Source organism: Bacteroides togonis, assembly GCF_900130135.1.
Lineage (GTDB): Bacteria > Bacteroidota > Bacteroidia > Bacteroidales > Bacteroidaceae > Bacteroides > Bacteroides pullorum.
On record NZ_LT670820.1, the window covers coordinates 1 to 57,671 of the forward strand.

The window sequence follows — 57,671 nt, forward strand, 5'->3', positions numbered from 1 at the left end:
GTTGATAGGACGCAGGTGTAAAGGTGGTGACACCAAAGCCGAGCGTTACTAATTGCCCGTAAGCTTTTATGCCGGTCCTTTTGGACGGTATATACGTTCAGCATTTATTTTTTCTGTCTTCATGTCAACCTTATTCAGGTGGCTATAGCACCGGGGTTCCACCTCTTCCCATTCCGAACAGAGAAGTTAAGCCCGGTCACGCCGATGGTACTGCGTAACAGTGGGAGAGTAGGTCGCCGCCGTTTTTCTTGAGAAGTCCTCCGTAACGAATCTGTTACGGGGGACTCTTTTTTTGTTCATTATCCCCCTTTTTTAAACCTCTCTGCATTTTTCTTTCATTCTTTTTATTTTATATCCAAGCAAATTTTGTAATTTTGGCCAAAATCTAATGAGGAGAAAAATCACGTATAGAAAATAAATTAACATATAACTCCTATAAATATGGAAAACAAAATTCAAGAGCTGACCGACAAGATTTATCGTGAAGGGGTCGAGAAAGGGAATGAAGAAGCCCGTAAATTAGTATTGGAGGCCCAAGCGGAAGCGAAGAAAATTGTAGACGAAGCTCATAAAGAGGCCGAGCAGATTTTGGCCAATGCTCGTAAGTCTGCTGATGAATTGTCAGAGAATACGAAGTCTGAATTGAAGCTGTTTGCAGGACAGGCTGTAAATGCTTTGAAGTCTGAAATCACTTCCGTCGTAAGTGGATCAATTGTTGATACAGACGTAAAAGCTTTTGCTGCAAATAAGGACTATCTGAATGCCTTTATTGTTGCATTAGCTGAAAAATGGAGCGTGGACGAGCCTATTGTCATCTCTACGGCAGATGCAGAAGGACTAAAGAAATATTTCGCATCAAAAGCTAAAGCTCTTTTGGACAAAGGCGTCAGAATTGAGCAAGTGAACGGTATCAAGACGTTGTTCACTGTGTCACCGGCAAGTGGTGCCTATAAGGTGAACTTTGGCGAGGAAGAGTTTATGAACTACTTCAAGGAATTTTTGCGTCCACAACTGGTGGAAATGTTATTTTAAATCCCTGTCAGGATATGAGTAAATACTATTACTTGGTAGCTGGTTTGCCCGATTTGGCTTTGGATGACAGCAAACTGAGTTATACGGTAGCAGATTTCAAGACAGAGTTTTATCCTTATTTGTCAGATGCGGATAAAAAGTTAATAGACCTGTTCTATTTGAAGTTTGATAATGCGAATGTATTGAAACTTTTGAAAGACAGGGATGCGGTGATTGATACCTGCGGATTGTATTCAGTAGACGAACTGTCTGGTTTTATAGCTATGCTGAAGGACGGTGACGAGGTACCTGACCGTGTATTTCCTTCTTACCTTTCTGCGTTTATCTCCGACTATTTCAATCAACCAACCGAGGAGATGAATTCTTTGCCAGAGAATCGTCTGGCCGGATTGTATTATGCTTATGCAATGAAGTGTAAGAATCGGTTCGTTTCCGATTGGTTTAGCTTCAATCTCACAGTCAACAATATTTTGGTTGCACTTACAGCCCGTAAGTATAAGTTTGAAGTCGCTCCTCTGATTGTGGGCGACACCAGTATCTGCGAAGCATTGCGTACGTCGACTGCACGCGATTTCGGTTTGGGTACTGAGGTCGATTATTTGGATCAGCTGATGAAGCTCAGTGAGGTAGAAGAGTTGGTTGAACGTGAGAAAAAGATAGACCAGCTGCGTTGGAACTGGATGGAAGAAGCTACTTTCTTCAATTATTTTACCATTGAACGTTTGTTTGTATTTCTGTTGCAGCTTGAGATGATTGAACGTTGGCTTTCTTTGGACAAAGAACGTGGAAGTCAGTTGTTCCGCAGTATGATTGAAGCATTGAAAAACGAAGTACAGATACCCGCGGAATTCAGATAAATAAAATTGTTAATATTATATGGCAACAAAAGGAACTGTTAGTGGCGTAATCGCCAACATGGTGACGCTTGTCGTTGACGGCCCGGTGGCACAGAATGAGATTTGTTACATCTCTACCGGAGGCGACCGTCTGATGGCAGAGGTTATCAAGGTTGTAGGTGCCCAAGTATATGTTCAGGTGTTCGAAAGTACGCGTGGACTGAAGGTAGGTGCTGAAGCCGAATTTACCGGACACATGCTCGAAGTGACGTTAGGACCGGGTATGTTGTCCAAGAACTACGATGGTTTGCAGAACGACCTGGACAAAATGGAGGGTGTTTTCCTGAAGCGAGGTCAGTATACTTATCCTTTGGACAAGGAAAAGAAGTGGCATTTTGTTCCTCTGGTAAAGCCCGGCGATAAGGTGGAAGCCGCTGCCTGGCTTGGAAAGGTGGAAGAGAATTTTCAGCCGCTTAAGATCATGGTGCCTTTCGCCCAGAAGGGCATTTGTACTGTGAAGTCGATTGTTTCGGAAGGTGATTATACCATCGAGGATACTGTCGCTGTGCTGACAGCAGAAGATGGTAGTGAAGTGGAAGTCAACATGATTCAGAAATGGCCGGTGAAGCGTGCCATGACCAACTACAAGGAGAAACCCCGTCCTTTCAAATTGCTGGAAACGGGTGTTCGTGTGATTGATACGGTGAACCCCATTGTAGAAGGTGGTACAGGATTTATTCCTGGTCCGTTTGGTACCGGTAAAACAGTGCTTCAGCATGCCATCTCCAAGCAGGCGGAAGCAGATATCGTAATCATAGCTGCCTGTGGTGAACGTGCTAATGAGGTCGTGGAAATCTTTACAGAATTCCCTGAACTGGTAGACCCGCATACAGGTCGTAAATTGATGGAACGTACCATCATCATAGCCAATACTTCAAACATGCCGGTGGCTGCCCGTGAAGCTTCTGTATACACGGCCATGACCATTGCCGAATACTATCGTAGTATGGGCTTGAAGGTATTGTTGATGGCCGATTCTACTTCCCGTTGGGCACAGGCTTTGCGTGAGATGTCCAACCGTATGGAGGAACTGCCGGGTCCCGATGCATTCCCTATGGATTTGTCTTCCATTATCTCCAACTTCTATGGTCGTGCCGGTTATGTAGTATTGAACAATGGTGAGACCGGTTCTATTACCTTTATTGGTACCGTATCTCCTGCCGGTGGTAACCTGAAGGAACCTGTAACTGAAAATACGAAGAAGGTGGCCCGTTGCTTCTATGCCCTTGAGCAGGACCGTGCAGACAAGAAGCGTTACCCTGCCGTAAATCCTATTGATTCATATTCCAAATATATTGAATATCCTGAATTTGAAGATTATATCAGCAAACGTATCAATGGAGAGTGGATCGGAAAGGTAAATGAAATCAAAACTCGTCTCCAGCGTGGTAAGGAAATTGCCGAACAGATCAATATCTTGGGTGATGACGGTGTACCTGTAGATTACCACGTCATTTTCTGGAAATCGGAATTGATTGACTTTGTAATTTTGCAGCAGGACGCTTTCGACGAAATTGATGCCGTGACTCCGATGGAACGTCAGGAAGAAATTCTGAATATGGTTATTGAAATCTGCCATACGGATTTCACTTTCGACAACTTCAACGAAGTAATGGATTACTTTAAGAAAATGATCAATATCTGCAAGCAGATGAACTACTCGAAGTTCAAGTCTCCCGAATACGAAGCATTCCGTCAGCAATTGCAGGCGTTGATCGAAGAGCGGAAGGCATGATTGAATTTTGAGAACACGAATATTAAATTGCTAAGTATTTGAACAATGGCAACAAAAGCATTTCAAAAAATATATACCAAAATAACTCAGATTACGAAGGCTACCTGTTCGTTGAAAGCTACGGGAGTAGGGTATGACGAGTTGGCAACCGTAAACGGCAAGCTTGCACAGGTGGTGAAGATTGCCGGGGATGAAGTGACCTTGCAGGTATTCGAAGGTACCGAAGGTATTCCCACCAATGCCGAAGTGGTATTCTTGGGTAAGGCACCTACGTTGAAGGTGAGCGAGCAGCTTGCCGGACGTTTCTTTAACGCTTTCGGTGATCCCATTGACGGAGGACCGGAAATTGAAGGACAGGAAGTGGAAATTGGCGGTCCATCGGTAAATCCCGTCCGTCGTAAGCAACCGTCTGAATTGATTGCGACCGGTATTGCCGGTATCGACTTGAATAATACGCTGGTATCCGGTCAGAAGATTCCTTTCTTTGCTGATCCTGACCAGCCTTTCAATCAGGTAATGGCCAATGTGGCCCTCCGTGCTGAGACCGATAAGATTATTTTGGGCGGTATGGGTATGACGAACGATGACTACCTTTATTTTAAAAATGTATTCTCCAATGCTGGTGCTCTTAGCCGAATTGTCAGCTTTGTGAATACGACAGAAAATCCGCCGGTAGAACGTCTGCTTGTTCCTGATATGGCTCTGACAGCTGCCGAATATTTTGCTGTGCAGCACAACGAGAAGGTGTTGGTACTTCTGACTGATATGACTTCTTATTCCGACGCGTTGGCCATTGTGTCCAATCGTATGGACCAGATTCCGTCGAAGGACTCTATGCCGGGTTCGCTGTATTCTGACTTGGCCAAGATCTATGAGAAGGCCGTACAGTTCCCTAGTGGAGGTTCCATCACGATTATCGCAGTGACCACCCTTTCGGGAGGCGACATTACGCATGCTGTGCCCGATAATACCGGTTATATCACTGAAGGTCAGCTTTTCCTGCGTCGTGACAGTGATATTGGTAAGGTTATCGTAGACCCCTTCCGTTCTTTGTCTCGTTTGAAACAGTTGGTTACCGGTAAGAAGACTCGTAAGGACCATCCGCAAGTGATGAATGCTGCTGTCCGTCTGTATGCCGATGCTGCCAACGCCAAGACCAAGTTGGAGAATGGTTTCGACCTGACAAACTATGATGAGCGTACGCTTGCTTTCGCCAAGGATTACTCCAACCAGTTGCTGGCCATCGATGTCAATCTCGATACGACCGAGATGCTTGATGTGGCCTGGAGCTTGTTCGGCAAGTATTTTAAGCCGGAAGAAGTGAACATAAAGAAGGAACTGGTCGATCAGTATTGGCCGGCCGGCAAGGCAAATTAAAGAATCATAAAGAATGGCTATTAAGTTTCAATATAACAAGACCTCGCTCCAGCAGCTTGAAAAGCAACTGAAAGTGCGGGTGCGTACCCTTCCTATTATTAAGAATAAGGAGAGTGCACTGCGCATGGAGGTGAAGCGTTGCAAGACCGACGCTCAGGTACTGGAACAACGGTTGGAAAAGGAAATACAAGCTTACGAAGCCATGTTCGCTCTATGGAATGAGTTCGACAGCTCGCTGATTAAGGTCAGTGATGTACATTTGGGAGTTCGCAAGATTGCTGGTGTACGGGTGCCCCAGTTGGAGAATATCGATTTTGATATCCGCCCGTATAGCCTGTTCAATGCCCCCAAATGGTATGCTGACGGTCTGAATCTGCTGAAAGAGCTGGCTCATACTGCTATTGAGCGTGAGTTCACGGTTGCCAAGCTGAACTTGCTCGAACATGCCCGTAAGAAGACTACACAGAAAGTGAACCTTTTCGAAAAAGTACAAATTCCCGGCTATCAGGATGCCCTGCGTAAGATCAAACGGTTCATGGAAGATGAAGAGAACCTGTCCAAATCTTCGCAGAAGATCATGAAGTCCCATCAGGAAAAAAGGAAGGAGGCAGAAGCATGATTACAAAAATGAAGAAGCTCACATTCCTTATTTATCATAAGGAGTATGAACAGTTCCTTGAGCAGATCCGTGAGTTGGGAGTCGTACACATTGTAGAGAAGCAGTGTGGCGAAATGGACGATCGGTTGCAGCGTTTCATGCAGAAGCGTGCGCTGTACAAGAATACGCTGAATGCCATGAATAATCTGGCCGGTAAAGACCTGTCTGCAACGGTGCGTACAGGTGTTTCAGCCGACGAAGTGGTCAGCGCATACGAAGATTTGCAGTCCCATATTCAGGAACTGGGGCAGAAACTTCCCCAGCTTGACAAGGATATTGCACAGATGCAGGTTTGGGGTGATTTCGACTGGACCGCTGTCCGTAAACTTCGTGATGCTGGCTGGTACGTTCAGTTTTATTCCTGTACAGAGAAAGAATACGACGAAGCTTGGGAGTCCGATTATAACGCCGTTCGTATTCAGGAACAGGGTGGACACATTTATTTTGTGACCGTTACGCCTGGTCCGTTGGAAGGGCTGGATATGGAACCCCTCCGTCTGCCTTCTGTCAGCTTGTCTGAGTTATTAGCTCGGAAAGCCGATACAGAGTTGCAGATAGAACAGGCACAAGCCGATTTGAAAGCATTTTGTCAGGCCAACTGCAAGACGCTCGAGCATGGCAACCTATTGCTTCAAGGGGATATAGACCTGCTGAAGGTAAAACTCAACAGCGAACACATGGCTGATGGTGCTGTTGTCCTGCTGGAAGGATGGATTCCTGTCGATAATGAACCCGAAGTAAAGCAGCTGCTGGACAACAGTGGTGTCTATTATGAGATCCGGAATGCTACGAAAGAAGACAATGCGCCCATCAAGCTGCGTAACAACGCTTTTGCTCGCATGTACGAGGTGCTTACCAAGATGTACGGTATGCCCGACTATGCTGAGTTCGATCCGACTCCCATTTTGGCTCCCTTCTTCTCTCTGTTTTTCGCCTTTTGTATGGGTGATGCAGGTTATGGAGTTGTGTTGATTATTTTGGGTTTTATTCTGAAGAAGAAACTTTCCAAGTCGCTGAGCGGTATGATGAATTTGGTCATTACGTTGGGTGTCTTTACGACAGTCATCGGTACGATTCTTGGTACTTGTTTCGGCGTTAGTCTGTTCGACCTCGAACTGCCTGAGTTTATCAAGCAATTTATGATTGTCGGTAAGATAGGTGAAACCACTTACGATAAGCAGATGTTGCTTGCTCTCATCATCGGTGTGGTACATATCAGTATTGCTATGACGGTGAAGGCTATAGGCGAAACTGTCCGTTACGGTTTCAAGGAGTCGCTCAGCTCGTGGGGCTGGCTGCTGTTGGTTGTCGGTGGTGTATGCGTCGGTAGCCTTTCGTTCTTCGAAGTCATTTCGGAGCACGTATCTACTTGGGCATTCATCATTATCGGTGGTGTATCGGCCATAGGTATTTATCTGTTGAACAATCTGCATCGCAATGTGCTGGTCAACATCGGTGCTGGCATCTGGGATACGTACAATATGGCTACAGGTCTTATGGGTGATATACTTTCCTATATTCGTTTGTATGCTCTTGGATTGGCCGGTGGTATGCTGGGTGGTGTGTTCAACCAGCTTGCCTTTATGGTCAACGATGCAGCCGGACCTGCTTTAGGATGGTTGTTCTGTGGTCTCATTCTGGTGTTCGGTCATACACTGAACATTGCGATGTCCTGTTTGAGTGCGTTTGTTCACCCACTCCGTCTGACATTCGTCGAATATTTCAAAAATTCCGGTTACAATGGAAAAGGAGAGGAATATGCTCCTTTTACTACGGTTGAAAACAAATAAAATTAGAAACAAATAAAAAAAAAACATTATGAATGAAATTTTAGGTTATCTCGGTTTGGGCCTGATGTTGGCCCTGGCAGGTATTGGTAGTTGCTTTGGTACGACAATCGCAGGAAATGCGGCAGAAGGTGCATTGAAGAAAGATCCTTCCAAGTCTGCCAGCTACATGATTTTGTCAGCTCTTCCTGCCACGCAGGGTTTGTATGGTTTCGTGGCATTTTTGATGTCTATGGGGCGTGATTTTACGACAGAAGGTCCTTTGATGCTGGGTATCGGTTTGGGTGTCGGTCTGGTATGTTTGTTCTCTGCCATCCGCCAGGGACAGATTTGTGCCAATGGTATCGTGGGTATTTCCCAGGGTCATGACGTGCAAACCAATACCATGATTTATGCGGCTTTGCCTGAATTCTATGCAATTCTTGCTTTGGTAGCTGCTTTGATGGTATAATCGACGTTTTTTTTCAAAAAACAGGCTACCCCTGCCTCTGTTGTCTTCTTAGGACAGCATGGAGGCGGGGGTTGTCTTTTTGCATACGTTTGCTTGTTTCCTTTTCTTCATTTTTTTCGGTTAAAAAGGTTATTTTTCAAAGAATAATATGTACTTTTGCATCCGTTTTTGAGAGCAACGTAATTATGTTACTGGAGTTGCGTCAGTCGATTTGTTTATTACAGGGAGGCTGTACGCTATCAGAATAATATTAGAGATATGAGTAAAGAATTGTTGACCCCTGACTATATTTTCGAAGCAAGTTGGGAAGTTTGTAATAAAGTGGGGGGCATATACACGGTGTTATCTACACGGGCCAAAACATTGCAGGAGCAATTCCGTGATAGAATATTCTTTATAGGACCGGATTTCTGGAAGGGGAAAGAAAATCCTCTTTTCACAGAATACGATAACCTTTGTGCAGCGTGGAAGGAATATGCTGCTTCACACGATAATTTGTCTGTCAGAGTAGGCCGTTGGAATGTTCCGGGTGAACCGATTGTCATCCTGGTTGATTTTCAGCCTTTCTTCGCACAGAAGAACGACATTTATACAGAAATGTGGAACCGTTATCAGGTTGATTCGTTGCACGCTTACGGCGACTACGATGAAGCTTCTATGTTTGCTTTTGCTGCTGGAAAAGTGGTTGAAAGTTTCTATCGCTACAATCTGACAGATACGGACAAGGTCGTTTTTCAGGCACACGAATGGATGACGGGCATGGGAGCTCTTTATTTGCAGGCAGCTGTACCCGAAATCGCAACTATTTTCACCACACATGCCACGTCGATTGGACGTTCCATTGCCGGTAATGGGAAACCTTTGTACGACTATCTTTTTGCATACAATGGAGATCAGATGGCTCAGGAACTGAATATGCAGTCCAAGCATTCCATCGAAAAGCAGACTGCTCACTATGTAGACTGCTTCACAACGGTGAGTGAAATTACCAATAATGAATGTAAGGAATTACTCGACAAACCTGCCGATGTCATTTTGGTCAATGGTTTTGAGGATGGATTCGTTCCGAAAGGATCCACGTATACAGGTAAGCGTAAGCGTGCTCGTGCTTTGAAGCTCCGCTTGGCCAGTTGCTTGGTCGGCGAGACTTTTTCTGACGAAGATACGCTTATCATTTCTACCAGTGGTCGCTACGAGTTTAAAAACAAGGGTATCAATGTCTTTTTGGAGGCCCTGAACCGTTTGAATCGCGATAAGAACCTGAAGAAAAAAGTGCTGGCTTTTGTCAATGTACCCAGTTGGGTGGGAGAGCCTCGTGAGGAACTGCAGCAGCGAATGAAAAGTAAGGAAACTTTCGATACGCCTTTGCAATGTCCTTTCATTACCCACTGGCTTCATAATATGACTCACGACCAGGTACTCGACATGCTGAAATATCTGGGTATGGGCAACCGCCCCGAGGATAAAGTGAAGGTCATCTTCGTTCCTTGTTACTTGGATGGTAAGGATGGCATCCTTAACAAGCTCTACTACGATCTCGTGTTGGGTAGCGACCTTAGTGTCTATCCGTCCTATTACGAACCTTGGGGATATACTCCGTTGGAGAGCATCGCTTTCCATGTACCCACTATTACGACAGATTTGGCCGGTTTTGGACTCTGGATCAAGAGTTTGAAGAATGTCCATGGCATCGACGATGGTGTGGAAGTGCTTCACCGTTCGGACTACAACTATTCTGAAGTGGCTGACGGCATCAAGGATACTATCACTGCTTTCTCGGCCAAGACTCCTGCCGAAGTTCGTGAGATCCGCAAGCGGGCTGCTGCTGTATCCGAACTGGCATTGTGGAAGCATTTTATCACGCACTATTACGAAGCCTACGATTTTGCTTTGCGTCGTGCAAAAGAGCGTCTGTTGAACCTGTAAACTGAATTGAATAGAAATTATTAATCAAACTTATCATATACAATGAAGATTAAAGTTAGTAATGTAAACACTCCGAACTGGAAAGATGTGAATGTAAAGTCGCACATTCCGGCTGAGTTGGAGAAATTGTCTGAATTGGCACGCAACATCTGGTGGTCTTGGAATTATGAGGCTACCGAACTGTTCAGAGACCTTGACCCTGCTTTGTGGAAAGAGGTAGGACAGAATCCCGTGCTTTTGTTGGAACGTATGAGCTATGCTAAACTTGAAGCGCTTGCGAATGATAAGGTTATCCTGCGCAGAATGGATGATGTATACTCTAAGTTCCGTACATATATGGATGTGGAGCCCGACAAGAAGCGTCCCTCCGTGGCCTATTTCAGTATGGAATATGGTTTGAATCACGTTTTGAAAATATATTCTGGTGGTCTGGGCGTATTGGCCGGCGATTACCTGAAGGAAGCTTCGGACAGCAATGTTGACTTGTGTGCGGTAGGTTTCCTCTATCGTTACGGTTACTTCACGCAAACCCTGTCGATGGATGGTCAGCAGATTGCCAATTACGAAGCTCAGAACTTCGGTCAGTTGCCTATTGACCGTGTACTCGACGAGAACGGCAATCAGGTGATCGTGGATGTTCCCTATCTGGACTACTATGTACATGCTTATATATGGAGAGTCAATGTAGGCCGTATCTCTCTTTATTTGCTCGATACGGATAATGAGCTGAACAGTGAATTCGACCGTTCTATTACCCATGTCCTTTACGGTGGTGACTGGGAAAACCGTCTGAAGCAGGAGATTCTGCTCGGTATCGGTGGTATGCTGACTCTGAAGAAACTGGGCATCAAAAAAGACGTTTATCACTGTAACGAAGGACACGCAGCCCTCATCAACGTACAGCGTATCTGTGATTACGTAGCTGAAGGCCTTACTTACGATCAGGCCATTGAGTTGGTGCGTGCCTCTTCACTTTATACTGTACACACTCCTGTACCTGCCGGTCACGACTACTTCGACGAAGGTCTTTTCGGTAAATACATGGGCGGTTATCCTTCTCGTATGGGTATTTCCTGGGATGACTTGATGGACTTGGGTCGTAACAATCCGGGTGACAAGGGCGAACGCTTTTGTATGTCAGTGTTTGCTTGCAACACTTCTCAGGAAGTCAACGGTGTAAGCTGGCTGCACGGTAAAGTATCTCAGGAAATGTTCTCCAGTATTTGGAAGGGTTATTTCCCTGAAGAAAACCACGTAGGCTACGTTACCAACGGTGTACACTTCCCTACTTGGAGCGCTACCGAGTGGAAACAGCTTTATGCTCAGTATTTCGATGAGAACTTCTGGTATGACCAGTCAAACGAGAAGATTTGGAAGGCTATCTACGATGTGCCCGATGAAGTGATTTGGAAGACCCGCATGGCGTTGAAGAACAAACTTATCGACTATGTACGCAAGCAGTATCGTGAGACTTGGTTGAAGAATCAGGGTGATCCTTCTCGCATTGTGTCTTTGCTCGACAAGATTAATCCTAATGCACTGCTTATCGGTTTCGGTCGTCGTTTTGCTACTTACAAGCGTGCCCACCTGCTGTTCACCGACCTCGATCGTTTGTCCAAGATCGTGAACAACCCCGATTATCCGGTACAGTTCCTCTTCACCGGTAAAGCTCACCCGCACGATGGTGCCGGTCAGGGACTTATCAAGAAGATCATTGAGATCTCACGTCGTCCCGAGTTCCTCGGCAAGATTATCTTCCTTGAGAATTACGACATGCAGCTCGCACGCCGTCTTGTTTCCGGTGTAGATATCTGGTTGAACACGCCGACCCGTCCGCTCGAAGCTTCCGGTACGTCCGGCGAAAAAGCTTTGATGAACGGTGTTGTCAACTTCTCCGTACTCGACGGCTGGTGGCTCGAAGGCTACCGTGAAGGTGCCGGTTGGGCTTTGACTGAGAAACGTACTTACCAGAATCAGGAACATCAGGATCAGCTGGATGCTGCTACTATCTATAGCATCCTCGAGACCGAAATCCTGCCGCTCTACTATGCACGCAACAAGAAGGGCTATTCCGAAGGCTGGATCAAGACGATCAAGAATTCTATCGCCCAGATTGCTCCTCACTATACGATGAAGCGTCAGCTCGACGACTACTTCGAGAAGTTCTACAACAAGGAAGCCAAGCGTTTCCATCTGTTGGCTGCCAACAACTACGCCAAGGCCAAAGAAATTGCCGCTTGGAAGGAACAGGTAGTTGAAAAGTGGGATAGTATCGAAATCGTATCCTGTGAGAAGACCGAAGAGCTTGTTAAGGGTTCTATCGAGAGCGGTAAGGAATATACCATTACTTACGTTATCGACGAGAAAGGTCTGAACGATGCCATCGGACTCGAACTGGTGACTACTTACACTTCTGCCGACGGTAAGCAGCATGTTTACTCTGTCGAGCCGTTCGAAGTAGTGAAGAAAGAGGGTAATCTTTATACTTTCCAGGCTAAGCACAAGCTGGAAAATGCCGGTAGCTTTAAAGTTTCCTACCGTATGTTCCCCAAGAATTCTGACTTGCCTCATCGTCAGGACTTCTGCTACGTGCGTTGGTTCGTGTAATAAGGTTTTGTCTTATTCATTATTATATAAATAAAAAAGAGAGTGTACTCTGTAGTGCACTCTCTTTTTTTATGCCTTTCATCTGGTTTATTAAATGGTTGCAAACTTCTATGCTGATTCATAGGAAATGCTGATTTTTTAATATTCTTTCAGCTTTTGTCGTTGTTTGTTTTTTTTAAATATTTCTTTAGGCAAATTTGTCGTGTAATGTCTGTTCTGAAATGCCTATCTGTGATACCTTGATTTCTTTCTGTTTCTTTGTTAATGCCTTTCATCTTTTATTTCGTGGAAAAATAATGTGACTTCTCGTAAAGTCCCTCTTTATGCCCGTAAAGTGCCTCTTTATGCTCGTAAAGTGCCACTTTGTGAGTGTAAAGTGCCTATTGGCGTTTGGTAAATCCTCATTTTAGTAGTATGAAAAAATTATAAATATGATGATTCTGATTTGGTATAATTATTTTTTGCATATATTCAATATTCTCAAAAAATATTGTATCTTTGCCTCTCGAAGTTACGAAAAGAGTGTAATTCATTGGAAATGAGCGTAGGTTAATTGCTCATGATAGTAATAGGTTACGATTTAGTTAGTTATCTACTGCATCATCTTTCTGCGCGTTGCGTAACCTTCAAAGAACTCTTCATATGCAAAAGTAACAATAAAACGGGAGATTTTGAAATGAATCTCCCTAATTTTTTTTCTATCTCATACAAGTTTTTCCGTAAAAGCTGTTTTATCCGTCGGCACACCATCGCCCAAAAGAATTTTGGATGAACGTATGCCGACTGCCGCATAAGCGGAGAAAAGGGCTTTGCCTCACGCCTAAACAACAGTTTAGACTGATGATGCAAGGCCCATTTCTTTTGTGCTTATGCCAGAGAGGTGCTTTTACGGGTTCGCAGACGATTTCTTTTTCGCTGTTCCTTTGAGCCGTAAGCGGAAAGCCGTGTCTGACCGCCCGATCCATAAATGGAACAAGCCGTTATGCACGGCAGGCAAACCGGGAAGAATGATTTTATATGTCCGACCGGACACGCTCGGCCAGACATATAAAATCATACTTCCTTGCCGGTGGTTTGCCCGGTTTCACGCTTCCGGCTATGTCCCTTTTTTTCCTTTTGGGGATTTCTTTTTTTCACAGATTTCTCTTTTGAAGTTTTCCTGTCTAATCTGCCTCCACTTCCGTTTACCTCCATTTTCGCGTCTTTCAGTGACGCCGCATCAGGCAGTCATTTCCGTTCTGGGCGCAAAGGTAATTCCGGGATTGGACGGGAATGCAAGGTCAAGCCTCCTGTTTTCGGCAAAAATCTCCAGCCCTGCGGGTAGTATTTTTCCCGAAAAACCTTGCATCCCCTAATCCCTACCTTTTCAAGCACCCGAAACGAAAACGACCGATGCGACAGAAAGACGCATAAAAAAAATGTCGGATAAACGAGAGGCAGATAAGATAGTTTGAAACTCAACTCCCTCAGCTCTTGAATCCGCATTAAAAAATAAAAAAATCAAAAACAGCGAAGATATGACGGCAACGGCAAATTTCAGACAAATGGCACAGTACATAGGGCTTGCGATATGCGGCTTGATGGTGCGCACCGCCTTCGGGGTGTTCGGCATCCTTTGGGGCATCATTAGAGAGATTGTAAACGGAGTGTTCCGAGTGGCGATAGGCGTAATCGTGGCTATCCTTTCCGCAACCGCCTTCTTCGGTTTCATCCTTTGGTTATTCACCCTTTAACCCTTACCGACATGGCAAAGAGAAGCAGCAAAACGGCAGCGCAGCAGTGCAGATACTACGAGGTGGACAATATCTTCGTGTATATGGTTGAAACGTACATCAACGGCAACATATCCGTGTTCCGTGAACTCTACCGAGAACTGAACAAGGACGCACGGAGGGACTTTACAGACTTCCTTTTGAGCGAGGTGCAGCCGACCTATTGGAGAGAGATACTGAAACAGACCATCTAAAACGACAGCGATATGAGAACGATAACAAGGACATACGACCTTTTCCAATTAGCTGAACTCTCCGCAGCAGCGAGAGATACCGCATACAACGAATGGTTGCGCACCTTTGAATACGGTTGGGACAGCGACAACCGCAACACGCTGGAAGCATTTGAAAGTGTGTTCAAGGTCAAAGTGAACGATTGGAGTTACGACACGTGCCGTTATTCCTACCGCTTCACCTCACGTTACAGCGGAGAGGAAGAGGAACTCTGCGGCATACGGCTTCTGAAATACATCGTCAATAACTATTGGCATACCCTATTCAAGCCGAAAGCCTACTACCTCAAAGGCAATTACAAGAAAAGGCGCAAAAGCAGGGTATTCACGGACAACTGTTGCGTACTGACAGGCTATTGCGCAGACGAGGACATCCTGCGACCCATCTACGACTTTCTGAAAGCCCCCGACACCCGAACCACTCTGTACGACCTCATGGACAAGTGCCTTGACAGCTTCTTCAAGTCGTGCCGTGACGATATGGAATTTCAGTGCAGCGAGGAGAGTTTCGAGGAGAGTTGCGCAGCCAACGACTACGAGTTTTTGGGAAACGGAAAAATGTATAACTGATAAAACGACAGCGATATGAAAGGAACAGACCATTTCAAGAGAACGATACAGATGTATTTGGAGCAGCGTGCAGCGGAGGATGCGCTCTTTGCGAAGAACTACCGCAACCCTGCCAAGAACATAGACGATTGCGTCACCTACATTCTCAACTACGTGCAGCGGAGCGGTTGCAACGGCTTCACGGACGGGGAGATATTCGGGCAAGCCGTCCACTACTATGACGAGAACGAGATAGAGGTAGGCAAGCCTATCCAATGCCAAGTGGCGGTGAACCACGTTGTGGAACTCACGGCAGAGGAAAAGGCGGAAGCACGGCAGAACGCAGTCCGCAGATACCAAGAGGAAGAACTCCGCAAGTTGCAAAACCGCAGCAAGCCGAGAACCGCCACCAAAGCGACCGCACAAGAAGTACAACAACCCAACCTATTCAATTTCTGATTATGAAACCGAGAACACCCATACAGCAGGAAGTCGCACGATTGAGCGAGCGACTGCCGAAATTGACCGCCATACAGAGGGCATACGCTTTCCGCCATTGCTTCAAGCATTACGCCATCAAGAGGGCGGACGGCACGAACATCTGCACCGAGTGCGGACATTCGTGGAGGAGTGAACACGACCTTGCGGACACCGTTTGCGGATGCACCTGCCCGCATTGCGGCATGGAGTTGGAAGCGTTGCGCACCCGAAAGAGCGTGTTCAGCGAGAACGAGTATTTCTCCATCGTCACCACCTGCAAGCAGTATCAAGTTATACGCTTCTTTTTCGTCAAGTCCCGATACAAGGCAGGACAGGCAGCCGAGTATTCCATTTATGAAGTGGTGCAAAGGTGGATTTCGCCAAAAGGTACAACTACCACCGTTGCCCGACTGCGTGGAATGTCCATACTTTACTATGACCTATGGGCGGAATACAGCGACATGGAAGTACGCAAGAACAACAAACTACGTGCATACGATATAAACCCCGTCTGCACCTATCCCCGACAGCGTTTCATACCCGAACTGAAACGCAACGGCTTCAATGGCGAGTACCACAACATACTGCCTTACGACCTTTTCACGGCTATCCTTTCCGACAGCCGAGCCGAAACGCTGTTGAAGGCAGGGCAATACCCCATGTTGCGCCACTACATCCGCAGTTCCTTTGACATGGAGAGGTATTGGGCATCCATAAAGATATGTATCCGCAACGGCTACACCATTGCTGACGGCTCCATGTGGCGTGACACCATAGACCTCCTGCGGCATTTCGGCAAGGACACGAACAGCCCGAAATACGTCTGCCCTGCCGACCTCAAAGCCGAACACGACAGACTTATGCACAAGCGCAACAAGGAGATAGAGCGCAAGAAATTGGAAGAACGCATCCGCCAAGCGAAGAAACACGAGAAGGCATACCGCAAACTCAAAGGCATATTCTTCGGCATTGCATTCACGGACGGCACTTTGCAGGTGCGTGTGTTGGAGAGCGTGGCGGAGTTTGCAGCGGAAGGGACGGAACTGCACCATTGCGTGTTTTCCAACTCCTATTTCCTTGAAAAGAACTCCCTTATCCTATCCGCCACCATTGACGGCAAGCGCATAGAAACGGTGGAGGTTTCCTTGAAGACATTGGAAGTGGTGCAAAGTCGTGGCTTGCACAATTCCAATACCGAGTACCACGACCGCATTGTAAACCTTGTGAACAGCAATGTGAACCTTATCCGCCAGCGGATGGAAGTGGCATAGTATTAACCTATAAAACCCAACAAAATGGAAGTAAGAATTGAAAGCATGGTTTGTCTGTGGGACGATAAAATCCCCACGATGTTCCTTGAATTTGTGAACCTCCTCACTCTTGCAACGAGTGAGGAGCAGTTAAGACGGAGTGTAAAGGACTTTGCCGAGAAGCACGGACTTGACAGGTTTTTCCTTTACGGCTTCGGCTCCCACCATTTCTACCTGCACCAACGCTATACGAGTGACCCCGAAATGGTGATGCGCAACAGAGTTTTGTCAGTACATTTTTAACCACTCTAAAATCAACGATTATGGCAACACGAATGACCATCAACGGTATAAGCACCTGCACCGAAGCAGGTACGGAGAAATATGAGCGTTTCCAATTAGGTATCGGCAGACGCAAGCGGACACTTGTGCAGTACGACTACCGCCACCCCACAGACGGAGAGTTGTTCTCTTGTGTCAAACCCACATTGGACGAGTGCCGAGCCGCACGGGATAAGTGGCTCACGGCAAAGGATGGAAAGGAGGACAACCGATGAACACAGCCTATCAAACGCTGATAGTGAAATTCAGCGAGCCTATCAAAGTATTGGACGGCATCTTTGACGATGCCGAAGCGTGGGGAGTTGATACCCTAAAAGGGTGGATAGACGACTACGAGAGCAGCAGGTTTACCGCCATCAACAGCCATACGGCAGTCATCACAAGCGAGTACAATATGGAGTGCCTGATGGAATGGTTGAAACGAAACACACCCATTGCCGAGATAACAGAATGTTAAACAAGTTGGCGGTGTCCGCACCGCCAACCTAAAACCAAGAAAAGCATGATAGCAAAGACGATTTTACAGCAGATAGGCGGCAGACGCTTTGTCGCCATGACGGGAAGCAAGGACTTCATAGACATGGGCAACGGCTTGCGCATGAGCCTTGCAAGGAACAAGACGAGCGCGAACCGCCTTGACATCATCTACGATGCAGGATTAGACCTCTACAATATGCGTTTCTACCGCAAGACGTTCAGTAAAAAGACATTCGAGTGCAAGACAAAGGACATTGCAACGCACGATGGCATATACTGCGATATGCTGGAAGAAATGTTCACGATGGTAACGGGACTTTACACCCGTTTTTGAGTGGCGACGGCGAAAGCCGCCCTACTTTCTTTCGGTGAGCATGATGGCGGACAAAGAAAGTAGCAAAGAAACCGCTGTCCCAATCTACGATAGTATTCACAAAAACAAGTTTCAATCATGGAAGAAATCAGACAGAACGGAAAAATCATCCTGCACAGCGATGACGGAACAAGCATAAGGATGATTTTCAAAAACCTCACGGGGAGGAATTTTCAAGGTCAGGAATATGCGGAGTATATCCGGCATATCGCAATCGGGGAGATGGGATTTTCGCCCGGCATCATAGAGCATTGCAGGGACGGTGAGGTAATCGGCAAAGGAAAAATCCCGAATGTATGAAAAGCGGAAACTCCGATGAAGTTGCGGCTTCATCGGAGTTTTTAATTTAGCTATATATCCCAATCAGGTTTTACAATTTTGGGATAACGTTGTTGTCTAACTGTTTTCAATTTCTCCATGTAAAATAAATAAATCTCCTTATATGAGCCAAAACCGGGCTGTTGCATATCCTCTTCGATAGACAAACCACCAAATACCAGCAACCATAATCTTAATGCAACACCTAAGTAGCCCCAAAGTGGATCCATTTCATGTAATTCCAGTTTAGTAACCAAATTTTCTATTCGGACATCCATATCTGGATGAGTTCCATCACCAGAAATAGAATCTTCGCTCATCAATAAAATGGCTGCTAATACAGTTGCGACACCTGCCTTATATGTATTTCCCCATGCAGAGTCATATTCAGTTTGAATAAAACTAATTGCCGTATCATCTGCGGCAATTTCATCATCTATAGTATGGGGAAACGTCTGTTGTATTTGTGTATGACCTAAATAATTATGTGAAAATTCGTGGGCATATATAAATGCTATCGCAGCACAATATACACCATTTGTGTGACTTATAATATTTTCAAATTGCTGGGGATTACAGATGTTGGGTGTTACCCAATAAACATCCCTATTGAAGTTATGCAACAATTGCCGTCCTCTAAAAAAGCAATCATTAGCATACTCTACATCAATCAGATTGGGTTTATAACCATATTTGTTTATGCCAACAGCATCCATTATTGGAATATGTATGACATTCTCAAAATAGGCATTAAGATAAATACATACAGACCATAAATACTGACAAAAGTTTTCGTTGATATAGATATGATTTAATCCATTGCTATCTTTTTTTATTTCCGCAACATCGCTAATAGCTTTTCCTTCCCTTATGAATGTAAATCGACGAGAAAAGTTATTGATATTGCAATCGTCTTTTATCGCATCTAACAGTTCAACAACTTTTTCAATACATTGAATAGCATCATCAGATAGCTGTTCAACAGGTAAATAATATATTTCTTTCGCTTCTTTCATTTTACAAATTTTACTTGCAAAGGTAATGTGTTAATTTGTATTAGACGCTAAAATTCCTTGCGATATTGTTTACCGCAAGGAATTTCAGTCGTATCACAGGATATACAGCAGCGCAAACTCCGCCTTTCTCCGTTTGAGCAGCATGGCGTGCCGTTTACCTTTGTAGTTGCAGAAAGCGATATATTCCCGGTAAATGTTCCTGTCGCCCGCCTCCAATTTTCGGATCAGTGTGCTTTTGGGTATCTTCCCGCTCCCCAAAAGCCGGTATGGACCGACATTGTAGGCGAGCGTGGCAAGGAGCAGACTGTCACGCCCGAACTTGCGGAACATGGCGCAGAACTTCCGCAAGTCTTTCCGCAGGAGTGCGTCCGCCTGCCGCTTCGTCATGGTGCGTGCCGAATACCTTTCCCCCGGCTGCACCTGATGCCCCCAGCCCACGTATGGGTGGTGTTTCTCCGAGTGCCAGCCTTCAAAATACTTCGTACAGCGAACCGCCCGCTCGAAAGGCGGCAGGCGGTAGATTGACGCCTGCCCGTCCGTCCCCTTCTGACAGCTGTCCCGTGCGGACACGGAGCAGACCGCCAGAAGGGAACAGAGGATAGCCATGAATACACGCATCATCGTGTAAGGGGTTTGAAGTTTCCGATTGGGACAATAGAGATAGCCCCGTCATCCTTCACGTTGCGATTGTTGAAGTCAAATTCCAATTCGTAGGAGTTGCTGAAATTATCTTCCACCACTACGATGAAGTTGTGCACCTCGTCACCTTGCGCCGTGTAGTACAGCCGGAACTTCTCGTTTTCGAGCAGGTAGCGGTCGTTGGGCAGGAACGTAATGCCGTTGTCCATTTTCAATGTTCCTTCTCCCTCGAATTGGAAATACCGGATGGTATATAGGGTGTTGGCGTAATCGCCCGTCTTTTTCAACTCACAGCGGATTTCCACCGTCTGCCCCTTCGTTACCTTGTTAGGCACGGGCATGGTTTCCACTGTGAAGGGATAGGATTGCTGGATGTCCATGTCATCGTCACACGATGCGAGCGTGAGCAACATGGCGGCGAACAGGCAGAGTGCCAACGCCTTGAAGATGGATGTTCTCTTGTTCTTGTTGTTCAGTATGTTCATTGTTCTTTGATTTTTAAGTTATTGTTCATTTTTTGCTGTCAGTTGCAGATACTCGTTCAAGTCCTTGTAACCGTCATGGAGTGCGGAACGGTCGGTGACACGTCCGCCGTAATATCCTTTGAGGGCTTCCAGCGTCCTCCGTCCGGCTTCGTCACGGTCGAGGAAGCAGTCTATGCGCCCGTACCCGTCCAAGTGTTTCACCGCCTTACCCACGTTGGCAACGGAGTTCAGCACAAGGCTGTCGCTATTGCCGCCTATACCGAGTGCAGCAGCGGACAGAAAGTCCATGAAGCCCTCAAACACGCTGCATACGTCAGAGGCGGTATCTTTCGGTTTTATCAGTGACACATCTTTCGGTGGTACGCAACCCTTGAAGTAGCGGCTACGGATTTCATAGCCGCCAGCCACGTTCGGGAAACCGATTGCGAAATACCGCTTTCCACGCACGCCGTAGTTCAGGCGGCAGCAGTGGCGGGATGCAACGGCATAAGGGATGCCCCGTTCCGCCAGATACTCTGTTAATGGTGAGCGGAGCAGCGGGACGGCTTCCACTCCCTCAAAGGCAGGTTCGGACGGCTCCGGCAGGAACAACGGCTTTTCCGATGCGACAAACGGCATACGGGCGGTTTCCGCTATGAATCTCGCCTGCGCCATGAAGTCGCCGCTTCGGGCAAACTCCCCGGCAAGCGTGAAGATGTCACCGCCCTTGCCCAAACCGAAATCGTACCAGAGCCGTTTCGCCACGTTCACGCGGAAAGAGGGCGTGCGCTCATTGCGGTACGGCGCGAGATACCACAGCTCGTTTCCGCTTCTCCGTACAGGCTCATGTCCCAGCCGTGCGAGAAAGTCCGCGAGGGATATTTGCCTCATGGTGTCTATATCCGTCCGTTCCATGCGGCGCATCAGTTGATGATGAACTTGATGCCGACCCCGAACTGCGTGTGGAACTTTCGTGTGTCGCCACCCCACAGGCAACGCTCCCGGAGATTGGCGAGCAGGGCGATACGGTCAGCCACGTAAAACTCCACGTCCAGCGTCAGCGCACCGCCATAGATGAAGGCGTCCCGGTTATGCAGGGTCGAGCCGTCTTGCAGCACCTTTTCGCCCCAATTCACCGATTCATATCCGACGAGAGCCGAAGCCCCCGCATAGACGAACATGATTTTACGGGCATCGGAAAGTATCTTGAAATAGTAGCCGCCTTCCGCCGTGAACTGCACCACAGGTATGGCGGTATCCTTGTACGGGTTGTTCTTCAGGAGATACTCACCTCCGAACATCCATTTGTTGCCCTTCTTCGTGTAGGTGGAGAGAGCCGCCCCGAAACTGTACCCGCCGTCGTTGCCGCCGGGTTTGAAGCCGTCCGCCAGATTCGCCCTTACCTCGATGCCCTGCATTTTCGGCAGACATCGCTGGGCGTACGCCTGCCCCGTGAACAGGGCAAGCGACGCGATGATGATTGCGATGTACTTTCTCATGGTCAGCGCACTTGGAGTTCGTTGATGTTATTGGCACGCACCAAATCCTCATTCTCGATCACGAAAGACTGATGACGACCTCCGTTCTTCTCGTTCAGCTCCACCACGAGACACTTGCCGTCGGGGATGGTGAACTTCGCCATCGTGAAGACCGTGCGTTCGCTTTTTTTGCCCGGCACGAGCGTGGCGTAGTTCTGCGCACGGAGCGGCAGGATGATACGCTCCTGCACTGCGGTACGCTTCATCACCTTCTTGTCCACGATTTTCCATGTGATGTAGTCCACATCGAAAGGCACGTTGCTCTGGTTCCTGATTTCCGTGTGGAAATACAGAAGCCCGTTGTGCGTGTAGATGCCTTTCAGAAGGTACTGGATGCCGAAACGCTTGCAGCCGATATGCTTCACCTCACGTTTGTTCTGCTTGTGGATGGACTTCATGATAAGGCGCACCAGCATGGGACTTTCACTGCCCAGCTCTTTCAGGTAGATTTCCTGCGCATTGTTCGGACGGTTCACCGCCTCGCCGTCATGGATGAAGTCGCACATCTCCACGTTGAGCAGCAGCGGTTCGGTGGCATACTTCACGTTGAAGGTGTAAAAACTCCCGTCCTCCGTGATTACGGACATGTTGGTTTCGTTCGGGAAGTTCCTCACGGTAGCCTTCACGCGGATGACGTTCTCCGCACCTTCGGCTTTGCCCGCAATCAGGTCGGGCGAGCCTAAATCGACATAGCGCACTTCCGCCGGGAAGATGACATGCACGGTCTTGTCGTAGGTCACTTCCAAGCCGTGCGGGGGAACCATGCGGTCAAAACCCAGCTTTCTCGTCAGACCGTGATACAGGTCGCCGTCCGCCTCCTTCTGCGGATAGACCTCCTTTGTCAAGGTCGGTTGTTCACTTCCGTTGCTTTGCCCAACGGTTACGTTTTCCTGCGCGTTGGCAGTTGCGATGCCCATAGCGAGGGCAAACATCATGATTACTTTTCTCATTACTTTGGATTTTTAGTGGTAAATAAAAATTTGATTGATTGTTTTCTTAATTCACTTCCTGATAGAGCATGACCCTGTACCCGGCTTTCAGATGCACCTTGACGGTGCGCATCTTCTTGGCAATGTACTGGCTCGTGCCTTGTATCAGCCCCTTGCCCAAGTCGGAGGCGAGCTGCGCCCCGGCATTGGTGGAGATGTTGATGCTGCTGCCGAGCGAGCCGCCCATGTTGGCGGCAACCTCCCTGACGGCGTTCATCTCCATCGAGTTGGGGATGAATATGCCGGGCTGCCCGTCCGTGTCATAGACCTCCAACTCCACCGGGATAATCGTACCGTCGTGTTCCAGAGAGGTGATTTCGATGCCGAGCCGTTCGCCCTGAATCTTGGCTGCGCCGACCACCACCGCATTACGGGGGATGATCCGGTCTGCTACCGCCATCGGCTCCAGCAAGCGCAACCTGACCGCCTGCCCGTCCGTCACGCTCTGCGTCCCATAGACATATGCCGGTATGGTGTTCCTGTCCGATACGGTCGTGACGCCCACCGCCGTGTTGAAACTGCGGTTGCGCTCCTGCGAGAAGGAAGCGACAAATTCGGCATTGCTCACGGGCTGTCCGAGCGAGGACACCACCTGATGCGTCACCTGCCTGACGGGTTTTGCCGTGTTCTTTCCGGCTTTCTGCACGGGGGACGGCTCTGCGGTCTGTCCCGCTGCCGCCTGCGTGCCGTTCTGCCCGCCCATGTACTTCGCCGCCAGCTCGTAGGATTTTTCCATGAGTGCCACCTGCTCGTCCATCGTGGAGCTTCTCTCTTTTCCGCTTTCCAGTTCGGATTCGAGGGTGGCGATGCGTTCCAGCAGTTCGTCCATCTCCGCATTGTCGTTTTTCGGCTGCTCGTAGAAGTTGCCGAGCGTGGCATTGAGGTCACGGTAGGCGGCTGCCGAGGATTGGATGGTCTTCGGTGTGGGCTTCACGGCCTCTTCTGTTCCGCCGGGATTGGCAAGGTCGAAATCGCTGTCTCCATCCGCTGCCGCAGTTTCGCGGTCGAACAGGTCGCCCAACTGCTGCATGGCGCGGCTGCGGTTCTCCTGCCTTTCCTCCATTGCGCCCTGTTCGTAGGCTTTCGCCTTGTCACCGATAATCCGGCGGTTCTCCTTGTCCGCGTCGGGCATCTCGATGTTGTAGCCGCCTGTTCCCGGCTCCTGCTCTTTGCCGGAGGACGGGGCGAATATCAGCCACATCGCCCCGATGAATACCAGCACCATAGCGGGCAGCACTATCATTTTCTGACGTTTCAGCCGTTGGGCTTCGGTCAGCGGCTTGCGCTCCTTTTTCGGCTTCCCCTTGTTGTCGGGTGCAGCCGTGCTTTCGGACTTGCTCTCCGTCTTGTTCTCAATCTTCGTTTCGTTCTTCGTCTGTTCCATATAAATAAGGTGTTACGTTATGATTGTTATCCGTCTTCACGGACAGTTCCACCTGTCCGGCATGGTCTGTCACCATCCGGCTGCCGTCATTCCTGCCGATGTCATACACGGCTTTGCCGAAGGTGTAGAGGGCAAGCGCGGAGAATGCGGCGAGCATCGCCAGCACGATGCGCCTGCGTGTCTTTGGCGGCAAGCCGTCCAGATAGCCCCTGAGCCTTGCCACCAGCATTTTCTTTTTGTCGTGGAGTTTCCAATATGCGCCCCAAAATGATTTCTTGATTTTCTTCATATCCGTTTACCTTTTGATGGTTTGTAAATCCTTGTTCTCGATGATGGTGAATCCCTCGATGGTGAACCCGTTCGGGTTGTTGTCCGAACGGGACGAGTTCAAGAGGCGGCACGTGGTCACGAGGCTGCGCTCGGTGACGTTGCTCTGCCGGATAATCTTCTGCGTGGCGTAGGTCACGGCACGGTAGGGATAGCCGTTGAAGTCGCATACCACGCTGTCCACCTTCAGCACTTGGTTGATGTTCCCGGCGATGATGCGGTTGTAGTACCCCTTCTCGGCGAAGTCCGAATAGTAGTTGTACACGCTCTTGTCCGCCAGCAACAACGCACGCTTTACGTTGTGTTCTATCGCGCTCTTTTCGGGCGAGAGCGTGAAAAACAGTTCGTGGAAGCGGCGCACATGCTCCCTCGCTTCCGCCGGACGGTTCTGCGACAAGTCCTGCGAGAGTGCCAGCATCAGCGACTTGCCGTTGTCCAGCACATAGATCTTCTCACGCTGCCGTTCCGCGAAGCGGTAGGAACTCCACACGCTCCATACCGTTATCACGGCGCACAGCGAGAGGAAGACGATACCGAACAGGCGTATCTGCCTGAACGATGATTCGATGTTTTTGAGTGACTTGAATTCCATTGTCTGATTTTATTTTTCGGTTCTTAATTCGTTATACAATAGGATTGGTATGCGGTCGTTTGCCACATACGTATGTAACGGGTTACCACATACGTATGTAATGAGCCGCTGCATACGTATGTAACAGGCTGCTACATACGTATGTCATGACAGGCTACATACGTATGTTACTTTTATGCGGATGCCTCTCCCGTAATTCAGCCTCTATTTCAGCAGTTTCCCGGCACGTCCGACCATGTTGCCTGCGGTAGCACCCGCCACGCTGCCCGCCATGCTTCCGGCTCGTCCTGCCGTCTGGTTCACGTTGCGACCGTAGCTTCCCATGCCTCCGGCTTGGATAATCCAGCCTGCCACCGTCGGGATGGTGAAGTAGCCGATGATGCCGATTATCATGAAGACGATGTACACCCCGTCGCTCGAATCCAGCGAGAAGTTCGGGTCAGCCTGCATCCGTTCGATGTCGCTTTGCAGCATCAACACCTGAATCTTGGCGAGTATGGTGCTGAATATGTCCGACACGGGCAGCCACAGATAGACCTGAATGTAGCGGCATATCCACTGCGTGAGCGTGCTTTGGAAGCCGTCCCACACCGATATGGCGAAGGCTATCGGACCGAGTATCGCCAGCACCACAAGGAAGAACGTGCGGATGGTGTCTATCACGAGGGCGGCGGCTTGGAACATCAGTTCCAGTATCTCGCGGAAGAAATCGCGGATGCCCTTCTTCATCTTGTACATCCCCCGGTCGATATACATCCCCGCCATCGTCACCATGTCGGAGGGCGACCAGCCCAATTCCTCCAGTTGCTTGTCAAACTCCTCGTTGGACACGAGGTAGGCGGTTTCGGGATTGCGCACCATCGCCTCGTATTCCAGCCTGTCCTTCTGCTCCCGGTACTTGTTCATGTCCAAAGTCTGCGTTTCGAGCAGTTTCGCCGTACCCTGCACGACGGGCGAGAGGACGCTGTTTATCGTGCCAAGCACCACCGTAGGGAAGAACATGATGCACAGACCGACGGCAAAGGGGCGGAGCATCGGGAAGACGTCTATCGGTTCGGCTCTCGCCAACGACTGCCATACCCGGTAAGCGACATAGAAGAGCGCGCCCAGCCCGGCGATGCCTTTCGCCACGCCCGCCATGTCGGCGCACAGCGGCATCATCTGCTCGTAGAGCGAGCGGAGAATCTGGTGAAGGTTGTCGAACTCCATAGGCTACCAGTATCTTTCGTTCATACTGCCGTACAGCCCCATGATGCGGTCGAGGTCGTTTTTCTTCTTCGCACGCAGGTAGCTCACGCTGATGTTCTTGTTGGTGTAGTAGCTCACGAGGTTGCGGTAACGCTTCATCTTGGAGTGGCAGCGTTCCACCACGTCCATGCGCTCCTTGTCCGTCATGGAGAGCGTGGTGATGTTCACCACGTTCTTCAGCTCCGTCAGCACGTCGTTTGATTCCTCCAGCAGCTTCGTGTAGCCGAAGGCGATGGCTCCGAGTTCCTCCACCGTGAAGTTGTCGTCGCGCAGCATCTTCTGGAAGCTGGTCACGTAGATGTCCGTGATGTCGCCCACCATCAGGATGGTCTGCTGCACCTTGCGTGCGTCCTTGACCAGATTGTTCACCGATTTGAGGGCGTCGTAATACTTCTTGCCCTGCTCGTAGATTTTCACCGTTTCCTGAAAGTTGTTCACCATGTTCGTGGCGGTCTTCGAGGTATGGATGATGTTCTTCGAGGCGTTGATGATGCCCTGCGCCAGATTGCCCGGATCGCTCACGACCCATTGGGCGGAAGCCCTGCCCGCGAAAAGCAGGCACAGGCAGATGACGAATGTTATTCTTGTTCTCATGTTTCTTTGGATTTTAGCGGTTCTTATTTTTCTGCCGGAGTTTCCGGCTGCGGCTTCACACGCACGTAGTCCCCGTTGGGTGAGAAGGTCAGCACGTCGGTAGCCTCGTTATACGCCACGTCGATGCGGAATCCCGTGTTCATGAACAGGTTGCCGTTCTCCTCCTGCAAGAGGTAGGTTTCCGGCTTCAGCCTGCGGCGGATGCCGCTCCGCTTGAAAACCGTCACCTTGTAGGCTTCTCCCTCCTTGTAGATAAGCACGTCGGGTTTGCCCTCCACGCTTTCCCAGTTTCCGCACAGCAGGTCGCGGCGGTTCTCCGCCACGTCGCAGGATTGCAGCACCATGACCGCCAGCCCGATTAAACACTTGCTGACTTGCAGCATCTTCATTCTTGATATGCTCATACGCTTTTCTTTTTTTGTTGATAAATCTGTTTTACTGATTATTGATTACTTATTGCTTGTTTCTCCGCCTTTCGGCAAGTTGCCGGATGGCGGCTTCGATGTCACCGCCCAATTGCTCTGCCAGACGGTACACCTCCACCTTTTCCGTTTCCTCGGTGGTGTACGCCAGATACTCTTCAGCACTGACCTCGGTGGCATAGACCGCCGACTGCGTGCCGCCCAAGCCTATCCACACCTCCTTGTAGAGCCGTGAGGGGTTGTTCGCCATGTTGATGGAGAGTATCTGCGACTTCTCCTTCTCCGTCAGTCCGAGCAACGCCTGAATCTGGTCGAACTTGTTCATGTACTTGTGCTGGTCGAGCAGGATTTTACAGTCCGAGTTGTTGATGATGCTCTCCTTGACGACGGGCGAGGAAATGATGTCGTCCACCTCCTGCGTCACCACGATTGCCTCACCGAAATACTTACGCACCGTCTTGTACATATAGCGCAGGTAGTCAGCCATATTTGCCGAAGAAAGAGCCTTCCAAGCCTCCTCCACGATAAGCTGCTTCCGCACCCCTTTCAGACGCCGCATCTTGTTGATGAAGGCTTCCATGATGATGATGGTCACTACCGGGAACAGTTCGCGGTTGTCCTTGATGGAGTCAATCTCGAAGACGATGAACCGTTTGCCCAGCAGGTCGATGTTCTCCGCCGAGTTGAGCAGGAAGTCATAGCGTCCGCCCCGGTAATACTGCCGCATGGTGGTGAGCATGTTGTCGATGTTGAAGTCCTCCTTCTCCACCTTGATGTCACGCTCCGCCAGTTCCCGGCGGTAGTCGTCGCGCATGTACTCGTAGAAGGTGTTGAACGAGGGGACGATGCTCCGGTCTGCCCTGATGCGCTCGATGTAGGCACTCACGGCACTGCCCAATTCCCCGCTTTCGGTTTTCGTCACCTTGTCGTCCTCCGACTTCCAGAGCGTCAGCAGCAGCGTCTTGATGCTGTCCTTCTTCTCCACGTCGAACACGTAGTCGTCGGTGTAGAACGGGTTGAAGCTGATGGGCTTCTCCTCCGTGTAGGTGAAATACACGCCGTCCGTGCCGCCCGTCTTGCGCCGTATCATCTCGCACAATCCCTGATAGGAGTTTCCCGTGTCCACCAATACCACATGCGCGCCCTGCTCGTAATATTGTCGCACGAGGTGGTTCATGAAGAACGACTTGCCACTGCCCGAAGGACCTAATACGAACTTGTTACGGTTGGTGGTGATGCCCCGCTTCATCGGCAGGTCACTGATGTCGAGGTGCAGCGGTTTTCCCGTGAGCCTGTCCACCATCTTGATGCCGAAGGGCGAGAGCGAACTGCGGTAGTTGGTTTCCTCCGTGAAGAGGCACACCGCCTGTTCGATGAAGGTATGGAAACTCTCTTCCGCCGGAAAGTCCGCCGCGTTGCCGGGCATAGCCGCCCAATAGAGTGTCGGGCAGTCGATGGTGTTGTGGCGAGGCACGCACTCCATGCTTGCCAGCTGGCTGCCCACGTCGTTCTTTATGTGTTTCAGCTCTTCCGCGTCGTCGCTCCACGCCATGACGTTGAAGTGCGCCCGCACCGAGGTCAGCCCGTAGGAGTGCGCCTCGTTCAGGTAGCGGTCTATCCACTCGCGGTTGATGCTGTTGCTCCTCGAATAGCGCGAGAGCGACTGCATATTCCTTGCGGACTTCTCGAATTTTTGGAGGTTCTCCTCGCTGTTGTCGATAATCACGTACTGGTTGTAGATGTGGTTGCAGGAGAGCAGCAGCCCCACCGGGGATGCGAAGGAGAGGCGGCAGTCCGAGCGGTCGGTGGAGAGTTTCTCATACCGGGTGTCGGTAGCCACCGTGCCGGGCAGATCCTCCGCGTCGGACAGGGTGTGCAGGCACAGGCGGTTGTCGCCGATGCGCATTTCCCGTGCCGAGAGGTCGATGTCCTGCAACGTGGCGTCGCCTTCGGGCATGAGCGAGAAGTAACGCTCTATCAGTCCGGCTTTGCCGTCCGTCCCCACAATCTCGTCGGTGGAGAGGCGGCGCAGCCTGACAAAGCCGCTGTCGTTGATGATACGCTCGAACTGTTCCGCAGCCTCCATGAACTTCGCGGCGGTTTCCTTGTCCAGCTCCTTCGGGATGATATGCCCACGGCACAGCGTGCTGAAATTGCTCTGCATCCGGTTACGCTCCTTCGTCGTCTTGGTCAGGTAGAGGTAGCACGTGTGCTTCAGGTACGGACGCTCGTTGAAGTGACGCTCGAAAGAGCGGCTTAAAAAGCTCATGTCGTCCTTGTGAAGTTCCGGCGTGTACTTCTCCTTGATGAACCAGTCCTGCTTGTGGACGACGGAGAAGTCCGGCAGCACCTTGATTGCCTTGCACCAGCAGCCGTGTATCGCCTCGTACTCCGCGCCCGTCACGGTGTAAAGCTCCGGCAGCTCCACCTCGAAAGCCACCGTGATGTCGGCGTCTTTGGAGATGATGCAGCCTTGTTCCACCGCCAATAGCGGGAACTTGTTTTCCAGTGTTGTCATTTTGGATGTATTCCTCATGTCGTTTCTTCCTTTCGTTTCCGTTTGAATAATCGGGTGATCCGCCGCCGGTTGATAAGGTATCGGGGATGGCTCCTTGTTGCCCCTAATTTCATAAGCCCGTGTTCGCCGTACCGGGCGTTCAGCGCGAAGGTCTGCCATACGAGGACGGAGGACGATGCCACGCCGAAGCCGATACATACCCACTGGTCGATGCCGACCATGTAGAGGATGACGAACAGGACGAAGAGAGCCAGCAGACCTCCGCAGAAGATGAAGAGGTACTGAGCCTTCAAGCCCTTGAATTCTACCGGACGGCCGATACCCTTGTTTATCGGGTATTCAGCCATACATCGTTTATTAAAGGAAGAATGAGCGCAGGATGGTGGCGGCGACAATCAGGAAGATGCACGCCCCGAACCACGAGGCGGCAGTCTTGGAGGTGTCGGGGTCGCCGGACGAGAATTTCCCATATACTTTCACGCCCCCGATAAGCCCGACTACCGCGCCGATGGCGTAGATGAGTTTCGTGCCGGGGTCGAAGTACGAACTCACCATAGAGGTGGCTTCGTTGATGCCCGCGATGCCGTTTCCCTGTGCGAAGGCGGAGGCGGTTGCGGCAATCATAAGTGCCGCAGAGAGGATAAACTTTTGTCTGATGTTCTTGTTCATAAACTGTTCTTGTTTTTGCCGTCAAAAGAGTGGATGGTCCTTTGTCGGGCAGTTGATACTCGGTTACTTTACTTTGGTTTAGTGGATTGCCCGTTTGTTTCTACGGACTTGGGTGTGTCCGTTGCGGACCGGCTGTACCTTGTACTGCCGTGCGCGTGGGTGATGCCGTCTTACGTTTTCATTTTCATTCTTTTTTACTCGTTATACATAGTTGCGGATGTCGAAGTCCTCAATATTGTCCGGGACTACAAAATCCTTTTTCGGTTTCTTCAGCCGGATTTCGATAAGCCCCTTGATGCGGATGCTCATTTCAGACGAGCCGGTCATCAGCTTCTCGTACAGCTCCGTCCCTTCCATGTCGGTGAAGACTTTTGCCGCCCGCTCCCGTTCCGTCGTTGTCGCTTCCGGGTTCTTGGCGGTTCTGACCGCATCGTCTATCTCGTCGAAGCTGCTTCCGGATGCCCTCGGTGCGTCGGACGTTTCTTCCTCCGGCTCGTCCTCCCCGAACTCCAGTTCCGAAGGCGTGAGGCTCGTGAAGGTTTCGTCGAGTTTATCCTCCGGGACTTGGGCGGGACGGGATACGGTTTCCGTGTTTCCGTCGTCAAAAGTAGCCTCTTCCTCCGTCAGCTCAATGCCTTTTTCCGAAGTGGCGGCTTCTTGCGTCGGTATGGCAGCGGTTGTCCGGGTCGATGCCATCCTGAAACGGCTCTTGCCGATGATGTCCGCTGGGGTCTCTGCGGGCGGTGTTACCCTTGCCGTTTCGGGCTTTGCAGCCGTGCTGCCCAACGACCGCCACAGTCCGGCTATGCTTCTTAGGAAGCGGACAAGTCTGGTTTCCATGATCCTGTCATAAAGGAGCAGGAACAGGAACCACAGGTTGCAGCCGACCGATACGGTCAGCAGAATCATAGTCATGTTCATAGCTCTACTTTGGGGACTGAATCCAACATACGGTTGATTTCGGCACGGTGTGTCTGGAAATGTTCGTTAAGCACATTGTCCAGATAGTCGGCGATGGTCAGGTTTCCCTTACCTAATAAATAGGTGATTTCGGTTATCACGCTGTGGTTTGCCAAACTGATGTACACTTGCTTTCCCTCTCTCGCCTTGATTCCTGATTTTTTCAGGAAGGCGCGATAATCATTCTTCTTTCCTTTCATGTCTGTTACTTTTTGAGGATTAAAATACTGCGTCGTAATTCCGGGCGTAAAGGCTTTTTATCGCCTCCTCGCACTGGTTGAAGTGGTGCGTAAGCACATGGTCGATGTAGGCGGACAGCGACAGCCGGTCATGCCCGATCACACGGGTGATACGCATGATGCGGTCGTGATACTCCGGGCGCACATACGCCATCTTTCCCTCGCGTGCCTTCACTTCGGCTTCACGGATGAACAGCCGTTCATAGTCCTTCTCACCGCATTTGCCGCCTAACGGCACGGGAGAGAGGATTTCCACACTCGCCTGCACTTGGGCAAGCATACCGCCGCCGTCATGCTGCGGACTTCTGTTTTTCTGGTTCTTTTCCATATTCAAATCAAGTCTTCACGTTGTTTCTTGTACAGTTCGTTTATTTTCTCCTTGTGCTGTTCCAGATGTTGGCGCAGCACGGTGTCCACGTAGCCGCCTACCGAGATTTCACGTCCGGCGATGTCGTTCACGATTTTGAGAATCTTGCTGTGGACATCGCGGCTGATATAGACGCACTGGCGCGTCTTTATCTCGTTGCGGCGGAGGAACAGCCCGGAATAGTCGTCCTCCTGCCGTTTGCGGCGGACGGTGTCCCTCTGCGGTTTTTCTTTTGCCGTGGATTGCACGGGCGGCGGTTCCGTTTCCGGGACGCTTTCTTCTTCGGGAGCAGGCGCGGGCGGCTCCTGCGCGTGGTACAGGATCCCGTCCTGCCTGCGTCTGCCGATGGAGGCTATCAACAGTTCCTCGTCGATGCCTTCGGTGTTCACTTTCCTGCTGCCCATGATTATTGAGGTCTGATGATACGGCTTATCTCTTCCGAGAACTCACGGATGCCGCTCCCTTTCAGCAGGGACGCATCCATCGGGAAGATGGTCGAGCGGAACACGCTCTTGCGCTCTTCCGAAAGGTCGCGCCGGAACTTCTTGCTGTCGGGCAGGCGGGTGGACAGCACCGGCAGCCCCATCTCGGCGATCACATCCTCATACAGGTCGTAAAGCCCGTTCTTCTCCCTGCCGTCCACCATCGTCCAGAACAGGTACAGCCCTTTTGTTTTCGCCTGTCCCGTCGTCATGAGGTTGTCACGGAACATCACGGCGAATTGCAGGGTGCTTTCCACGACAAAACGGTCGGCACTCATGGGCGCGAAGATGTAGTCCATCTGCGAGAGGGTCTTGACCACGCCGTTGCTTTTCAGGGTTCCCGGCATGTCGAAGAACACGACGTCGGGTTTCACCTCTTCTGCGGCAAGCATCCTTTCGGCATCATCGAGGGCGTTAAGGGCGTCGCTTGCGATGACCGGGTAGGCGTTCTTCCTTATCTTGCGGAAGTGGTCACACGCGAGTGCCTTGAAATAGAGGCTTCCGCCGATAAGTCCCGTTTCACGTTCACGCAACCCGTGTATGCTGTGTTGCGGGGCGTCGCAGTCCATGACGGCGACATTGTGTCCTTTCACGTTGTGGAGGTAGTTGGCGGAAAGTGCCGTGACGGTGGATTTGCCGATGCCCCCTTTCTGTGTTGCGAATGCAACGAATGTTTCATTACTCATGGTTCTGTTGGTTTTAATGGTTGATGAATTGTTTTCCTGCTCCGATACGGAATCGGTGACATGTATATCCGCGTCAGCGAATCTCCGCCTGTCCGGTTCGTCACGTATCCGCTTCAACGGTGAGGCAGGGATTCGGATAACTGGTGAATGACGACATTGCGTCATGAAGTCATTGAATCCGTGAATCACCGCGTCATTGGAAAGCCGGGTATCCGAAGGTTCGGGTATCCGGTCAGGCAAATAGCCGCCAAAGCGGTTTGCCGGGTATTTGAAAGCCTCATTTTTCATATCTTCAAATCGTTCGTTTCTTGAATCATGCTGCAAATAAACAAGGATATTTTTGAATCCGTACCACTTCCCCGGCAAGTGGCGGCATGTTGCGCCGGTTGGCACTGACTGTCCGGGTCAAGCCTCTGTCCGATACCGCTTTAAGGGCGTAACTTTGCACCCGAACGGCAGGGTTCGCCGCAGGTGGCGCAGCCCGGAGTTTGAAAGGCATTCCCCCAATCCGTCCCCGACGGATTTTTATGTTCGCCGGAACATAGCAAGATGTCTTTTCAGCCGCTCAAAATATTTTGAGCAGCCACGAAAAGCACTTGCCCTTGCAGGGGGCGGGCTTTCCCTCCGAAGTCGGGAAGCCTTTCAGAACTGCGGTGCTGTAATCCGAAGCGGCGGCTTATGCCGTCAATCCGCTAAATCCAAAGTAATATGAAAGAGAAAAGGAAAAGCAAATCAGGGAGAAATCCCAAACTTGATCCGGCGGTGTACCGGTACACCGTCCGTTTCAACGAGGAGGAACACAACCGTTTCCTCGCCATGTTCGGAAAATCGGGTGTCTATGCACGGTCTGTTTTCCTCAAAGCGCACTTCTTCGGGCAACCGTTCAAGGTGCTGAAGGTGGACAAGACGTTGGTGGACTATTACACCAAACTGTCGGATTTTCATGCACAATTCCGTGCCGTGGGTACGAATTACAACCAAGTCGTGAAGGAACTGAGGCTGCATTTTTCAGAGAAAAAGGCGATGGCGTTGCTCTACAAATTAGAGCAACACACCGTCGAACTCGTGAAACTGAGCCGCCGGATTGTGGAACTTTCAAGGGAAATGGAGGCAAAATGGTCGCAAAAATCAGTGTAGGAAGTTCGTTGTACGGCGCGATTGCCTACAACGGGGAGAAGATTAACGAGGCGCAGGGGCGGCTTCTCACCACCAACCGCATCTACAATGACGGTTCGGGAACGGTGGACATAGGCAAGGCGATGGAGGGTTTTCTCACCTTCCTGCCACCGCAGATGAAGATCGAGAAGCCGGTGGTGCATATCTCTCTCAACCCGCACCCGGAGGATGTGCTGACCGATATTGAGTTGCAGAATATCGCCCGCGAGTATCTGGAAAAACTCGGTTTCGGAAACCAGCCTTATCTTGTATTCAAGCACGAGGACATCGACCGCCACCACCTGCACATCGTGACGGTCAACGTGGACGAGAACGGGAAAAGGCTCAACCGGGATTTTCTCTACCGCCGCAGCGACCGTATCCGCAGGGAACTGGAACAGAAGTACGGATTGCATCCGGCAGAACGTAAAAATCAGAGATTGGATAATCCGTTGCGCAAGGTGGCCGCATCGGCAGGTGATGTGAAGAAGCAGGTAGGCAACACCGTGAAGGCTCTGAATGGGCAGTACCGTTTCCAGACGATGGGCGAATACCGTGCGCTCCTTTCCTTATATAATATGACGGTGGAGGAAGCGAGGGGCAACGTGCGCGGACGGGAGTATCACGGGCTGGTCTATTCCGTCACGGACGACAAGGGTAACAAGGTGGGCAACCCGTTCAAATCCTCGCTTTTCGGGAAGTCCGCAGGCTATGAAGCCGTACAGAAGAAGTTTGTCCGTTCCAAATCGGAAATCAAGGATAGGAAACTGGCAGACATGACGAAACGCACCGTCCTTTCCGTGCTGCAAGGCACTTATGACAAGGACAAATTTGTATCCCAACTCAAAGAGAAGGGCATCGACACCGTACTGCGCTACACAGAGGAAGGGCGCATCTATGGGGCTACCTTCATCGACCACCGCACGGGATGCGTGCTGAACGGTTCGCGCATGGGTAAGGAGCTTTCGGCGAATGCCTTGCAGGAACACTTCACCCTGCCATACGCCGGACAACCGCCGATACCGCTATCCATCCCTGTGGATGCTGCGGACAAGGCACACGGGCAGACCGCCTACGACAGTGAAGATATATCGGGCGGTATGGGCTTGCTCACTCCCGAAGGTCCGGCGGTAGATGCCGAGGAAGAGGCTTTCATCCGGGCGATGAAGCGCAAAAAGAAGAAAAAACGCAAGGGCTTGGGTATGTAATCAGAGTATCAACAATTAAAAAATCAATGTATGTCACAACAAGAAGACGATTTGAGGGCATTGGCGAAAATCATGGATTTTCTGCGTGCCGTGAGTATCATTTTAGTGGTCATGAACGTGTACTGGTTCTGCTACGAAGCCATCCGGCTGTGGGGCGTGAACATCGGCGTGGTGGACAAAATCCTTCTGAACTTCGACCGCACGGCGGGGCTGTTCCATTCCATTCTCTACACGAAGCTGTTTTCCGTCCTTTTGCTTGCCTTGTCCTGTCTGGGTACGAAGGGTGTCAAGGGTGAGAAAATCACTTGGGGGAGAATCTGGACAGCATTTGCCGTCGGGTTCGTGCTGTTTTTCCTGAACTGGTGGTTGCTGCCCCTGCCGCTGCCGCTTGAAGCGGTGACGGGACTGTATGTCCTTACCATTGGAACGGGCTATGTCTGCCTGTTGATGGGTGGTCTGTGGATGAGCCGCCTGTTGAAACACAATTTGATGGAGGATGTTTTCAACAACGAGAACGAGAGTTTCATGCAGGAAACGAGGCTTATCGAAAGCGAGTATTCGGTCAATCTGCCGACACGTTTCTATTACAGGAAACGCTGGAACAACGGTTGGATCAATGTAGTTAATCCCTTCCGTGCGTCCATCGTGTTGGGTACGCCGGGCAGCGGCAAGTCCTATGCCGTGGTAAACAATTTTATCAAGCAACAGATTGAAAAGGGCTTTAGTCAATACATCTACGATTTCAAGTATCCCGACCTATCTACTATTGCCTACAACCATTTGCTGAACCACCCGGACGGCTACAAGGTAAAGCCGAAGTTCTATGTGATCAACTTCGACGACCCGCGACGCTCTCATCGGTGCAATCCCATTCACCCGGATTTTATGGAAGATATTACGGATGCCTATGAGAGTGCCTACACAATAATGCTCAACCTCAATAAAACGTGGGTGCAAAAGCAGGGCGACTTCTTCGTGGAGTCACCTATCATTCTGTTTGCCAGTATTATCTGGTATCTCAAAATCTATCAGAACGGGAAGTTTTGCACGTTTCCCCATGCTATCGAGTTTCTGAACCGCCGTTACGAGGATATATTTCCGATACTGACCTCTTATCCGGAGCTGGAGAACTACCTTTCGCCGTTCATGGATGCGTGGCTTGGAGGGGCTGCGGAGCAGCTCATGGGTCAGATAGCGTCGGCAAAAATCCCGCTTTCGAGGATGATTTCACCGCAGCTCTACTGGGTGATGTCAGACAGCGAGTTTACGCTGGACATCAACAATCCCGAAGAGCCGAAAATCCTCTGCGTGGGTAACAATCCCGACCGTCAGAATATCTACGGTGCGGCACTCGGTCTGTATAATTCCCGTATCGTGAAGCTCATCAACAAGAAGGGGATGCTGAAGTCATCGGTCATCATCGACGAGTTGCCCACAATATACTTCAAAGGGTTGGACAATCTTATAGCTACCGCCCGAAGCAACAAGGTTGCCGTGTGTCTGGGCTTTCAGGATTTCAGCCAGTTAGTGCGTGACTACGGGGACAAAGAGGCGAAAGTGGTGATGAACACTGTCGGCAATATTTTCTCCGGTCAGGTGGTGGGGGAAACAGCCAAGACGCTCTCCGAGCGGTTCGGTAAGGTGTTGCAGAAACGGCAGTCCATCTCCATCAACCGGCAGGATGTTTCCACCTCCATCAACACGCAGATGGACGCGCTCATTCCACCGAGTAAGATTTCCGGGCTTACGCAGGGAATGTTTGTCGGTTCTGTATCCGACAACTTCAACGAGCGTATCGAGCAGAAGATTTTTCATTGCGAGATTGTGGTGGATGCCGAAAAGGTGAAACGGGAAGAAAGTGCCTACAAGAAAATTCCCGTCATTACAAACTTCACGGACGAGGACGGCAACGACCGCATGAAGGAAACGGTGCAGGCGAACTACCGGCGCATCAAGGAAGAGGTGAAGCAGATTGTGCAGGAGGAACTGGAGCGTATCAAAAACGATCCGGTGCTGTGTAAACTGCTACCAGATAATGAGACTGTCTAACAAGTCCCCAAAATTGAAAATTATCCCTATCGAAGTTTGAAGTGACCCCCAAAAGTTGGATACAATTTTTTTGGGGGGCACTTCAGTTCTGACGGGTAAAATCGTAAAATTCGGACTTGTTAGACAAATACTTACGCGGTTTCAACCTCAGGTACTGAATCTATCGAATTGACAAATTTAACCAATTGCGGATCTGAATCTTTTTGTATGAGGTTTCGGAGACTCTTTTTCAATTCATAAGCATCATCCCCTGCTGTATTTATTAAATCCATATAAAAATCTTTGTTTTGCAGAATCAATGAACGGCATGCCCCATCGGAAATTACAGGTTTCACTATTTTATCAATAACGTCTCCAGCTTGACTTTTCAAATTACCATGCGATCTAAGCCATGTTTCGAAAAATTGAAACTTTATTGCATTGATAGTCTTTTTACCGATGCAGAAATCATTTCTTATATCGGTAACTGTCGATTTAATTTTTCGTTTATCCAATCTTTCAACTATATTCTTGAAACAATTAGGGAAAGGATTCAAACTTTGAGTTCCAGAAGCAATATCCATCAGAATCTTTTTGCCAAATTCAGTCAAGTTATCTGGCAAGGATTTGATTTTAGCCAGTAAATGTTTTATTGCGACAAACCAATAATATGATGTATGTGCTGTTCTTTGGGCGTATAATGTATCAACACTTATTTCAGACAACGCTTCGAACGCTATTTTATTGATATGATCGGTCAGGACATTGCTTATTTTAGTGGTCAAATCGTAAAAAGATGCGTCAGGAATTACATCTTTAATATTGTTCTTAGTGATATACTTATCCAAATCGGTATTCCACTCTGCTAAATGCTCGATAAATACCTCATCCGTTACACCTATTCTGTTCTTAATATCTTCAAATTGGGGCAATATGTCTGAGAGCAATAATTTATAGCCAAGTTTATGATTTACCATGTATTGTAGTGTTTCATTTAATAGCGGTATATTCCATCCCACACTATTTACTAATAAGTCTCCATGATCCACATAATAGTCCATGAGTTCTGCAACATATTTTATATCTCCACCCTCTATTAAGGAAACGGAATGACCATGTGCCAATTGCATGGCGACTAAATCGTAATATCCAGACTCTTTAATGTTTCGGCCATCAGTTTCTAATTCAGAATGCAACTGATTTATGTAGGTTGAATCTAACGTTACAGGTAAAGGTCTTTCTTCGTCAGATGCCAATAAACGATAGGTTGTAAATATAGCCCCTATATTATCTTTATTTACATTCTGTTCATCAATGCAATTCGTGATCGCTTGCAAAAGCGTTGGAAACGTATAGGTAGAATTATCTTTTAACGTTTTTACAATATCTGCATGGTCGAAATTATCGGGTAGTAAGTTTGCCAAATAATTATCGAGCGCCTCCGAATTTGTTGCTACTTGATAATATTTATATGCTTTAGTTGTCGCGTTATCCCGATAGGCAGCATCTGTTGCATTTGCAGCTTGAATATAATCGATAAATGTATTTGGCTTGACTGTTTTTGCTTCAATCAATGACGTAAAATCGCACGCCAACTTATTTTGCGCAATAAACCTGTCTATTGCATCTAACGTTTTGAAATAGTCGCCGCCATTGAAGTCATTGAACCGAACTATCTTCTTATATAATTGAGCAATCACATGGTTTTGGCTTTCCGTGTCTAAATGCAACAGCAGTTCTTGGTATTCGACAGGGAACACCTGCTTCTCTATGGATTCTTTTAATTTCAATTGTGCTATTCTTTGCCATACACGCAGAATAACATCGCTCTTTCGAGTTAATTTATGCAAACAATGTATAATCTTATCGATAAGCGCATTGTCCATACATTGTATAACTTCTTCTAATACAGTGTCAAATTGTTTATTAGTCTCTGCATATTGATTTATGTCGTGGTCTTCTTCTCCGTTGATGCAGCCTTCAATATATTTTTTCAATGGAATTTGTCGAGCATCTTCAACATCGACACCATATACCAAAGCTGCAATTTCGCGTTGTGTTTGCAGATCATTGTTAATTATTGTTTGAATGCCATTCAGATAGTCGCCGGACAATATTTGTTCTACTGGATTTGCCAGAATATCCGTCTTCTTCAAACAGAACAATGCTATGTTTATCATCAAAATTTCGTTACACCACTCTTGTTTAAGAGCGACCATCTCATTGATATATGATATAATTTCCCTAACATTGGCATTAGGATTTACCAATCTGAATATCCGATTTATAGTTTCTTTCGCTTCATTTTCTGTTTCTCCAAATGCTTCAACAAACAGTTTGTTGAATATACTTCGATAGTCGGTAATAACAGGAGGAGCAACACGATAAACAATAGGGAAAGTTTTATTGATAAAATACTTGGTCAGTTGTTTCGTTTGTTCGTCGGTCTCATCTCCGAATGCACAAGCTAAATGTGTTTCATCGAAAGGAATAACAGCCCAAACATTTTCAAAACCGCTATCGGCGAAGAACGTATGGATAGAAGACCATAATTCTTTTACTTTTTCAGCGGGGAGACGATCCATGTTGTCAAAAACAAGGACTAATTTACGTTGTCCTTTTTCCTTGATAAAATCAGAAATGTCTTGCATCCATGTTTTGAACTCGTAAACCGTTGGTTCGTCTTCGCTCAAAGTCTCATAGCAAACGTCCTTTTCGACTTTATCTTGATAAATAGCTAACATATAACTCCATCCATATTTATGATCTTTGCTATATGCCCATTTCCAAACGCACAATGCAATAAGAACTGGCAGTGCAGCTATGATAATAGACAATAAAGAAAACCACCATGTTGTGGGTGTAGGTTTTACTGCATACGCAATAAATGTAAATATCGGAGTTAAAACTGCAACCAAAAATGCCGCAACCATACCATTACTGATAAGGGGATATTTTTCGGTTACGGTCTCCGTTTTACGGGCTAATAAATATTTCAGCTTTTCAGACCATGATACGGTTTTCGTACCTCCACCTTTGACTTTTATTGTTGCATTTCCAGATAGGATACCATCATCAATAAGTTTGCTTGTAAGCAATTCCAATATAGAGCGGCGTTGCAAGTCCTCTTGATGTCCCCATGCGTCATACTCAAAAAAGTAATAGTCGTCTGATAATTCACGTTCCAACATTTTAACCACGTTGGATTTTCCAGATCCCCAAATACCTTCGATGCCGATAATTCGAGGTAAAGTACATTCCTCATCCAATGAATCATTCTGACAAAAATGGCGAGCAATAGTTTTTGCCAACCTTTCTTGCGAACCTCCATCGAATTTGTCAATACCACACGGTTTATTTTGGATAAACCGCGGATATTGCTGTTTGGATTGTAGTTTTTAATTTATTGATTATACGAACTCCAAATAATTCTCCCGATTTACCACATGAAACTCGGCATAGGGATAGGCTTCTTGGAAGGCTTTCGGTGCGGCCGGCATTTTATTTCCCCACTTGAACTCCAAGGCGGTAAGACTGTCGGCACTCTCCTCAATCAGGTCGATTTCCTGTTTGTCGTAGGTGCGCCAGAAATAGAACTCCCTGTGCAGTCCCTCATTGAAGTTCGCTTTGCGCCGCTCTCCGATGATGTAGTTCTCCCACAGCGCACCGACATCCTGCCGAATGGCCAGCGGTGAGAAAGCCCCGATAATGGCATTGCGAATGCCGTTGTCGTAGAAGTACCACTTGCCAGCTTTTGTAACCTCCTTGCGTAGGTTACGCGAATAAGCCCCCAGACGATAGATAACGAAGACCTTTTCCAATAGGTCGAGGTATTTTTCAACGGTCGTCTTGCTCATGCCGAGTTGTTTACCTAACTCTTCGTAAGAAACTTCGCTGCCCAACTGAAAAGCTATCAATCGCAGTAGATCGCGCATCTTGCTCGAATTTTTTAAGCCGTCAATTGCTAAGATATCTTTAAGCAGGTATGCACCGACAATATCACGTAGGTAGTCTGTTTTACGTTCATAGTTCTCCATCATTACTACTTCGGGATAGGAACCGTAAATCAAGCGCGCTTCGAGGTTCTGGCGGGTTTCAAGTGCCGTTTCCGTCTGTGCGATTTCCCGTTGCGAGAATGGTGTAAGGAGAAATTGCGTACTGCGGCCGACCAACGGTTCACCAGTCTTATTCAGCAAATCGAATGACGAAGAACCACTTGCCAAGACACTTATTCCCGGTATTTCATCAACTATCAACTTCAGAATACTACCGATTTGTGGTATGTTCTGTGCCTCATCAATAGCCAGCAAATCAATACCATCCAATAAATGCCGATAATTGGCTATTGAGCGATTCTCCAATAGTGCTAATGTGTCGTAGTCTTCGCCGTTGAGCATCATCGTCCTACCTGAATAGTTGTCCACAATTTTACGCATCATTACCGTTTTACCAACACGGCGAGCACCAAAAATCAGTACTGCTTTATTGGGCGCGATTCGTGCTGTAATCTTCTCTTGAAGTATTCTATTTACTGTTTCCATACCTTATAAAATATAATGCAAAGATAATCATATTTTTTTAATTGGCGAATTTTACAAAAAAAACGGGCTATTAAATGGCGATTTTTACAACCACAATCTTATGGAAGTTGTTTCATTGTTTTTAGTAATGATATATGTTCATACTATGATGACTCAATAATTTACCAGACATACGTTTCTGAAATTTGTCCTTATAGGAATGAAAAACTCACATATATTGTGCTAATTAATATATAATTAAATGAAAATAAAAAGACAGGATACGAGTATTCCTGTCTTCTCATATGTAATGGATATTTTTTTATTTTCTCATCCGCTCCAACTCCTCATCACGCAACATTCTCTCGTTCAGTTTTTCCTGCATCCTGTCAATGAAATAGGTGCGGCTTTCGTTCTTCCGGCGTTTGATATCAGTGTAGAAGCGGTAGCAGTCTTTAGAATCAACCCCGAATATCTTATAGAGAAGTGGGGCGAGCTGTTTGAGCGGCATATTGCCGTTGTTGATGCAGCCCATCACGTCTATGCCGTAGATAAGTTCCACGAGGTCGATGGCATTGCCCGTCCATTGAAGAAGGCTGGCGGTGGTTTCTGTTGCGTTGTTGGCGGATATTAGTGGTGGCACTTGGGGCGTGGCAAGGAATTTCTGCATCTTTCTTACGAAAGACAGAGCCTTGCTGACGTAGGCGGCAATCTCTCTTTTTTCTTCTGACAGATTACGTACGGGATGGTGCTGCAACTCGATTTCGATGTAGGCAAGCGCGATGACGGTAAGGTTCATGTCCATGCCGCCGTTGCACAGTTCGATCACTTGGGTGGCGAAAGCCGTGTATGCCGTTTCCATATTGCAGTCGCCGGCTTCGTTTATCAGGCGGAAAAAGTCGGTTTCCGCCAGCAAGAAATAATTCATGGTTCTGTCAATTTTGAAAATTACACTTTGTTTTCTGCGTGCGCACATGAATATAATTGGCAAAAAACGCGGCAGAAAATAAAAAATCCAACACTCAATTTTACAAAGTGCTGGATTTCAGAGGTATAAAATTCAGTATTTTTTCACAAGGACAAATTATCTCCGACTTAAATTGTTTGTAATCGGAACATTTATTCTATTCCTGAAAATAGAAATGTATGCTTGCCGCACATTTTGGCTATCTTGCTTTTTTATCAAGGATATAGATAATGCGACATACACCGTTGGGATAGCTTTTCAAAGAGGAAAGCGTCCAGTGTTGCTCTGGCAGAGCCGACTTAAAAAAATGTCGTCCGCTTCCGGATATGAAAGGAACGGTGTATAGTATGATTTCATCCACAGCGTGCATCCGCAGCAGTCCGTTTATATAGTCTGCCGTGTCCGGTGTGGCTTCCGCGAGGTAACGGATGTTTGTGCAGTCTTTTCTCCATTCGTGCAGCATTGAAATGGAATAGTCCGGTGTCACACGGTAAAAGGCTTTCTTCCTGATTTCATCAAGACCGCAACGGTCAAGGCACAAATCCTGATGTGCTTTATCATATAACTCTGAAGAAAGACATCCGTCCATCGTCAGTACGGCGAGAATCTGAACTTTACCCATAATCGTTTCCTTTCGTTAGGCAAGGGTAAAAAAGTAGCGTGCAATTCACACTACCTTCAAGCGATGGCTCTGGTAAAGCCTTTACGGAGAGTACGTGAATGCACGCTATGCGTAAGCATAGCATAAGCATCACGCAATCGTCTCCGTAGTTCCAATTTACCAGATTTTCGCTTGAAACGCCTTGCGGTCTTATCCTATATGTTGGCGGCGAAAAGCTCCTGCCAATCGCCGTTTTTCTCAAATGTTATGCAAAGATAGCCAAATTCAGTGAATTACGGGCTATGATTGCTTGAATTTATATTTAAGTCCATACTCTTCAAGTTTGCTGTATAGTGTTGTCCTGCCTATGCCGAGCAGTTCTGCGGCGACACTCCGGTTGCCGTTTGCCTGTTTCAACGCACGCAATATCCGCTCCTTATCCTCCGCGTCATTGCGCAAGGCGAAGCTGACAGTAGAGGTCGGTTTCGTCACGGCAAGTTCCAGATGCTCTTTCATGACAACACCTTCCTGCGCCTGCAATACAGCACCCATAACTTTCTGCCGAAGTTCCCGCACGTTGCCCGGCCATGCGTGTGTCAGCAACGCTTTACGTGCTTCGGAACTGAACCCGCTCACGCTACACTCCAGCTCTCTGTTTGCCATATCACGGAAGAACTCTGCCAGCGGCATAATGTCTTCTTGACAGTCACGCAACGGAGGAACGGTTATCCCGAAGTCGTGCAGGCGGTACAGAAGATCCTGCCGAAAACGCTTTTCATTCACCGATACCTCCAAATCTTCATTGGTAGCAGCGATGATGCGGACATTGAAATTCCGGTCTGCCTTGTCTCCGACCGGGCGATACCGCCTCTCCTGTATGGCACGGAGCAACATCTGTTGGGTTTCCAACGCGAGGTTTCCTACCTCGTCCAGAAACAACGTGCCGCCTTCCGCCTCATGGAAATATCCTTTCTTGGCATTGTCCGCACCTGTAAATGCACCTTTGACGTGTCCGAAGAAAGCCGACGGTGCAAGCTCTTTGGAGAGTGAACCGCAGTCCACCGCCACAAATGGCTTGCCTGCACGTTTGCTCTTGTCATGCAACAGGTGGGCAATATGCTCCTTGCCCGTGCCGTTCTCACCAAATATCATCACGCTCATATCGGTGGCGGCTACCAGCCTTATGCGGTGCATGATTTTCTGAAAGGCGGAACCTTCACGGGCGAATATAGGCATACGGCGTTGTCCTGCCTGACGTTCTTTCAGTATGGAACGGATCAGGGGGACAAGTTTATCCTCCACAAGCTGTTTGGGAATATAGTCTATCGAGCCGAGTTTCATGCTTTCCACGGCGGTATTAACTTCGGCGTAGTCGGTCATAATGATGAAGGGCTGCATCTTTCCCTCCTTTCGCATCCAGCACAAAAGGTCTATGCCACTGCCGTCAGGCAGACGCAGGTCGGCAACCACGATATCATTATCTGTTGCCTGTTGCAGATGTTTCTTCGCGGTTGAGAGGTGGTAAGCCTTCATATTGCGGTAGCCCTCCCGTGACAGCATATTGCAGACATATTCGCAATACACGATGTTGTCTTCCACCACAATTATTTTTGTCTTATTCATCTTCGTATTTTCTCCTTTCCTCTTCTGCCAACCGTATTATTTCCACTCCCTTATCCAGCACGGCAGTCACGGCATGGCTTAACGCTTCACCATCCGGGAGAGCATCGCCACGAAGCAATCCGTAAAGTACATTCAGCGGTTGGTCGGCACGGAGCACCTCCCACGAACTGCGCAGGTGGTGGATCAGGGAATCCAGCTTTTGCAGGTCTTTTTCTTTTGCTGCATCCCGTACCGCCTGCATTTCCTTTTCTGTTTCAGTTATCAACTTTTCCAGCATGACGGCTTCATTGCCATAGGACAATAAGGCGGAAAAGTCCGGTTTCCCGTCCGGTGTCGCTTTTATGGCACACCTGTCGGAAACCTCCATCAGTTCCGATATGGAGAACGGTTTGAACAGGCATCCGGCAAAGCCTTTTGCCAATAGTTCCCCTTTGTTACAACTGCCCGAAGCGGTTGCCACAACCACCGGGATTGTTGGTGAATTGCCCACGTTGGACGAACGCAACAGTTCCAGCAATTCGAAACCGTTTATATCGGGCATATTCAAGTCTGTCAGCAACAGGCTGTATTCTTTCTGGCGTATCATTTCCATCAGTGCCGCAGCATCGGTGCAAGTGTCGCAGTGTATTCCTTCTTGGGAATACATCTCTTTCAGCATCAGAAGTAATACCTCATCATTGTCAATGGCGACAACATCATGGAATTTATTGTTATGATAAACAGGTGTATTGCTTGTATATCCAAGCTGTTCTTCAGCTTCCTGCATAGAAATTTCAACTGTGAAACGACTGCCTTTCCCTTTCTTGCTGTCTAAACGGATTGTTCCGCCAAGCATCGACACAATATTACGCATTATGGCAAGCCCAAGCCCGAAACCCTCCTTTGCGGCGGCATTTGATAGACGTTCAAACGCACCGAACGCTTGTTTCTGTTCCTCTTCTGTCATGCCTGTACCTGTATCTTCAACGACCAGTGTCAGAACTCCATTATCATATTCAGTAATCAAAGAAACACCGCCTTCTTCTGTGAACTTGACAGCGTTTGACAGCAGGTTATTCCCGATTTGTATTATTCGCTCTTTGTCGGTCAATACAATGGCATCGTGTCCAGTCTTCACGGACAAGGACAGCCCTTTGTTCACGGCAACAGGCATGAACTCCGTTTCAAGTGTGTGCGTGATTGCTGAAATCCGGCAGGGTGACAGACGGGGCTGTTCCTTGCCGTTGTCCAGGCGGAAGAAGTCAAGCAAAGTGTTAAGCATATCCCGCATACGGTCGGAGGATTGCAGTATGTTTTGGATATACTGCCCGGACTTATCCTCACACTGTTCTTTCCGTATCAGTCCGGCATAGCCTGTTATTGCTGTCAGCGGTGTGCGCAGTTCATGGGTGATAGTATGTACCGCCTTCTTCCTTGACGTTATCAGTGCCTCGTTCCGTTGTACGGATTGTTCCAGTTGCCTTATCAAATCAGTTGTCTTGTGCTTGTATTGTTTAATGCTTTTTGCATCACGATGTATGATGATGTAGGAAATTAACAACAATAGAAGAACGAATCCCATTAAACCGCCTACTTGCATAAATGACTTTTCACGCATGGCAACTATTTCGTTTTCCCGGCTTTGCAGTTCGGTTTGTACCTTTTCTTCTATTTGGCAAATCAATTCTTGCAGTTGTCTGTTAAGTTCTGCATTACGAGCTGCAAGGCTGTCGGCTTGTTCCGACAATTGGCGATCCTGCACTTTCTGTTCGCTGATTACGTTTCTATTGACCGAATGAAGGATAGTGGTTGATACTGCTGGAGTTACTTCCTTTTTTTTGCCGAATATGCCTAAGAAACCTTTTCGTTTTGGCTTTTTGGACTGTTCCTGCACACTTTTCTGTACAATAACCGGAATTTGATTGGCTATCTTCTTGTTAATAGATTGTTGTTCATCCATTAACCGGACTATCTGGAACATCTGTCGTTCCTTATCCTCTAAAAGACTGCGCACACTATCGATGCGCTCTGCTGGATAGGTGGCCTTGAAACGGCAGAGCATACTGTCCATTGCCATACGCCGTGCATGGTAATGCTCGATATCTTTATCGTTCCATTCCAGTATTGTTTCACCCAATAGAGAAAATTTTATCATTTGAATATTGATATTGTTTATTTCTTTTCGGAGCTCGTCTATTTTTTTATTGCCAAGTTCTAATGCTTCTATCTCCTGCCATTCATAGAGGCTATTATATGCCATACATCCGATAAGAATGGAGATAAGTATATATCCCAACCGTATTGCCTTATAGAAATTTCCTGACCGCTCCATTATTTTAATGACATTGATTTTTGGAACATGAATAAAAGTTTATCTTTTTCGTTCATGCGGATATTATCAGAATAACCGTCTTTTGTTATTTGATACCCACATGGCTTAACCATAAAAATGCCTAAGCCCTTAGTGTACGAACTTACTTCTGAGGCATAGTCTTTACTTGTATTTAATGGAACTTTCCCTTTAATATGACACCACTCATTATTACAACTGATGTCTTCAATCTCAGACATCAGTTTTTGCAAATCTGTAATAGCTTTGGAACTCGCTACTTGGGGTATCTGCAACTCAAAACAGAGCATCGGTTCGAGAATGTCCACACCTGACTGTTGCAAAGCCAGCCTGAAGACATAAGGGGTCAGCTGTCTGAAATCAGCAGGTGTACTTACCGGGCTATAATACTCGGCTTGAGTAAAAGTTACTTTCAGATCTGTCACTTCCCATCCATGTAAACCAGATTGGCAAGACATACGAATCCCTTCAAAAACGGCATTTTGAAAAGAATGGTTCAGATAACCATAGGAGATGTCACTTTCGATTTGCAACCCTGCCCCTAACGGTAAGGGTTCAAGAGTCAGCCCTATTGTGGCCCAGTAAGGGTTGGGTGGTACTTCGATCTGAATAATCTTATTGACCTTTTTTATAGGTCGTTCTTTGTAGATAGTCTTGATCTCATCAAAATGGACCTTTACGGAAAATCGTTCTTCCAGCAATGTCTGTATGATTTCCTTTTGGGTCAAACCATATAACGAGATTTCCAATTCATCACTATATGAGTTTATGGAAAAGGACAAAGACGGGTCTTCAATCCACAATGTATTCAGAGCGGATATCACCTTGCTTCTCTCTTCGGGCTTATTTGGCCGGACGGAGGATTTGAGAGCGGGATGCTGATGAGATAATCCTTGAATCAAACAAGGTTTAGCACCTAAATAATCTCCGATTCGAAAATCTTCTATATCTTCTACAATCGCGATATCATTGGCACCCACTTCATCAACATTTATCTCTCTGCCCTGATAAATAGTCTTTAGATTTTTAATCTTGATGAATTTTTCCGAATCGTTGATTCTTACAACGTCTCGAAGTCTCAGACTTCCGTCAATTATTTTAAGAAAACTTCTTTTATGCCCTTTGGGGTCATGCTCTATCTTATAGAGATAAGCTGAAAGTCTGTTTGAGACTGATGCCGGAGGAAGTATAAAAGAAGAAATGGCGTCCAACAACTCATTGATACCGATATTGAACATTGCTGATCCATGTAGCACCGGATAGACTTTGGCTTTTGCCACAAGAGCGATTATCGTATTCCAATAATCAGCCGGTGAAATTTCGCTATCCGCCAAATATCGTTCTAATATATCGTCGTCATGGTTGCATACAAATTCTTTGTATTCTTCCTTTATATATGTTTGGGAGCAAACCGGATAAACCGATCCATCGACAACAGTTTGCATAAACAGGACATCTTGCGACAGATTTGTTTTTATATCCATATACAAACGCTCCAAATTCACACCGGCACGGTCAATCTTATTGATAAATATAATTGTCGGGATTTGCAGCTTTTGTAAAGTACTGAACAGCAACTTTGTCTGCGCTTGTATGCCTTCCTTTGCGGATAAGATGAGGACTGCTCCATCAAGCATTTTGAATGTCCGCTCCACTTCCGCAATAAAATCCATGTGTCCCGGAGTGTCAATGATATTGCATTTCACTCCATTCCAGATAATAGATGTCGTAGAAGCCCGGACAGTAATTCCTCTACGTTTCTCTATATCCATAGAGTCCGTTATGGTGTCACCATTATCCACACGGCCGCACTTTTCCGTTGCTCCACTGGCAAACAGCAGATTCTCGGTTACGGAAGTTTTTCCTGCATCAATGTGAGCAAGAATTCCTAAATTTATAATATTCATTTGGATTAAGCAATAATATACTACAGTAGATGCATTGTCGAAACGCACCTTTTAATACCTCCTCGTAGCATATGAGAACTACAGGATTACTAACTCGTATTAATATGTATATTATTACTGCCGCATAACGATTACAAAATTACACAAAAAAATATATCTAACAAAAGTGGGAGGATTTTTTAACTTTTTACCATAGACATTTTATTAGGGAAGCGTAGGTTCAACTGGCAAGTACAAATAAGTAGAAATGTTTGAACAACACCGTTTTAGGAAGTTGAAAAATCAAGTTTCTCTCTCGGTATAGCGTTTATTTTGGCCAATATCTTCTTTAGTTTAGCATTTGTGTATTTCCCATTCGTGTTCTATTTAGCTCCTTATTATGAGTATGTAGCAAGTTACTTATCAAATTCAGCCTCTTTGAGGGTCAAATATGGTTTTGCAAATGGTGACTGACAAGACATAAACAAGGTCAGCAGGAATTTTTTACATAAATGGACATGAATGTATATAACCTAAAATAAGAATAAATTTTAATAAGGGCTGCCCAAAAAGAAAAAAATGCAGTTGCCATCCTATAGATACTTGCAGAAAGGATAAAATTTACTTTTAGACCTTTTGGGATAGCCCTTATTAATACTTCAGATAAAATTCCTTAGGTTATATTTTCAATCCTTTGGACCGGGTTTCCTCCTTGGCATACAGTCCCGGACGCCCGATTATGACATGGTTGGCAACGATACTATCCGCCGGACTGCGTATCTGCGGCGGTGCATTTTCGGGATATTGCGCCTGCCTGTTCCTCACATCTTCCGCTTCCGGCTTGAGTTGTTGCCCTTCATTCTCCTTTTCTGCGACTTCGGGCGTGGGTGGCGCAAGCTCCAGCTGAATTTTTCGGTCAAGGGCGGCAAGTTCGGACTTCAACTGCTTCAGCTCGTCCTCCTTCTTCCACACCTTACCCGCTATCTCCTGTAACTGCGGTATCTCCATCTCCAGCACCTCGTTCTTCGCCTTGTACTGGTCGATGATGGAGGGTATCCTCTCCATCGCGTTGAGGAAGTTGCGGGCGGCGGCCAACGGGTCAGCCATCGCCAGATGCCCGTTGTTGTAGGTGTACTTGTAGTTCCCCTCGACCACGAAGCGGTTGTCGGTGAACTCCAATCCCTCTTTGAGTATCCTTTCGCTCACCACCTTTATCGGAAAACCGTAAAGTTCACCGACCTGCGTGTACAACCCTCCGGTCGTGGCATTCTTGGCTATCTCCTGCAAATGCTTTCCGATGACCTTCTCATCGGCGGAATCCACTCCGTCCACCTTTATTATATTAAGGCGGTTGCCCTCCTTGTCGGTCTGCACCACCGACAGGAAGCGGTTCCAGTCCTCCGTCATGGCATCTATGAAAGCCGTGTTGTTGCGCAACTCGCCGGTCTTTGACTCCAGCTTGAACTCCGAATCACGCTTGCCCTTGTTGAACGACTTGCGTTCCCCTTCGAGCGATGCGATCCGCTTTTCCAGTTTCGCCTTGTCCAACAGGTCGGTATTGCCGGAGAGCAACGCCATGTATTCCGAGAAATTCATGCCCGATTTTTCGTCCATTGCCCCCTCGTCGATGGTACGCGCACCCATCGCACCGCTTTTGAGCTGGCTTATGAAAGTCTGCTTGCAGTGCAGGAGGTTGAACTTGTAGCTGTCCAGTGACTTCTCCACCGCGTAGATGATTACATCCACGTTGTTCCCGGCGAAATGTTTGGCAATCTCATTACCTGCCCTAACTCCGCGTCCGTCACGCTGTTGCAAGTCGGACGGTCGCCACGGCGTATCGAGATGATGGATAGCCACACACCGTTTCTGGGCGTTCACACCCGTTCCGAGCATAGAGGTAGAGCCGAACAGCACACGCACCGTCCCGGCGTTCATGGCGTCTATCACCGCCTTCCGCGCCTTGTCGGTCTTGCACTCCTGAATGAAGCGCACCTCGCTTGGCGGTATACCGTAGTCCTCCGTCAGTTTGCGCTTGATTTCCGAATAGACGTTCCACCCGTCGCCCGGCTGGTATGTCCCCAAATCAGAGAAAACGAACTGCGTGCCTTTCTGGGCGTCGTATTTTTGATAATACTCCGCGATCATCTTGGCACAGTGACTCGCTTTGTTGTCGGGATGATCTTCGTAATTCGGGTCTATCATGCGCATGTCGAGTGCCATTTTCCGGGCATAGTCCGTGGCGATGAGCATCTTCGCCTTTTCTTCCGTTTCCGAAAGCGGCAGCCTGCCCAACAAGGTGGCATCGCCCGTCTTGGCGAACTGCATCAGTTTCTGTATGAAGTCCTCCTGTTCCGGCGTGGGCGGTATATGGTGCAGTATCTCGTTCTTGGCAGGACGGTCAACGCCCACATCCTCCGCCGTGCGGTAGTCCGTGATTTCATTATAGAAGGCGGCAAGCTCCGGCACTTTGATGAAGTAGCGGAAACGCTCCTTCTGGACCACATTGTTCGTCACGTTAAATTCAAAATCCGTCGTCTTCTTGGCAAATATCGCCGCCCAAGCGTCGAAACACCTTATGTCCTGCCGTTCCAGCTCCTTCGGGCGCAGGTACTTGAACAGCAGGTACAATTCAGTCAGTGAGTTGCTGATAGTCGTGCCGGAGAGGAAGGTCGCACCCAAGTCTTTTCCTGTGCGCTCCTGTATGGTGCGTATGGCAAAGAGCATGTTAAGTGCCTTCTGGCTTCCCTCGCTGTTTCCCAATCCCGCCACACGGTCGTGGCGCGTGTTGAAAGTCAGATTCTTGAACTGGTGGCTCTCATCTATGAAGATGTGGTCGATGCCCATCTGCTTGAAATCCACCACGTCGTCCGTGCGTGACTTTATGGCGTGTTCCACCTTCTCCAGCTTCGCTTCAAGGTTGTGCTTGCGCTTCTCCAATCCTTTCAGCATCGCCCGCGACACGTTCTTTCCCTGCTGCCGTAGCACTTCGAGGTTTTCCTCCACCGTGTCAAGCTCTGCTTGCAGGATGCGCTGCTGCAATTCCGGCGACTGCGGTATCTTGCCGAACTGGTCGTGCGACATGATGACGCAATCGTAGTCGTTGTTCTTTATATTATTGAAGAAGCGCACACGGTTGGCGGTCGAAAAGTCCTTCTCCGAAGCGTACAGAATACGTGCGTTGGGATATGCCGCCTGATAGGTGGCTGCAATCTCCGCAACGTTGGCTTTCAGCCCGATAATCATCGGCTTGTGTGCCAAATTCAGACGCTTCATCTCATGCGCGGCGATGCACATTATCAGCGTCTTACCGGTTCCCACCTCGTGGTCGCAAATTCCGCCGCCGTTCTGTTTCAACATCCAGACGCAATCCATCTGTGAGGGATAGACGCTCTTGATACCCCGGCTTGCCAGCCCTTTCAGGTTGAGGTCGGGAAAGGTCTGATGGGAGCCGTCGTAGCGCGGGCGCACGAAACAGTTGAACTTGCGGTTATACATCGTCACAAGCCGCTCCTTGAACTGCGGCGACTGCTCTTCGAGCCATTCGGAGAAGCCGTTTCGTATCTCGTCAATCTTGGCGTTGGCGAGTTGTATTCCCTCGCTGTCGCGCATCTTGATGTCGTTGCCATGCTCGTCCTTGCCGATGGACTTCATCATGTCAGGGCAGGTGTTGTGCAGGGCGTGTTTTAGGAGGTGCATACCGTCATAGTTCCGGTAATACCCCTTCACCAGAAACTCGTCCGTGATTTTCATGGTGCGGTAGCCGCACACCACCGAAAACTCGTCCATGCTTGCGGAATAGGCGATTTTCACCTCCGTGTCGAACAGCCGGCTCATGTAGGCGGCATAGACACCCGTCGGAATCCAGCGTTCCCCGAAATTGAAGTCCAGATCCTCGAAGGCGATGCGCTGCGGCTCGGCATCTTTCAGAGCCTCCAACGCCTGCTTCACCTCCGGCATACGCTCATTTTCGGGATTGTCACCCATCCATGCCTCTATGCGTTCCGCTTTCTCTATGACATTTCCGGCGATGAAACGGTCTTTGATTTCGTAACCGGTCACGAGCGGATTGTAGTAGATGCGCCCTTGCAGGGCAGTGAGCAAATCCTCCGCCGTGCTGTCGGTTATCTCCCGCATATAGTCGAGATTGACCGTACCATATTTGTTGAGCGACGCAGACAGGGCTTCTTCGGGAGAGCCTACGTTGGCATGGCTCTCCACCGCGAAGGAAACAGGATGCTCGAAGATGTCCGCCTTGACGAACTTTCCGTTTTCCATCCGTTCCAGCGAAAGGATGTCGCGCCCGCCCGCATCCATCATCACTAACTTCACGTTCTGCTTGGCGTTGAGGTTGCCGTAGCGCATGACAAACTCATCGTAACAGGTATTCAGATGCTCTCGCCACGGAACATTTGCCTCGCGCCGGAGCGATTCATAACGGTACAGACGCTCGTAGGCGTCACGCAGCGACACATACAACAACGCCTTTTCCTTCTGGTATCCTTTCAGGTCGAGCGGCTGGAATGTCGCCCCGTATGGCGTGATGTCTTTCAGGTAGCCGATGTTATGACGCCCCCGGTCAGCCACCAGCGACCCTTCGCGCAGGTGCATCTCCGGCGTGCGGTGGTAGGCACGCGGAGAAAGGTCCACGACTTCCTCCTTCGGCTTTTCCGCTTCGATGTCGGGGAAAAGGAAAGTCCCCACCGCTTCCGATGGGGTATCTGTAACGGCAGGTGCGGCGACTGCCTCCGGCTGTGTTTCCTCCTGTCGTGGCTGCTCACGGGAAGTTTCCGGCACGGCTTTCACTTCCGTCTTTTCCGCCACTTGTTTCTCTTTATGCTGCCTTGCCAGTTCCCGAAGTTCTTTCCTACGCTCCGGCGTCAGACCCATCATCATTTCATAGAAACCGTTGATGGGAGGATTGGTATCCCAGTCCAGTGTGGCATAGATGTCGTCCGGGTCGGCAGGCTTGGCGGTGTTCTCCGCTTTCACCTCCTTATTCTCCATTGCGGGTTTTGCAGTTGGAGCTGTCGGTGTAACCGTGACTTTCGGTTTGGGCGGAGTGGACTTTGCCGTAACTGCCTTTTTCACCGTCTTTTTCTTTTTGGAGGTTTTCGGTTGGCTGACCTCTTCCGTCATCCCCCAGAGGTCAAGCAGGGTGAGCTGCACGCCTGCGGAATATTGCGGGCGCGGTTCTATCTCCGGCTTTTCATCTGCGGGTTGCGGCTTTTCTGTCGGAGTTTCCACCGTCTGCGCCGAGGATACTGTTTCCAATTTTATGGCAGGACGCTCTACTTTATTTTGAACGGCAACTTTTTCTTCCGTTCCTGCCTGCCGGATTGAACCCGAATACAAGCGCATGGCAAGCCTGTAATGGAAATCCTCGTCGAGCATACGGCGCAAATCCCCGGCGATGCCTGCTGCCTTGCCCTCGTGCAGATAAACCATAGCGGGCTTCCCGTAGGGGTCTGTGTCAAGTTTCGCCATCGTATGCACGATGCGTTCCGGGTGGTGGATGAAATAGGCGTTGTCGGTCAGGGCGGTTTTCGTGTCCGTCTGTATCACGGTCATCAGCCGCTCGTCCTGCGACATTTCCTTCTTGCTGAGGTTCTTTTGCAGGACAATCAGGTCACTGCCCACCTCCGTGCCCGCGTTGTCCGTGAACAGGTTGTTGGGCAGGCGTATCGCGGATACCAGATTGGCCTGACTGAACAGCTCGTTACGCACGGAGGTCTTGGTGCTATTCAATACCCCTTGCGAGGTGATGAACGCCACGATACCGCCGTCACGCACGGCATCCAGTCCTTTGAGAAAGAAATAGTTGTGGATGGTTTTCTGGGCGGAGCGTCTGCCGAAAGAGTCGCTCCGCTGAAACTCCGCGTCGAACACGGCAATGTCACCGAACGGAATGTTGGACACCGCCAAGTCGAAATAATTGTTGAACGGTCTTTCGATTTTCTCAAAACCGCAGGTGCGCATTTTCTGGTCGGGATAGAGATGCCTCAAGATTGTACCCGTGAGCAGATCCTTCTCGAAAGCCATCACATCCGCATTGGGGCTGTGCCGCAGCATGGAATCCACGAACACGCCGACACCTGCCGACGGTTCGAGCATACGGGCGGGGCGGACGCTGTAATCTGCCAGCACGTCCGCGATGGTGTCGGTTATCTCTTTGGGGGTGTAGAAAGCGGTCAGCACGGACGCTTTCAGCGAATCCACAAACCGCTTGTACTCTGTTTCGTCCTTGCTGTTCTCACGGATAAGCCTGTGCAGCTCCACCGTCGGGGCGAACAGTTCGAGGTCGGATTTCGCCCACCGGACGGCATCCGTCAGTTCCTTTGCAGGGTTGAGGATACATTTCAGACCGCCGAAACCGCAGTACCTTTGAAGTATGGCACGCTCTTCGGTTGTCGCTGTCCTATTTTCCCTGTCAAGGATGAATGCCGTCCGTATCGCCTCGATGTTGTCCCGCAGTTTCTGTTTGCGGTTAAACGCCATATTCGTCTAAGTAAAGGACGGTTGCTCCCGTCAGCTCCGTGTAGAGCAGGTCGTAATCGGAAGACAGGGCGAAATTGTCATCCGAGAGGTCATAGACGGAGAACACGTTGCCGACAAGCGGCAGCAGTTTCAGGACAAAGGCTTCACGCTTCTCTTCCGGCACTTCATCGGCAAACTCGTTTTCCACGACTTCGCGGAGGATGGCGTAACGGGAATAATGCAGCCCGCGCAGCAGCGTGTCCATCGCCAGTTCCTGCGCACCATCGGCGGGATAGCCTTCAAGCCGTGCCCTCTCATACGTTTCGGCGGCACGGTCGGCCCGTTCCCGTATGAAAGCGGTGTCGTCAGCCTGTTCAAACTTGTTCGTGCGGAGATAGTCCAGCAGGTACAGACCGTAATAGGAAAAGTCGGTCTGACCCTCGTTTTTCTTCTTGTTGTTCATTACTTTGGATTTAGCGGATTGATAATTAACGGGATAATCGGTTGGAAAAAGGAAGAAAAAGGCACTCGGTATCCCTCCGAGTGCCACCACTAAATCCAAAGTATGAGTGTAATCCGGTATCGAAGAACAATTCATTACTCTGAACAAGTGGCAAAGTTAATACTATTTCTTCCGTCCTGAAAATTTCTTGTCCTTTTTAGCCTCCGGGAACACAAAAGTCGTGTTATATTCCCCGTCAAAGGCGACAACAGCATCGAAACTCTTGCCCTGTTTGCTCTTGAACCCTTTGAGCAGCTTGGTATGCCCTTCGGTGAGCAGGTCTTTGATTTCATCGTCGGACAGGGTGCGTCCCGCTTTCAGCCGGAACACGGGCAGTCCGCACTCCGTGTTGTCGCAGCGTACCACCTTGCCGTAGAACCGCATCCTGCCCGTGCCACACTTGGGACACGCGCAGCCGGAGTCACGGCTGCCGAAGAGCTTGTCGCACGAGATCAGTTCGGAGGTTATCTCACGTGTGTACGCCTCTATCTCCTTGCGGAAGGTGTCGTCGGACAGTTCCCCGCGCTCGATACGCGCCAGCTCCTTTTCCCATTCGCCCGTCATGGCAACATCGGCGATGCGCATCGTCTTGACGACGGAATTGAGGGCAAGTCCTTTTTCGGTGGGAACAAGCGACTTCTTGCAGCGTTCCATGTAACCGCGCTTGAAAAGCGTTTCGATGATGGAGGCGCGTGTGGCGGGAGTACCGATGCCACAGTCCTTCATCGCCTGCCGCAGTGCGTCGTCCTCAATTTCCTTGCCCGCCGTTTCCATTGCCGAGAGCAGGGTGGCTTCGGTATGCAGCGGCTTGGGTTTGGTCTTTCCTTCGGTAATGGACGAGCCTTTCGGTGTCAGCGTGTCGCCTTCCTGCCAGCCGGGGATGGTAATTTCCTCTTTTTCCTCGCCATAGACGGCACGCCATCCGGTTTGCTTCACGACGCTGCCTTTTACGGTAAACTCCACTCCGGCACATTCCGCCGT

The 57,671-nt window shown here is 48.7% G+C and carries 52 protein-coding genes and 1 rRNA gene (1 of these 53 running past the window's edge); 23 read left to right on the top strand and 30 right to left on the bottom strand.

Going from position 1 to position 57,671, the window contains the following annotated elements; translation table 11 throughout:
- Positions 1 to 134: 134 nt before the first annotated feature.
- The 20 genes from rrf to BQ8005_RS00115 all read left to right on the top strand — a co-directional run bounded on the left by rrf (position 135) and on the right by BQ8005_RS00115 (position 18,245).
- Positions 135 to 245, top strand: a 5S ribosomal RNA gene (rrf, locus tag BQ8005_RS00010).
- A 196-nt stretch (positions 246 to 441) separates the two neighbouring features.
- Positions 442 to 1,032: a hypothetical protein gene (locus BQ8005_RS00015; RefSeq protein WP_021848153.1), complete on the top strand. Its 591-nt coding sequence runs from the start codon at positions 442 to 444 to the stop codon at positions 1,030 to 1,032.
- Between the two features lie 14 nt (positions 1,033 to 1,046).
- Complete coding sequence (locus BQ8005_RS00020; protein ID WP_075316676.1) at positions 1,047 to 1,889, top strand: DUF2764 family protein; 843 nt, start codon at positions 1,047 to 1,049, stop codon at positions 1,887 to 1,889.
- 19 nt (positions 1,890 to 1,908) lie between these two features.
- A complete protein-coding gene (locus tag BQ8005_RS00025) occupies positions 1,909 to 3,663 on the top strand; it encodes a V-type ATP synthase subunit A (RefSeq protein ID WP_075316677.1) in 1,755 nt (584 codons plus the stop codon).
- Between the two features lie 45 nt (positions 3,664 to 3,708).
- Positions 3,709 to 5,040: a V-type ATP synthase subunit B gene (locus tag BQ8005_RS00030; RefSeq protein WP_021848156.1), complete on the top strand. Its 1,332-nt coding sequence runs from the start codon at positions 3,709 to 3,711 to the stop codon at positions 5,038 to 5,040.
- Between the two features lie 13 nt (positions 5,041 to 5,053).
- Positions 5,054 to 5,659, top strand: coding sequence for a V-type ATP synthase subunit D (locus BQ8005_RS00035; RefSeq protein ID WP_075316678.1), 606 nt, complete (start codon positions 5,054 to 5,056; stop codon positions 5,657 to 5,659).
- Entirely contained in the window at positions 5,656 to 7,488 is a 1,833-nt protein-coding gene (locus BQ8005_RS00040) for a V-type ATP synthase subunit I (RefSeq protein WP_075316679.1), read from the top strand. The genes BQ8005_RS00035 and BQ8005_RS00040 overlap by 4 nt, the downstream gene beginning before the upstream one ends.
- 28 nt (positions 7,489 to 7,516) lie before the next feature.
- On the top strand, positions 7,517 to 7,936 hold the full coding sequence (locus BQ8005_RS00045) for a hypothetical protein (RefSeq protein ID WP_021848159.1): 420 nt from the start codon (positions 7,517 to 7,519) through the stop codon (positions 7,934 to 7,936).
- A gap of 258 nt (positions 7,937 to 8,194) precedes the next feature.
- A complete protein-coding gene (locus BQ8005_RS00050; RefSeq protein WP_021848160.1) occupies positions 8,195 to 9,862 on the top strand; it encodes a glycogen/starch synthase in 1,668 nt (555 codons plus the stop codon).
- A gap of 42 nt (positions 9,863 to 9,904) precedes the next feature.
- Positions 9,905 to 12,469 carry a glycosyltransferase family 1 protein gene (locus BQ8005_RS00055; protein WP_021848161.1) on the top strand — a complete coding sequence of 855 codons (2,565 nt, stop codon included), beginning with the start codon at positions 9,905 to 9,907 and terminating at the stop codon, positions 12,467 to 12,469.
- A 1,517-nt stretch (positions 12,470 to 13,986) separates the two neighbouring features.
- Positions 13,987 to 14,202, top strand: a complete 216-nt coding sequence (locus BQ8005_RS00070; RefSeq protein WP_005850429.1) for a hypothetical protein — start codon at positions 13,987 to 13,989, stop codon at positions 14,200 to 14,202.
- 11 nt (positions 14,203 to 14,213) lie between these two features.
- Complete coding sequence (locus tag BQ8005_RS00075; protein WP_005850431.1) at positions 14,214 to 14,435, top strand: hypothetical protein; 222 nt, start codon at positions 14,214 to 14,216, stop codon at positions 14,433 to 14,435.
- Between the two features lie 12 nt (positions 14,436 to 14,447).
- A complete protein-coding gene (locus BQ8005_RS00080) occupies positions 14,448 to 15,044 on the top strand; it encodes a hypothetical protein (RefSeq protein ID WP_005850434.1) in 597 nt (198 codons plus the stop codon).
- Positions 15,045 to 15,059: 15 nt separating this feature from the next.
- On the top strand, positions 15,060 to 15,482 hold the full coding sequence (locus BQ8005_RS00085) for a PcfK-like family protein (RefSeq protein WP_005850436.1): 423 nt from the start codon (positions 15,060 to 15,062) through the stop codon (positions 15,480 to 15,482).
- A gap of 2 nt (positions 15,483 to 15,484) precedes the next feature.
- Positions 15,485 to 16,774 (top strand): PcfJ domain-containing protein, encoded by a 1,290-nt coding sequence (locus tag BQ8005_RS00090; RefSeq protein ID WP_005850438.1) that lies wholly within the window; start codon positions 15,485 to 15,487, stop codon positions 16,772 to 16,774.
- A gap of 24 nt (positions 16,775 to 16,798) precedes the next feature.
- Positions 16,799 to 17,056 (top strand): hypothetical protein, encoded by a 258-nt coding sequence (locus BQ8005_RS00095; RefSeq protein ID WP_005850441.1) that lies wholly within the window; start codon positions 16,799 to 16,801, stop codon positions 17,054 to 17,056.
- A gap of 20 nt (positions 17,057 to 17,076) precedes the next feature.
- Positions 17,077 to 17,310, top strand: a complete 234-nt coding sequence (locus tag BQ8005_RS00100) for a DUF3873 domain-containing protein (RefSeq protein ID WP_005850444.1) — start codon at positions 17,077 to 17,079, stop codon at positions 17,308 to 17,310.
- Positions 17,307 to 17,552, top strand: a complete 246-nt coding sequence (locus BQ8005_RS00105) for a DUF6956 domain-containing protein (RefSeq protein ID WP_005850448.1) — start codon at positions 17,307 to 17,309, stop codon at positions 17,550 to 17,552. The genes BQ8005_RS00100 and BQ8005_RS00105 overlap by 4 nt, the downstream gene beginning before the upstream one ends.
- 45 nt (positions 17,553 to 17,597) lie before the next feature.
- Positions 17,598 to 17,906 (top strand): hypothetical protein, encoded by a 309-nt coding sequence (locus tag BQ8005_RS00110; RefSeq protein WP_005850451.1) that lies wholly within the window; start codon positions 17,598 to 17,600, stop codon positions 17,904 to 17,906.
- Positions 17,907 to 18,023: 117 nt separating this feature from the next.
- Positions 18,024 to 18,245: a DUF7688 family protein gene (locus tag BQ8005_RS00115; protein ID WP_009276858.1), complete on the top strand. Its 222-nt coding sequence runs from the start codon at positions 18,024 to 18,026 to the stop codon at positions 18,243 to 18,245.
- 50 nt (positions 18,246 to 18,295) lie between these two features.
- On the opposite strand, the gene BQ8005_RS00120 is transcribed toward BQ8005_RS00115, so the two are convergent.
- From BQ8005_RS00120 to BQ8005_RS00215, 20 genes are all read right to left on the bottom strand, one after another.
- Positions 18,296 to 19,279 carry a phage exclusion protein Lit family protein gene (locus BQ8005_RS00120; RefSeq protein ID WP_005850457.1) on the bottom strand — a complete coding sequence of 328 codons (984 nt, stop codon included), beginning with the start codon at positions 19,277 to 19,279 and terminating at the stop codon, positions 18,296 to 18,298.
- Between the two features lie 93 nt (positions 19,280 to 19,372).
- Positions 19,373 to 19,900, bottom strand: coding sequence for a glycoside hydrolase family protein (locus tag BQ8005_RS00125; protein ID WP_005850464.1), 528 nt, complete (start codon positions 19,898 to 19,900; stop codon positions 19,373 to 19,375).
- The gene (locus BQ8005_RS00130; protein WP_005850466.1) at positions 19,897 to 20,403 is read right to left on the bottom strand and encodes a DUF3872 domain-containing protein; all 507 of its coding nucleotides are present in this window, start codon (positions 20,401 to 20,403) and stop codon (positions 19,897 to 19,899) included. The genes BQ8005_RS00125 and BQ8005_RS00130 overlap by 4 nt, the downstream gene beginning before the upstream one ends.
- An 18-nt stretch (positions 20,404 to 20,421) precedes the next feature.
- Positions 20,422 to 21,297, bottom strand: coding sequence for a toprim domain-containing protein (locus BQ8005_RS00135; RefSeq protein ID WP_010185927.1), 876 nt, complete (start codon positions 21,295 to 21,297; stop codon positions 20,422 to 20,424).
- 8 nt (positions 21,298 to 21,305) lie between these two features.
- Positions 21,306 to 21,881 (bottom strand): conjugal transfer protein TraO, encoded by a 576-nt coding sequence (locus BQ8005_RS00140; RefSeq protein WP_005850473.1) that lies wholly within the window; start codon positions 21,879 to 21,881, stop codon positions 21,306 to 21,308.
- 2 nt (positions 21,882 to 21,883) lie between these two features.
- Entirely contained in the window at positions 21,884 to 22,870 is a 987-nt protein-coding gene (traN, locus tag BQ8005_RS00145) for a conjugative transposon protein TraN (RefSeq protein ID WP_005850475.1), read from the bottom strand.
- A 46-nt stretch (positions 22,871 to 22,916) separates the two neighbouring features.
- Positions 22,917 to 24,293, bottom strand: coding sequence for a conjugative transposon protein TraM (gene traM / locus BQ8005_RS00150; protein ID WP_005850476.1), 1,377 nt, complete (start codon positions 24,291 to 24,293; stop codon positions 22,917 to 22,919).
- Positions 24,262 to 24,582: a TraL conjugative transposon family protein gene (locus BQ8005_RS00155; RefSeq protein ID WP_005850478.1), complete on the bottom strand. Its 321-nt coding sequence runs from the start codon at positions 24,580 to 24,582 to the stop codon at positions 24,262 to 24,264. The genes traM and BQ8005_RS00155 overlap by 32 nt, the downstream gene beginning before the upstream one ends.
- 6 nt (positions 24,583 to 24,588) lie before the next feature.
- Positions 24,589 to 25,212, bottom strand: a complete 624-nt coding sequence (gene traK / locus BQ8005_RS00160; RefSeq protein ID WP_005850480.1) for a conjugative transposon protein TraK — start codon at positions 25,210 to 25,212, stop codon at positions 24,589 to 24,591.
- 204 nt (positions 25,213 to 25,416) lie between these two features.
- Positions 25,417 to 26,421: a conjugative transposon protein TraJ gene (gene traJ / locus BQ8005_RS00165; protein ID WP_005850482.1), complete on the bottom strand. Its 1,005-nt coding sequence runs from the start codon at positions 26,419 to 26,421 to the stop codon at positions 25,417 to 25,419.
- 3 nt (positions 26,422 to 26,424) lie between these two features.
- Positions 26,425 to 27,054 (bottom strand): DUF4141 domain-containing protein, encoded by a 630-nt coding sequence (locus BQ8005_RS00170; protein ID WP_005850484.1) that lies wholly within the window; start codon positions 27,052 to 27,054, stop codon positions 26,425 to 26,427.
- Between the two features lie 23 nt (positions 27,055 to 27,077).
- Positions 27,078 to 27,458, bottom strand: a complete 381-nt coding sequence (locus BQ8005_RS00175) for a DUF3876 domain-containing protein (protein ID WP_005850486.1) — start codon at positions 27,456 to 27,458, stop codon at positions 27,078 to 27,080.
- A 49-nt stretch (positions 27,459 to 27,507) separates the two neighbouring features.
- Positions 27,508 to 30,012, bottom strand: coding sequence for a TraG family conjugative transposon ATPase (locus BQ8005_RS00180; RefSeq protein ID WP_075316680.1), 2,505 nt, complete (start codon positions 30,010 to 30,012; stop codon positions 27,508 to 27,510).
- Positions 30,009 to 30,341, bottom strand: coding sequence for a DUF4133 domain-containing protein (locus BQ8005_RS00185; RefSeq protein ID WP_005944155.1), 333 nt, complete (start codon positions 30,339 to 30,341; stop codon positions 30,009 to 30,011). Before BQ8005_RS00185 ends, BQ8005_RS00180 begins: the two co-directional genes overlap by 4 nt.
- Positions 30,342 to 30,351: 10 nt before the next feature.
- Positions 30,352 to 30,663, bottom strand: coding sequence for a DUF4134 domain-containing protein (locus BQ8005_RS00190; protein WP_005850490.1), 312 nt, complete (start codon positions 30,661 to 30,663; stop codon positions 30,352 to 30,354).
- Positions 30,664 to 30,864: 201 nt separating this feature from the next.
- Positions 30,865 to 31,584 (bottom strand): conjugal transfer protein TraD, encoded by a 720-nt coding sequence (locus BQ8005_RS00195; protein ID WP_075316681.1) that lies wholly within the window; start codon positions 31,582 to 31,584, stop codon positions 30,865 to 30,867.
- On the bottom strand, positions 31,581 to 31,823 hold the full coding sequence (locus BQ8005_RS00200; protein WP_005850494.1) for a DUF3408 domain-containing protein: 243 nt from the start codon (positions 31,821 to 31,823) through the stop codon (positions 31,581 to 31,583). The genes BQ8005_RS00195 and BQ8005_RS00200 overlap by 4 nt, the downstream gene beginning before the upstream one ends.
- Before the next feature lie 19 nt (positions 31,824 to 31,842).
- Positions 31,843 to 32,190, bottom strand: coding sequence for a DUF3408 domain-containing protein (locus tag BQ8005_RS00205; protein ID WP_005850496.1), 348 nt, complete (start codon positions 32,188 to 32,190; stop codon positions 31,843 to 31,845).
- 2 nt (positions 32,191 to 32,192) lie between these two features.
- Positions 32,193 to 32,633, bottom strand: coding sequence for a DUF3408 domain-containing protein (locus tag BQ8005_RS00210; protein ID WP_005850519.1), 441 nt, complete (start codon positions 32,631 to 32,633; stop codon positions 32,193 to 32,195).
- A 2-nt stretch (positions 32,634 to 32,635) separates the two neighbouring features.
- Complete coding sequence (locus BQ8005_RS00215; protein ID WP_075316682.1) at positions 32,636 to 33,685, bottom strand: ParA family protein; 1,050 nt, start codon at positions 33,683 to 33,685, stop codon at positions 32,636 to 32,638.
- 420 nt (positions 33,686 to 34,105) lie between these two features.
- Here BQ8005_RS00215 and mobA point away from each other — a divergent pair, with 420 nt between their 5' ends.
- Genes mobA through mobC form a run of 3 tightly spaced genes read left to right on the top strand, consistent with a single transcriptional unit; the run spans position 34,106 to position 37,809 of the window.
- On the top strand, positions 34,106 to 34,534 hold the full coding sequence (mobA, locus tag BQ8005_RS00220; protein ID WP_004291488.1) for a conjugal transfer protein MobA: 429 nt from the start codon (positions 34,106 to 34,108) through the stop codon (positions 34,532 to 34,534).
- Positions 34,513 to 35,760, top strand: coding sequence for a conjugal transfer protein MobB (gene mobB, locus BQ8005_RS00225; RefSeq protein WP_004291483.1), 1,248 nt, complete (start codon positions 34,513 to 34,515; stop codon positions 35,758 to 35,760). Before mobA ends, mobB begins: the two co-directional genes overlap by 22 nt.
- Positions 35,761 to 35,790: 30 nt before the next feature.
- Complete coding sequence (gene mobC / locus BQ8005_RS00230) at positions 35,791 to 37,809, top strand: conjugal transfer protein MobC (protein WP_004291482.1); 2,019 nt, start codon at positions 35,791 to 35,793, stop codon at positions 37,807 to 37,809.
- A 131-nt stretch (positions 37,810 to 37,940) separates the two neighbouring features.
- On the opposite strand, the gene BQ8005_RS00235 is transcribed toward mobC, so the two are convergent.
- From BQ8005_RS00235 to topB, 10 genes are all read right to left on the bottom strand, one after another.
- The gene (locus BQ8005_RS00235) at positions 37,941 to 41,153 is read right to left on the bottom strand and encodes a P-loop NTPase fold protein (RefSeq protein ID WP_075316683.1); all 3,213 of its coding nucleotides are present in this window, start codon (positions 41,151 to 41,153) and stop codon (positions 37,941 to 37,943) included.
- Positions 41,154 to 41,198: 45 nt separating this feature from the next.
- Positions 41,199 to 42,329 (bottom strand): ATP-binding protein, encoded by a 1,131-nt coding sequence (locus BQ8005_RS00240; protein WP_004291480.1) that lies wholly within the window; start codon positions 42,327 to 42,329, stop codon positions 41,199 to 41,201.
- 301 nt (positions 42,330 to 42,630) lie between these two features.
- Positions 42,631 to 43,236: an RteC domain-containing protein gene (locus BQ8005_RS00245; RefSeq protein WP_004304269.1), complete on the bottom strand. Its 606-nt coding sequence runs from the start codon at positions 43,234 to 43,236 to the stop codon at positions 42,631 to 42,633.
- Between the two features lie 238 nt (positions 43,237 to 43,474).
- Positions 43,475 to 43,897 carry a dihydrofolate reductase family protein gene (locus tag BQ8005_RS00250; protein WP_004291474.1) on the bottom strand — a complete coding sequence of 141 codons (423 nt, stop codon included), beginning with the start codon at positions 43,895 to 43,897 and terminating at the stop codon, positions 43,475 to 43,477.
- Positions 43,898 to 44,176: 279 nt separating this feature from the next.
- Positions 44,177 to 45,499 (bottom strand): sigma-54-dependent transcriptional regulator, encoded by a 1,323-nt coding sequence (locus tag BQ8005_RS00255; protein ID WP_004291471.1) that lies wholly within the window; start codon positions 45,497 to 45,499, stop codon positions 44,177 to 44,179.
- Entirely contained in the window at positions 45,492 to 47,810 is a 2,319-nt protein-coding gene (locus BQ8005_RS00260) for a hybrid sensor histidine kinase/response regulator (RefSeq protein WP_004291467.1), read from the bottom strand. Before BQ8005_RS00260 ends, BQ8005_RS00255 begins: the two co-directional genes overlap by 8 nt.
- Positions 47,810 to 49,735, bottom strand: a complete 1,926-nt coding sequence (tet(Q), locus tag BQ8005_RS00265; protein ID WP_004291466.1) for a tetracycline resistance ribosomal protection protein Tet(Q) — start codon at positions 49,733 to 49,735, stop codon at positions 47,810 to 47,812. The genes BQ8005_RS00260 and tet(Q) overlap by 1 nt, the downstream gene beginning before the upstream one ends.
- Positions 49,736 to 50,392: 657 nt before the next feature.
- Complete coding sequence (locus tag BQ8005_RS00270; protein WP_075316684.1) at positions 50,393 to 56,209, bottom strand: N-6 DNA methylase; 5,817 nt, start codon at positions 56,207 to 56,209, stop codon at positions 50,393 to 50,395.
- Positions 56,199 to 56,651, bottom strand: a complete 453-nt coding sequence (locus BQ8005_RS00275) for a DUF1896 domain-containing protein (RefSeq protein WP_004304266.1) — start codon at positions 56,649 to 56,651, stop codon at positions 56,199 to 56,201. The genes BQ8005_RS00270 and BQ8005_RS00275 overlap by 11 nt, the downstream gene beginning before the upstream one ends.
- A 162-nt stretch (positions 56,652 to 56,813) precedes the next feature.
- Positions 56,814 to 57,671 carry the 3' portion of a type IA DNA topoisomerase gene (gene topB / locus BQ8005_RS00280; protein WP_004291456.1) on the bottom strand. The gene runs 1,230 nt beyond the window's last position, so 858 of the gene's 2,088 nt are visible here — the last part of the coding sequence; its start codon lies beyond the right edge, outside the window; the stop codon is at positions 56,814 to 56,816.

Excerpts from the sequence above, each read along its gene's own strand:
- BQ8005_RS00120 (WP_005850457.1), bottom strand. The coding sequence starts at position 19,279 with ATGAAAGAAGCGAAAGAAATATATTATTTACCTGTTGAACAGCTATCT.
- BQ8005_RS00170 (WP_005850484.1), bottom strand. The coding sequence starts at position 27,054 with ATGAGAACAAGAATAACATTCGTCATCTGCCTGTGCCTGCTTTTCGCG.
- BQ8005_RS00155 (WP_005850478.1), bottom strand. The coding sequence starts at position 24,582 with ATGAAGAAAATCAAGAAATCATTTTGGGGCGCATATTGGAAACTCCAC.
- BQ8005_RS00130 (WP_005850466.1), bottom strand. The coding sequence starts at position 20,403 with ATGAACATACTGAACAACAAGAACAAGAGAACATCCATCTTCAAGGCG.
- BQ8005_RS00245 (WP_004304269.1), bottom strand. The coding sequence starts at position 43,236 with ATGAATTATTTCTTGCTGGCGGAAACCGACTTTTTCCGCCTGATAAAC.
- BQ8005_RS00180 (WP_075316680.1), bottom strand. The coding sequence starts at position 30,012 with ATGAGGAATACATCCAAAATGACAACACTGGAAAACAAGTTCCCGCTA.
- BQ8005_RS00260 (WP_004291467.1), bottom strand. The coding sequence starts at position 47,810 with ATGGAGCGGTCAGGAAATTTCTATAAGGCAATACGGTTGGGATATATA.
- BQ8005_RS00115 (WP_009276858.1), top strand. The coding sequence starts at position 18,024 with ATGGAAGAAATCAGACAGAACGGAAAAATCATCCTGCACAGCGATGAC.
- BQ8005_RS00125 (WP_005850464.1), bottom strand. The coding sequence starts at position 19,900 with ATGATGCGTGTATTCATGGCTATCCTCTGTTCCCTTCTGGCGGTCTGC.
- BQ8005_RS00095 (WP_005850441.1), top strand. The coding sequence starts at position 16,799 with ATGGAAGTAAGAATTGAAAGCATGGTTTGTCTGTGGGACGATAAAATC.
- BQ8005_RS00110 (WP_005850451.1), top strand. The coding sequence starts at position 17,598 with ATGATAGCAAAGACGATTTTACAGCAGATAGGCGGCAGACGCTTTGTC.
- BQ8005_RS00080 (WP_005850434.1), top strand. The coding sequence starts at position 14,448 with ATGAGAACGATAACAAGGACATACGACCTTTTCCAATTAGCTGAACTC.
- BQ8005_RS00270 (WP_075316684.1), bottom strand. The coding sequence starts at position 56,209 with ATGGCGTTTAACCGCAAACAGAAACTGCGGGACAACATCGAGGCGATA.
- mobC (WP_004291482.1), top strand. The coding sequence starts at position 35,791 with ATGTCACAACAAGAAGACGATTTGAGGGCATTGGCGAAAATCATGGAT.
- BQ8005_RS00025 (WP_075316677.1), top strand. The coding sequence starts at position 1,909 with ATGGCAACAAAAGGAACTGTTAGTGGCGTAATCGCCAACATGGTGACG.
- BQ8005_RS00105 (WP_005850448.1), top strand. The coding sequence starts at position 17,307 with ATGAACACAGCCTATCAAACGCTGATAGTGAAATTCAGCGAGCCTATC.
- BQ8005_RS00015 (WP_021848153.1), top strand. The coding sequence starts at position 442 with ATGGAAAACAAAATTCAAGAGCTGACCGACAAGATTTATCGTGAAGGG.
- BQ8005_RS00240 (WP_004291480.1), bottom strand. The coding sequence starts at position 42,329 with ATGGAAACAGTAAATAGAATACTTCAAGAGAAGATTACAGCACGAATC.
- BQ8005_RS00195 (WP_075316681.1), bottom strand. The coding sequence starts at position 31,584 with ATGAACATGACTATGATTCTGCTGACCGTATCGGTCGGCTGCAACCTG.
- BQ8005_RS00040 (WP_075316679.1), top strand. The coding sequence starts at position 5,656 with ATGATTACAAAAATGAAGAAGCTCACATTCCTTATTTATCATAAGGAG.
- BQ8005_RS00255 (WP_004291471.1), bottom strand. The coding sequence starts at position 45,499 with ATGAATAAGACAAAAATAATTGTGGTGGAAGACAACATCGTGTATTGC.
- BQ8005_RS00030 (WP_021848156.1), top strand. The coding sequence starts at position 3,709 with ATGGCAACAAAAGCATTTCAAAAAATATATACCAAAATAACTCAGATT.
- BQ8005_RS00215 (WP_075316682.1), bottom strand. The coding sequence starts at position 33,685 with ATGAAAAATGAGGCTTTCAAATACCCGGCAAACCGCTTTGGCGGCTAT.
- BQ8005_RS00190 (WP_005850490.1), bottom strand. The coding sequence starts at position 30,663 with ATGAACAAGAACATCAGACAAAAGTTTATCCTCTCTGCGGCACTTATG.
- BQ8005_RS00035 (WP_075316678.1), top strand. The coding sequence starts at position 5,054 with ATGGCTATTAAGTTTCAATATAACAAGACCTCGCTCCAGCAGCTTGAA.
- BQ8005_RS00140 (WP_005850473.1), bottom strand. The coding sequence starts at position 21,881 with ATGAGAAAGTACATCGCAATCATCATCGCGTCGCTTGCCCTGTTCACG.
- BQ8005_RS00175 (WP_005850486.1), bottom strand. The coding sequence starts at position 27,458 with ATGAGCATATCAAGAATGAAGATGCTGCAAGTCAGCAAGTGTTTAATC.
- traK (WP_005850480.1), bottom strand. The coding sequence starts at position 25,212 with ATGGAATTCAAGTCACTCAAAAACATCGAATCATCGTTCAGGCAGATA.
- BQ8005_RS00070 (WP_005850429.1), top strand. The coding sequence starts at position 13,987 with ATGACGGCAACGGCAAATTTCAGACAAATGGCACAGTACATAGGGCTT.
- BQ8005_RS00200 (WP_005850494.1), bottom strand. The coding sequence starts at position 31,823 with ATGAAAGGAAAGAAGAATGATTATCGCGCCTTCCTGAAAAAATCAGGA.
- BQ8005_RS00275 (WP_004304266.1), bottom strand. The coding sequence starts at position 56,651 with ATGAACAACAAGAAGAAAAACGAGGGTCAGACCGACTTTTCCTATTAC.
- BQ8005_RS00055 (WP_021848161.1), top strand. The coding sequence starts at position 9,905 with ATGAAGATTAAAGTTAGTAATGTAAACACTCCGAACTGGAAAGATGTG.
- traJ (WP_005850482.1), bottom strand. The coding sequence starts at position 26,421 with ATGGAGTTCGACAACCTTCACCAGATTCTCCGCTCGCTCTACGAGCAG.
- BQ8005_RS00090 (WP_005850438.1), top strand. The coding sequence starts at position 15,485 with ATGAAACCGAGAACACCCATACAGCAGGAAGTCGCACGATTGAGCGAG.
- mobA (WP_004291488.1), top strand. The coding sequence starts at position 34,106 with ATGAAAGAGAAAAGGAAAAGCAAATCAGGGAGAAATCCCAAACTTGAT.
- mobB (WP_004291483.1), top strand. The coding sequence starts at position 34,513 with ATGGTCGCAAAAATCAGTGTAGGAAGTTCGTTGTACGGCGCGATTGCC.
- BQ8005_RS00100 (WP_005850444.1), top strand. The coding sequence starts at position 17,077 with ATGGCAACACGAATGACCATCAACGGTATAAGCACCTGCACCGAAGCA.
- BQ8005_RS00075 (WP_005850431.1), top strand. The coding sequence starts at position 14,214 with ATGGCAAAGAGAAGCAGCAAAACGGCAGCGCAGCAGTGCAGATACTAC.
- BQ8005_RS00210 (WP_005850519.1), bottom strand. The coding sequence starts at position 32,633 with ATGGGCAGCAGGAAAGTGAACACCGAAGGCATCGACGAGGAACTGTTG.
- BQ8005_RS00045 (WP_021848159.1), top strand. The coding sequence starts at position 7,517 with ATGAATGAAATTTTAGGTTATCTCGGTTTGGGCCTGATGTTGGCCCTG.
- BQ8005_RS00050 (WP_021848160.1), top strand. The coding sequence starts at position 8,195 with ATGAGTAAAGAATTGTTGACCCCTGACTATATTTTCGAAGCAAGTTGG.
- BQ8005_RS00205 (WP_005850496.1), bottom strand. The coding sequence starts at position 32,190 with ATGGAAAAGAACCAGAAAAACAGAAGTCCGCAGCATGACGGCGGCGGT.
- BQ8005_RS00085 (WP_005850436.1), top strand. The coding sequence starts at position 15,060 with ATGAAAGGAACAGACCATTTCAAGAGAACGATACAGATGTATTTGGAG.
- BQ8005_RS00185 (WP_005944155.1), bottom strand. The coding sequence starts at position 30,341 with ATGGCTGAATACCCGATAAACAAGGGTATCGGCCGTCCGGTAGAATTC.
- BQ8005_RS00020 (WP_075316676.1), top strand. The coding sequence starts at position 1,047 with ATGAGTAAATACTATTACTTGGTAGCTGGTTTGCCCGATTTGGCTTTG.
- traM (WP_005850476.1), bottom strand. The coding sequence starts at position 24,293 with ATGGAACAGACGAAGAACGAAACGAAGATTGAGAACAAGACGGAGAGC.
- traN (WP_005850475.1), bottom strand. The coding sequence starts at position 22,870 with ATGAGAAAAGTAATCATGATGTTTGCCCTCGCTATGGGCATCGCAACT.
- BQ8005_RS00250 (WP_004291474.1), bottom strand. The coding sequence starts at position 43,897 with ATGGGTAAAGTTCAGATTCTCGCCGTACTGACGATGGACGGATGTCTT.
- BQ8005_RS00135 (WP_010185927.1), bottom strand. The coding sequence starts at position 21,297 with ATGGAACGGACGGATATAGACACCATGAGGCAAATATCCCTCGCGGAC.